Source organism: Paenibacillus antibioticophila (assembly GCF_000455265.1).
GTDB lineage: Bacteria > Bacillota > Bacilli > Paenibacillales > Paenibacillaceae > Fontibacillus > Fontibacillus antibioticophila.
Genome location: NZ_HG005139.1, coordinates 1,096,513 through 1,154,183 on the forward strand (window position 1 = coordinate 1,096,513; position 57,671 = coordinate 1,154,183).

49 protein-coding genes, 1 tRNA gene and 1 pseudogene (2 of these 51 only partly in view) are annotated in these 57,671 nt (G+C 50.9%); 33 read left to right on the plus strand and 18 right to left on the minus strand.

Annotation, left to right across the window (positions count from 1 at the left end):
* From TX85_RS04810 to TX85_RS04820, 3 genes are all read right to left on the minus strand, one after another.
* Positions 1–678, minus strand: partial view of a DUF3502 domain-containing protein gene (locus tag TX85_RS04810; protein WP_044477976.1) — the beginning only. The gene continues 831 nt to the left of window position 1, outside the view; 678 of the gene's 1,509 nt are visible here — the first part of the coding sequence; it begins with the start codon at positions 676–678; its stop codon lies off the left edge, out of view.
* Positions 679–838: 160 nt separating this feature from the next.
* Positions 839–1,723: a carbohydrate ABC transporter permease gene (locus TX85_RS04815; protein WP_044477977.1), complete on the minus strand. Its 885-nt coding sequence runs from the start codon at positions 1,721–1,723 to the stop codon at positions 839–841.
* A gap of 45 nt (positions 1,724–1,768) precedes the next feature.
* A complete protein-coding gene (locus TX85_RS04820) occupies positions 1,769–2,749 on the minus strand; it encodes an ABC transporter permease (protein ID WP_049894795.1) in 981 nt (326 codons plus the stop codon).
* A gap of 71 nt (positions 2,750–2,820) precedes the next feature.
* Between TX85_RS04820 and TX85_RS04825 the strand changes: the two genes are divergently transcribed.
* Positions 2,821–3,039: a hypothetical protein gene (locus TX85_RS04825; protein WP_148444325.1), complete on the plus strand. Its 219-nt coding sequence runs from the start codon at positions 2,821–2,823 to the stop codon at positions 3,037–3,039.
* Here the strand turns inward: TX85_RS04825 and TX85_RS04830 are convergent.
* Entirely contained in the window at positions 3,031–5,256 is a 2,226-nt protein-coding gene (locus tag TX85_RS04830; protein WP_044477979.1) for an AraC family transcriptional regulator, read from the minus strand. The two genes, TX85_RS04825 and TX85_RS04830, sit on opposite strands and share 9 nt — an antisense overlap.
* A 199-nt stretch (positions 5,257–5,455) precedes the next feature.
* Between TX85_RS04830 and TX85_RS04835 the strand changes: the two genes are divergently transcribed.
* The gene (locus TX85_RS04835) at positions 5,456–7,021 is read left to right on the plus strand and encodes a glycoside hydrolase family 43 protein (RefSeq protein ID WP_044477980.1); all 1,566 of its coding nucleotides are present in this window, start codon (positions 5,456–5,458) and stop codon (positions 7,019–7,021) included.
* Positions 7,022–7,039: 18 nt separating this feature from the next.
* Positions 7,040–8,500, plus strand: a complete 1,461-nt coding sequence (locus tag TX85_RS04840; RefSeq protein ID WP_049894796.1) for a glycoside hydrolase family 28 protein — start codon at positions 7,040–7,042, stop codon at positions 8,498–8,500.
* 34 nt (positions 8,501–8,534) lie between these two features.
* Here the strand turns inward: TX85_RS04840 and TX85_RS04845 are convergent, their stop codons facing one another.
* A complete protein-coding gene (locus TX85_RS04845) occupies positions 8,535–9,407 on the minus strand; it encodes a helix-turn-helix domain-containing protein (protein WP_044477981.1) in 873 nt (290 codons plus the stop codon).
* Positions 9,408–9,477: 70 nt separating this feature from the next.
* On the opposite strand from TX85_RS04845, the gene TX85_RS04850 reads away from it, so the two are divergent.
* Both TX85_RS04850 and TX85_RS04855 read left to right on the plus strand, forming a co-directional pair.
* On the plus strand, positions 9,478–10,368 hold the full coding sequence (locus TX85_RS04850; RefSeq protein WP_044477982.1) for a pectinesterase family protein: 891 nt from the start codon (positions 9,478–9,480) through the stop codon (positions 10,366–10,368).
* Entirely contained in the window at positions 10,284–11,513 is a 1,230-nt protein-coding gene (locus TX85_RS04855) for an alpha/beta hydrolase family protein (protein WP_262362614.1), read from the plus strand. The genes TX85_RS04850 and TX85_RS04855 overlap by 85 nt, the downstream gene beginning before the upstream one ends.
* Here TX85_RS04855 and TX85_RS04860 read toward each other — a convergent pair.
* A complete protein-coding gene (locus tag TX85_RS04860) occupies positions 11,471–12,445 on the minus strand; it encodes an amidohydrolase family protein (protein ID WP_044477983.1) in 975 nt (324 codons plus the stop codon). The two genes, TX85_RS04855 and TX85_RS04860, sit on opposite strands and share 43 nt — an antisense overlap.
* A 94-nt stretch (positions 12,446–12,539) precedes the next feature.
* On the opposite strand from TX85_RS04860, the gene TX85_RS04865 reads away from it, so the two are divergent.
* Both TX85_RS04865 and TX85_RS28140 read left to right on the plus strand, forming a co-directional pair.
* Positions 12,540–12,627 (plus strand) — tRNA-Leu (locus TX85_RS04865).
* A 247-nt stretch (positions 12,628–12,874) separates the two neighbouring features.
* Positions 12,875–13,108, plus strand: coding sequence for a helix-turn-helix domain-containing protein (locus TX85_RS28140; protein WP_392391832.1), 234 nt, complete (start codon positions 12,875–12,877; stop codon positions 13,106–13,108).
* Positions 13,109–13,451: 343 nt separating this feature from the next.
* Here TX85_RS28140 and hcp read toward each other — a convergent pair whose 3' ends face one another.
* Positions 13,452–15,137: a hydroxylamine reductase gene (hcp, locus tag TX85_RS04870; RefSeq protein ID WP_044477984.1), complete on the minus strand. Its 1,686-nt coding sequence runs from the start codon at positions 15,135–15,137 to the stop codon at positions 13,452–13,454.
* 83 nt (positions 15,138–15,220) lie between these two features.
* On the opposite strand from hcp, the gene TX85_RS04875 reads away from it, so the two are divergent.
* The 10 genes from TX85_RS04875 (at position 15,221) to TX85_RS04920 (ending at position 26,331) form a co-directional block, all read left to right on the plus strand.
* On the plus strand, positions 15,221–15,481 hold the full coding sequence (locus tag TX85_RS04875; RefSeq protein ID WP_148444326.1) for a hypothetical protein: 261 nt from the start codon (positions 15,221–15,223) through the stop codon (positions 15,479–15,481).
* A gap of 82 nt (positions 15,482–15,563) precedes the next feature.
* Complete coding sequence (locus TX85_RS04880; RefSeq protein WP_049894797.1) at positions 15,564–17,312, plus strand: methyl-accepting chemotaxis protein; 1,749 nt, start codon at positions 15,564–15,566, stop codon at positions 17,310–17,312.
* A 143-nt stretch (positions 17,313–17,455) separates the two neighbouring features.
* Positions 17,456–17,680, plus strand: a complete 225-nt coding sequence (locus TX85_RS27285; RefSeq protein ID WP_044477986.1) for a hypothetical protein — start codon at positions 17,456–17,458, stop codon at positions 17,678–17,680.
* Positions 17,680–18,006, plus strand: a complete 327-nt coding sequence (locus TX85_RS04890; protein WP_044477987.1) for a response regulator — start codon at positions 17,680–17,682, stop codon at positions 18,004–18,006. Before TX85_RS27285 ends, TX85_RS04890 begins: the two co-directional genes overlap by 1 nt.
* Before the next feature lie 78 nt (positions 18,007–18,084).
* Positions 18,085–18,771 (plus strand): response regulator transcription factor, encoded by a 687-nt coding sequence (locus TX85_RS04895; protein WP_044477988.1) that lies wholly within the window; start codon positions 18,085–18,087, stop codon positions 18,769–18,771.
* Entirely contained in the window at positions 18,768–20,027 is a 1,260-nt protein-coding gene (locus TX85_RS04900; RefSeq protein WP_044477989.1) for a HAMP domain-containing sensor histidine kinase, read from the plus strand. The genes TX85_RS04895 and TX85_RS04900 overlap by 4 nt, the downstream gene beginning before the upstream one ends.
* A gap of 130 nt (positions 20,028–20,157) precedes the next feature.
* Positions 20,158–20,904, plus strand: a complete 747-nt coding sequence (locus TX85_RS04905; protein ID WP_233500611.1) for an ABC transporter ATP-binding protein — start codon at positions 20,158–20,160, stop codon at positions 20,902–20,904.
* A gap of 1 nt (position 20,905) precedes the next feature.
* Positions 20,906–23,254 carry an ABC transporter permease gene (locus TX85_RS04910; RefSeq protein WP_044477991.1) on the plus strand — a complete coding sequence of 783 codons (2,349 nt, stop codon included), beginning with the start codon at positions 20,906–20,908 and terminating at the stop codon, positions 23,252–23,254.
* A gap of 184 nt (positions 23,255–23,438) precedes the next feature.
* Positions 23,439–25,376 carry a serine hydrolase domain-containing protein gene (locus TX85_RS04915; RefSeq protein ID WP_044477992.1) on the plus strand — a complete coding sequence of 646 codons (1,938 nt, stop codon included), beginning with the start codon at positions 23,439–23,441 and terminating at the stop codon, positions 25,374–25,376.
* 70 nt (positions 25,377–25,446) lie between these two features.
* A complete protein-coding gene (locus TX85_RS04920; protein WP_044477993.1) occupies positions 25,447–26,331 on the plus strand; it encodes a CPBP family intramembrane glutamic endopeptidase in 885 nt (294 codons plus the stop codon).
* 314 nt (positions 26,332–26,645) lie between these two features.
* On the opposite strand, the gene TX85_RS04925 is transcribed toward TX85_RS04920, so the two are convergent.
* From TX85_RS04925 to TX85_RS04945, 5 genes are all read right to left on the minus strand, one after another.
* Complete coding sequence (locus TX85_RS04925) at positions 26,646–27,383, minus strand: ABC transporter permease (RefSeq protein WP_044477994.1); 738 nt, start codon at positions 27,381–27,383, stop codon at positions 26,646–26,648.
* A 13-nt stretch (positions 27,384–27,396) separates the two neighbouring features.
* Positions 27,397–28,098 carry an ABC transporter permease gene (locus tag TX85_RS04930; protein WP_044477995.1) on the minus strand — a complete coding sequence of 234 codons (702 nt, stop codon included), beginning with the start codon at positions 28,096–28,098 and terminating at the stop codon, positions 27,397–27,399.
* The gene (locus TX85_RS04935; RefSeq protein WP_044477996.1) at positions 28,095–28,826 is read right to left on the minus strand and encodes an ABC transporter ATP-binding protein; all 732 of its coding nucleotides are present in this window, start codon (positions 28,824–28,826) and stop codon (positions 28,095–28,097) included. Before TX85_RS04935 ends, TX85_RS04930 begins: the two co-directional genes overlap by 4 nt.
* Before the next feature lie 72 nt (positions 28,827–28,898).
* Entirely contained in the window at positions 28,899–29,984 is a 1,086-nt protein-coding gene (locus tag TX85_RS04940; protein WP_044477997.1) for a sensor histidine kinase, read from the minus strand.
* Positions 29,981–30,688 carry a response regulator transcription factor gene (locus TX85_RS04945; RefSeq protein WP_044477998.1) on the minus strand — a complete coding sequence of 236 codons (708 nt, stop codon included), beginning with the start codon at positions 30,686–30,688 and terminating at the stop codon, positions 29,981–29,983. The genes TX85_RS04940 and TX85_RS04945 overlap by 4 nt, the downstream gene beginning before the upstream one ends.
* A 322-nt stretch (positions 30,689–31,010) precedes the next feature.
* Between TX85_RS04945 and TX85_RS04950 the strand changes: the two genes are divergently transcribed.
* The gene (locus TX85_RS04950) at positions 31,011–32,171 is read left to right on the plus strand and encodes a response regulator (protein WP_044477999.1); all 1,161 of its coding nucleotides are present in this window, start codon (positions 31,011–31,013) and stop codon (positions 32,169–32,171) included.
* A gap of 19 nt (positions 32,172–32,190) precedes the next feature.
* On the opposite strand, the gene TX85_RS04955 is transcribed toward TX85_RS04950, so the two are convergent.
* A complete protein-coding gene (locus TX85_RS04955) occupies positions 32,191–35,274 on the minus strand; it encodes an ATP-binding protein (protein ID WP_044478000.1) in 3,084 nt (1,027 codons plus the stop codon).
* Between the two features lie 168 nt (positions 35,275–35,442).
* Between TX85_RS04955 and TX85_RS04960 the strand changes: the two genes are divergently transcribed.
* From TX85_RS04960 to TX85_RS04985, 6 genes are all read left to right on the plus strand, one after another.
* Positions 35,443–36,519 (plus strand): diguanylate cyclase domain-containing protein, encoded by a 1,077-nt coding sequence (locus TX85_RS04960; protein ID WP_049894798.1) that lies wholly within the window; start codon positions 35,443–35,445, stop codon positions 36,517–36,519.
* A gap of 424 nt (positions 36,520–36,943) precedes the next feature.
* Positions 36,944–37,546, plus strand: coding sequence for a YkoP family protein (locus TX85_RS04965; protein WP_044478001.1), 603 nt, complete (start codon positions 36,944–36,946; stop codon positions 37,544–37,546).
* 92 nt (positions 37,547–37,638) lie between these two features.
* Entirely contained in the window at positions 37,639–38,160 is a 522-nt protein-coding gene (locus tag TX85_RS04970; RefSeq protein WP_081671729.1) for a phosphatase PAP2 family protein, read from the plus strand.
* A gap of 19 nt (positions 38,161–38,179) precedes the next feature.
* The gene (locus tag TX85_RS04975) at positions 38,180–39,313 is read left to right on the plus strand and encodes an MGDG synthase family glycosyltransferase (protein ID WP_044478002.1); all 1,134 of its coding nucleotides are present in this window, start codon (positions 38,180–38,182) and stop codon (positions 39,311–39,313) included.
* Complete coding sequence (locus tag TX85_RS04980) at positions 39,313–40,536, plus strand: MFS transporter (RefSeq protein WP_233500612.1); 1,224 nt, start codon at positions 39,313–39,315, stop codon at positions 40,534–40,536. The genes TX85_RS04975 and TX85_RS04980 overlap by 1 nt, the downstream gene beginning before the upstream one ends.
* 434 nt (positions 40,537–40,970) lie before the next feature.
* Positions 40,971–43,703, plus strand: a complete 2,733-nt coding sequence (locus tag TX85_RS04985) for an HAD-IC family P-type ATPase (protein ID WP_044478004.1) — start codon at positions 40,971–40,973, stop codon at positions 43,701–43,703.
* Between the two features lie 267 nt (positions 43,704–43,970).
* Here TX85_RS04985 and TX85_RS04995 read toward each other — a convergent pair whose 3' ends face one another.
* The 4 genes from TX85_RS04995 to TX85_RS05010 form a co-directional block, all read right to left on the minus strand.
* Positions 43,971–44,351: a hypothetical protein gene (locus TX85_RS04995; RefSeq protein ID WP_044478006.1), complete on the minus strand. Its 381-nt coding sequence runs from the start codon at positions 44,349–44,351 to the stop codon at positions 43,971–43,973.
* Between the two features lie 63 nt (positions 44,352–44,414).
* A complete protein-coding gene (locus TX85_RS05000) occupies positions 44,415–45,311 on the minus strand; it encodes a hypothetical protein (protein ID WP_044478007.1) in 897 nt (298 codons plus the stop codon).
* A complete protein-coding gene (locus TX85_RS05005; RefSeq protein ID WP_044478008.1) occupies positions 45,298–46,377 on the minus strand; it encodes a HAMP domain-containing sensor histidine kinase in 1,080 nt (359 codons plus the stop codon). Before TX85_RS05005 ends, TX85_RS05000 begins: the two co-directional genes overlap by 14 nt.
* On the minus strand, positions 46,374–47,045 hold the full coding sequence (locus TX85_RS05010) for a response regulator transcription factor (RefSeq protein WP_044478009.1): 672 nt from the start codon (positions 47,043–47,045) through the stop codon (positions 46,374–46,376). The genes TX85_RS05005 and TX85_RS05010 overlap by 4 nt, the downstream gene beginning before the upstream one ends.
* Positions 47,046–47,214: 169 nt before the next feature.
* Here TX85_RS05010 and TX85_RS05015 point away from each other — a divergent pair, with 169 nt between their 5' ends.
* From TX85_RS05015 to TX85_RS05025, 3 genes and pseudogenes are all read left to right on the plus strand, one after another.
* Entirely contained in the window at positions 47,215–48,219 is a 1,005-nt protein-coding gene (locus TX85_RS05015) for an NAD-dependent epimerase/dehydratase family protein (protein WP_044478010.1), read from the plus strand.
* A 10-nt stretch (positions 48,220–48,229) separates the two neighbouring features.
* Positions 48,230–48,574, plus strand: a pseudogene (locus tag TX85_RS05020) (methyl-accepting chemotaxis protein); the annotation flags it as partial.
* A gap of 251 nt (positions 48,575–48,825) precedes the next feature.
* Positions 48,826–49,557 (plus strand): class I SAM-dependent methyltransferase, encoded by a 732-nt coding sequence (locus TX85_RS05025; RefSeq protein WP_044478012.1) that lies wholly within the window; start codon positions 48,826–48,828, stop codon positions 49,555–49,557.
* A gap of 130 nt (positions 49,558–49,687) precedes the next feature.
* Here TX85_RS05025 and TX85_RS05030 read toward each other — a convergent pair whose 3' ends face one another.
* The gene (locus TX85_RS05030) at positions 49,688–50,443 is read right to left on the minus strand and encodes a DeoR/GlpR family DNA-binding transcription regulator (protein ID WP_044478013.1); all 756 of its coding nucleotides are present in this window, start codon (positions 50,441–50,443) and stop codon (positions 49,688–49,690) included.
* Positions 50,444–50,846: 403 nt separating this feature from the next.
* Between TX85_RS05030 and TX85_RS05035 the strand changes: the two genes are divergently transcribed.
* The 6 genes from TX85_RS05035 to TX85_RS05060 all read left to right on the plus strand — a co-directional run.
* Positions 50,847–51,998 (plus strand): iron-containing alcohol dehydrogenase, encoded by a 1,152-nt coding sequence (locus tag TX85_RS05035; RefSeq protein ID WP_044478014.1) that lies wholly within the window; start codon positions 50,847–50,849, stop codon positions 51,996–51,998.
* Positions 51,999–52,010: 12 nt separating this feature from the next.
* Entirely contained in the window at positions 52,011–53,483 is a 1,473-nt protein-coding gene (gene rhaB, locus TX85_RS05040; protein WP_044478015.1) for a rhamnulokinase, read from the plus strand.
* Between the two features lie 38 nt (positions 53,484–53,521).
* Complete coding sequence (rhaA, locus tag TX85_RS05045; RefSeq protein WP_044478016.1) at positions 53,522–54,778, plus strand: L-rhamnose isomerase; 1,257 nt, start codon at positions 53,522–53,524, stop codon at positions 54,776–54,778.
* A 39-nt stretch (positions 54,779–54,817) separates the two neighbouring features.
* Positions 54,818–55,660 carry a rhamnulose-1-phosphate aldolase gene (gene rhaD / locus TX85_RS05050; RefSeq protein ID WP_044478017.1) on the plus strand — a complete coding sequence of 281 codons (843 nt, stop codon included), beginning with the start codon at positions 54,818–54,820 and terminating at the stop codon, positions 55,658–55,660.
* Positions 55,661–55,968: 308 nt separating this feature from the next.
* Positions 55,969–56,655, plus strand: a complete 687-nt coding sequence (locus TX85_RS05055; protein ID WP_044478018.1) for a restriction endonuclease — start codon at positions 55,969–55,971, stop codon at positions 56,653–56,655.
* An 806-nt stretch (positions 56,656–57,461) separates the two neighbouring features.
* Positions 57,462–57,671: the start of a tyrosine-type recombinase/integrase gene (locus TX85_RS05060; protein ID WP_044478019.1), read on the plus strand. 1,200 nt of this gene lie beyond the right edge of the window; the window shows 210 of its 1,410 coding nt (coding positions 1–210); its start codon is at positions 57,462–57,464; the stop codon falls past the right edge of the window.

Sequence of the window (57,671 nt, forward strand, 5' to 3'; positions counted from 1 at the left end):
TGTATAGTCGTAAAGCAGCATGCGGCGCGCATCGGTACTGGCGTATCCGATCAATTCCGGATGAAGCGCATGGACCTTGTCATAGAATTCTTCCAGTTCCGCCAGCGAGGAGACACTTGTCATTCCGACCTCTTCCAGCAAGTCCTGGCGAACGAGCACACTGTAGAACTCTGCGGAATTCGGCTTGTTGCCGACCGGAATCGCATATTGCTTGCCGCCCAACTGGAAGGCGGTGAAGGAAGCTTCATCCACATTCGCGCGTAAGTCCGGAGCGGCGTCCAGATAAGGCGTAAGGTCAGCATATACCCCCTTGGCAACTGACTTTACCATGTAATTGATGTCCGTATAAGTCGCAAAGTCCTCGCCGGTAGACAGCATCAAGTCGGTCTTGCCGCCGGCATATTCACTCCATGGAAGGAACTGAAATTCAACCTCGGCGTTAATCTCCTGCTTGATCACATCGTAAAATTCGGTCTTGGCCAATTCCTTCATTCGATTGGTCTCGTCGCCATAGAGCACGATAGTTAATTTGGCGGGAGCCATGCCAGCATTCTCGCCTGCGCTCCCTTCCTTGCTGCCTGCATTCGTGTTAGCGCTTCCGTTATTGCCCGAAGAACAAGCGCTTAGCAGAAATGCGAATGTCAGGAACAAGCTTAACCAGACTCTGTTCTTTTTCATCTTAACCCCTCCTGAAATATATTCAGCCTTACGGCTTATATTGCAAAGGCAGGCGATTCCTCTCCGTATGGTACTATGGTACACCAAAATGCCACCATGAGCCGCAGGAATCTCTGCCTGAAGCAATCTTGCAAATGAGTTCGGACGTCCTGGGCGGAAATCAGCCCTTGACCGAGCCTACAACAATGCCTCTGACAAAGAAGCGTTGGAGAAACGGATACAGAATCGCAATGGGCAGAACCGTCAGACAAGTCATGGCCATCTTGGCGGTCTCCAGCGGCGGAGCGATGATCGCGCCGCTCACCTGGGCTGCGTTGCCGGAAGCCAGAAATTGAATGTTAGCCATCATGTTGTACATCATGTATTGAATCGTGTAGAGCTCCTGATTGGATACAAGCATGAGCGGCAGGTAGAAGTCATTCCAGAACTGCAGCGCATAGAACAATGAGATGGTAACGAGTCCGACTCTTCCTAAGGGAATCATCATGCTGAAGAAAATACGCATATGGCCTGCTCCGTCCATCTCTGCCGATTCCATAATCTCATGCGGAATACTGCGGAAATAGTTGGTCATCAGGAACATGAGAAACACATTCAGCAGATAGGGAACGAACAGCCCGATCAGCGTGTCGTTCAAGTGATAATATTTGGTGCTTAGCAAATACCAGGGCAGCGTGCCCCCGCTGAACAACATCGTAAAATAAGCGAAGAAGGCGAGCACATTTTTGAATCGGAAGCCTTTAACCGATACGACATAGGCATAAGCCGTGGTAACCAGCACCGCTGAGACTGTGCCAAGCGCCGTTACAAGCAAGGAAACGGAATAGGCCCTAATAATCTGCTCCGCCTTTGAACCGAATAGAAACTGATAGGTTTCAAGCGAAAATCCCCGGGGCAGGAAGGAGTAGCCTTCGGCAGCGATTCTGGCTTCCGTCGACAACGAGCCGGATACAGCCAGCACAAACGGGATCAGGCAAATAATCGAGAAGATCGCAATAAAGCAATAGAAGAAGATCATCAGCCCTTTGCTTTCTGTGGTTGCCATTTTGATACCTCCTTAAAGTAGGTGAGCGTACATCTGACGTAATATCTAGAAGAGCTTGCTGTCCTTGTCGTACCAGCCGGCCAGTCTATTAGCCGCCAGCACCAGAAGGAAGCCAAAGACGGATTGATAGAGCGTGATCGCCGATGCAAAGCCGAACTCGCCGGAACGAATGGCCGTGCGGTAGACATACACATCGATAATGTCGGTTGTTGGCAGCAGCAGCGGATTCAGGAAGGTGACCCCCATGATCATGCTGAGATCTCCCTTGAGCATGCCGCCGATGCTCAGCAGCGTCATTAGAATAATGGAAGGAATCAGCATCGGCAGCGTGATTCGGGTAATAAGCTGCCATCTGGAGGCGCCGTCGATCCGTCCGGCCTCATAATAGGAAGTATCAATGCCCTGCAGCACGGCGTAGTAGATGATGGCGCCATAGCCTGCGCTTTTCCAGATATTCGCCAGCACCAATATGATGACGAACAGCCATGGGCTGGAGTACCATTCAACTTCGGGGATGCCAATAGCTGTGAACAGCTGGTTCAGAATCCCTTTGTCGTAATCGAGCAAGGAGAAGAGAATTGCCCCGATAATGATCCAGGAAATAAAGTAAGGGAAGAACATGACGCTTTGCGTTACTTTAATGAACCATTTGCTGCGCAGCTCATTCAAAATAATAGCGATCGCTACCGAGAAGAACGTACCGGTCAGCATATACAGCGCGTTCAGCATCACGGTATTGCGGGTGGCTCTGAAGGCTTCCTCCATGCTGGAGAAGAAGAATTCGAAATTGGAGAATCCTGCCCAGGGACTGCCGAATATGCCGTCATTAAAGTTGTAATTTTTGAAGACCAGGATCAGTCCGCTCATCGGCAGGTACGCGAAAAGAATCAGAACGATGATCCCCGGGAGAGCGAGCAGATAAAGCGAGCCATCCTTCCGAAGGGCTTTACGGAAGCTTCCGGGTTTCGGGGTTCGGGACTTCGGGACATTTCGTCCGGGGACCTCCGGTAAGGTCTCTTGCATCATGACCGGTTCAACTCCTTTATGTTAGCGTTAACATTTTGCTGCGTCCTGGCGATTGGGCCAACGCTCTTTATATGGCAGAGCATAAATCAGCGGTTTATGAAAGCGCCATCATAATAATCGAGAAAAGGTTAAAAAAAGCGGATTTTCAAGGCTTAAAAAAACCGGAAAAGCTTCGTTTTTTTGTTGTATCGGCTCGAATGCCCATGAAAAAAGGGATTATCTTTAGCCTGCCGAAAGGTAAGGAGGCTTCAGATATCCCTTTTAAGAGGTTGTTCAAAAAATTATTTTGACTGCAAAATATGATTCATTCTCCATTTGGAGGGGGTGACCCCATAACGCTTTTTGAATTGAGTGGTGAAATAGGTGCTGCTGCCGTAACCGACCCGTGCAGCAATCTCTCGAATGTCCAGCTCCAGGTTCGTGACCAGCAGCGATTTGGCTTGTTCCAGACGCAGCTGGTTGATGAAATCCGGGAAGCTGCTGCCGACTTCCTCGGCAATCAGTTTACTGAGATACGCGGGACTGATCGACAGCTTATCGGCCAATACGTTTAGCGAGATCCCGGGATCATGATAATGCTCCCTGATGTAGTGAACAGCTTCTGCGGCAAGGCTCCTGGTCCGTATGGCAGCTATGTTGGCCAAGCGTTCAAGGGCGGCGAAGCAGCACTCTTCCAGCCAGCTCTTTAGCTTGTCATAGCTCTGAATCTGCCAGACCTGCCGGTAATAATCCCAGAACTCGGCGTGCCAGGCATCTGCTCCCGCTGCGGCAGTGCGGCTCAATTCAAAGGCAAGCCTGGATAGAGCGGTTGTGGCGGACTCGGCACGATAGCTGCAGGCTACGGCCAGCAGCCGCTCCACCGCCTGAGGGATCCGGTCTGTCTGATCCGGGTGCCGGACGGCTTGAAGCACAGGCTCAAGAGTGCTGTCCGGCATCGGGCTGCTGTTCAAGTGAATAATGTCGTCTGCAAATACAATATTTTGCTGTTGATGAAACTTGATGTATTGCAAACAGTCAGCCCCCTCGCTGTACTTGGGTCGCAGCAGGCCGACATCACTCGTAAGACCGCTGATCCCCAGCGCATGACTGGCGCCGGCTTCAGACAACCACGCGGCAATCTCTTCCCATTTCTTCCGGTAGAGCGCATAGTCTCCCAGACTTCCGGCGGATACCTCACTGAGAATGATCACGGCGCCTCCTTGATGCGGACGGAAGGACTGAATCGAACCTCGGCCCGAAAAGGCGGCCTCAATTCCCGCGATGATCTCTTCGACGGTTGCGGCCGGGCTGTCATCCTGACTAGGTTGTATAGCGTCCAGCACACATACGCAGTAAGCCCCTCCGGAGGCACAGATGTTCATCCTGGGCGTCTCGGCATGACTGGCGTCACTGTGCGGAGAGAGCAGCCAGCGCATTAAGGCGCTGTCGTCGCTTTCTTTTTTGAGCTGCTTTAATTTGGCTCCGATCATTTCCAGCTCCAGGTCTGCTGCATCCAGATCATTACCGAATCTTAAGGCCTCTTGATTACCGGAGATATGAAAGATATTTCCGAACAACCGCCTGATCGGCTGATAAATCCTCCGGGAGACAAGATTAGCACTTACCGATACAGCAGCAATGAGGAACAGACATAACAAGACAAGGATATTGCGGAGCCTTGAAATATCACGGACGCTGTCCTTATAGGATGTCTCGGATAAGAACCACAGCTTGTCCCGGGGAGAATAGATGAAGGTAATCAATTGCGGCTCTTCAGCGCCCTTATAGACAAAGGAACCCCGCTCGGAAGGAGAGGCAACGACACGGCTCAGCATTTCAGCATTCAACGAAGTACCGGAAAGCGTGCTGTGCATGAGTACACTGCCCTGCTCGTCAAGGACAGCATACCGGGTAGATTCTTCGGTCTTTTGCGAAAACAGGTTCTTCTGCAGCTTGCCGAGGTTGACGGTCAGTGCAACGCCTCCGTAATACTCGCTATGTGCGAACGCCATGTCATTATAGAAGACAATCATCAGGGTCATGGGGGTTCCGTCATTCATGACAGCCTTCCATAGAAAGGGAGAGTCAACGAGCTGGCTGCCCTTCACCAATTCAAACAGCTCCTGCTTGGATTCAGCGCTAAGCGGCATATTTTCAAACATCGCAACAGGCTTGTCCACCCCGAAAATATAGGCATTCTCCAGATATTGATTGACGACCAGGGCCCCGCGTACCTGACTGAGGGCATTGTAGAGCTGATCGCTCCATTCCGTGTCGCCGCTCATCATCAGGGAGTTGATATTCGGGTTCGCGTAGAAGTCCATCGTGTAGTTCTGGACGATTTCTTTATAGTTCGTAAAAACGGTTTCCGTATTCAGCAGCACATTCTGGTTTGCCTTGTTGACATTGGCGATGGAAATATTCCTGTACAGGTAGAAGATCACGGTGGCCAGCACGAGAATACAGCAAACAGAAATGAGGGTGAAGCTGACAAAGAGGCGGGTATAGAGCGTCCTTCTTTTTCCCAAGATGATCTCCCCTTTAAATGGTAGTTCTTTCTCCATTTTAGAGGTGCAGGTGTTCAACTGACAAGCACTGAATTTATTTATGATAGCATGAAAGTATAAAAATATATAAATATGACATGCAACAATCAAGAAAATTAAATTTGGTTGTACTATAATTGTTTATGCTTACAATTCATTTATGTGAAGGGAGCCTTTTGCCTTGAGAACATTTCGCAATCCGATACTGCCTGGATTTTACCCCGACCCTTCGGCTATTCGAGTCGGCGAGGACTACTATCTGGTAACTTCAAGCTTTGAATTTTTCCCCGGTGTTCCGATTTTTCACAGCAAGGACCTGGTAAATTGGAAGCAGCTCGGCCATGTGCTGGACCGTCCGTCCCAGCTCAACCTGGACAGCATTATCCCATCCAGAGGAATCTGGGCGCCAACCTTGCGGTATCATGAGGGTGTTTTTTATATGATCACGACATACGTCGATAATGACAAGGAGCAGCACAACTTCTATGTCACTGCAACAGATCCTGCCGGGGACTGGTCTGATCCCGTATGGCTGGAGGATGCTCCGGGAATCGACCCTTCCCTGTTTTTTGACGATGACGGGAAAGTGTATTACACAGGGAACCGTGTTCCTCCTGAAGGTCAGGACTACCCGAAGCATATGGATATTTGGCTGCAGGAGATTGATTTGGAGTCGGGCAAGCTGGTTGGACCCAAGCACAGCATTTGGCAAGGGGCTCTAAAAGTGGGCCATGCCCAGGAAGGACCGCATATCTATAAAATCGGAGGCTGGTACTATGTGCTGATTGCCGAGGGCGGCACCGGCCATACCCATGCAGTCACGATTGCCAGAAGCCGCAACGTACTTGGCCCTTATGAGGGCAACAAAGCAAATCCGATCTTGACCCATCGTCATCTGGGAAGAGGCTATCCGATCGTTAACGTCGGTCATGCCGAGCTTGTGGAAACCCAGCATGGGGATTGGTGGATGTTCTGTCTGGCCTCCCGAACCTGCGGAGGATACTACCGCAATCTGGGAAGAGAGACCTTCCTGACACCGGTTAGCTGGGAAAATGAATGGCCTGTCGTGAACCCGGGTAAAGGGGTGGTTGAATTTGAAAGTGCAGCACCTGATTTGCCGGAGCAAAAATGGCCTCAGTCTCCGGCGCGTGATGATTTCACGGACGGCGAGCTTGCACTGGTATGGAACTTCCTGCGAACCCCCCGCGGCGAGTTCTGGAGTCTGTCCGACCGTCCGGGTTATCTGCGGCTTCAGCTTAAGCCGGAGCGTCTGTCGGATCTGGCAAACCCTTCATTTGTGGGGCGCAGGCAGCAGCATCTGAGCTTCCGGGCGGCGGCGGATATGACGTTTGATCCCCAGGCAGAGGGTGAAGTTGCCGGGCTGGTTCTGCTGCAGAATGAGAACTATCATTTCCGTTATGAGCTGGGGCTGGAGGCAGGAAAGCCGGCACTTCGTCTGATCGAACGCCGTAATGGCCAGGAGAAGCAGCTCGCCTCCGTACCTTATAACTCAGAAAAGGTACAGCTAAAGGTCGAAGCGAGAGGACAGGATTATAGCTTCTATTACCGGACAGATGAGAGAGATAAATGGAATCTGCTGCTTGGCGGAGCTAATGGAACCGTGCTCAGCACGGATCTGGCCGGCGGATTCACCGGAGCGTATATGGGGATGTATGCCAGCTCTCAAGGAGCAGAAAGCTCACGCTATGCCGACTTTGATTGGTTTAGCTATGAGGAGCTCAACTAGGCGGGGAGGAATGCTGTCATGATGAACGATATTCAGGGTCAGGCATATCCGGTGCCCGAGTTGCCTTCCATTTCTGAGCGTACCTTTCATGTAACCGATTATGGAGCGAATGGAGACGGACTGTCACTCTGCACTGCTGCTATTCAGGCAGCACTGGACGATTGCGCCTCATCGGGCGGAGGGATGGTAGTCATCCCCCCAGGTATTTGGCGGACAGGACCGCTTACACTCCATAGCCGGCTCAATCTTTGCGTTGAACGGGGAGCTTTGCTGCAGTTTGACTCCGATTACACCCTGTATCCCCTTGTGCAGTCCCACTATGAGGGTAATTCCGGTTGGCGCTGCCAGGCACCCTTGGATGGTGCCGGTCTAAGTGATGTGGCGATTACAGGCCAAGGAATTATCGATGGAGGCGGCGAGGGATGGAGACCGGTAAAGCGCTTCAAAATGACGGAGCAGCAGTGGGATCGGCTGACCGCTTCCGGAGGAGCGCTTGATCCGGACGGGGAGATCTGGTGGCCTTCCCTTGCTGCATTGGAAGGGGAGGGCATCTGCCGGAAGCTGCAAGACGAAGGTGAGACGAGCCGGGAAGCTTATATGGCTGCCCGTGCTTACCTCCGTCCGGTGTTGCTGAGCTTGCGAGACTGTCGAAGAGTGCTGCTGGAGGGGCCGACCTTTCAGAATTCTCCGGCCTGGTGCCTTCATCCTCAGGGATGTGAGCAAATTACCATGCGAAATATCCGGGTGCGAAATCCATGGTACTCGCAGAATGGAGACGGTCTGGATCTGGAATCCTGCTCCCACGCCCTCGTCGAGCACAGCAGCTTCGATGTAGGGGATGACGCTATTTGCTTGAAATCAGGAAAGGGCGAGGAAGGGCGCAGGCTGGGTATGCCCAGCCAGTACATCACCATTCGCCATTGCACGGTCTATCATGGTCATGGCGGCGTCGTCATCGGCAGCGAGATGTCCGGAGGCGTTCGGGCGGTCAGGGTGAATCATTGCACATTTATCGGCACCGATATTGGATTGCGTTTCAAAAGTGTTCGGGGGAGGGGCGGCGTCGTCGAGGATATCGTCATGGAGAATATTCTGATGAGCGGTATTGTGCATGAAGCCGTGTCCTTCCATCTGTTCTATGCAGGGGTTGAAGGCTCGGAAGGATACATGGATGATCCGGTTCCGGTGACCGAGGAAACCCCGGTATTTCGGAATATCCGGCTGAGCAATGTAATTTGCCGCGGAGCGGATACCGCCCTGCTCGTCAATGGTCTGCCGGAGATGCCGCTGACCGACCTCGGCATTACTAATTTTCGCGCAATGAGCCGGCGGGGCATTGTTCTGCGCAATGCCGACCGCTTGCTTCTGGATGAGATTGTCCTGCACACGGAAGAGCAGACACAGCCTAAGGTTGCAGCATACCGATGCGGCGATGTCCAACTGATCCGGTCCGGCGGGCTTTCGGTAACAACGATATAGCTGCAGCAGGACAGTAGGAGAGGAAGCCGGGCTTTTATTTTTCAGTACGGGATGGAGCACTTTGTGACCGGGCTTCTTTCCGATACTGAAGCGGAGTAAGTCCGGTCACTCTTTTAAAGGTTTTATTGAAATGAGATAAATGCTCGAACCCGATTGCCGGAGCGATCTCTTGAATCTTGTCCGAAGACTCGGCAAGCAGCCGTTCCGCCTCCTTAACACGAAGATGAACGATATATTCGCGAAAATGAAAGCCCGTGAACCGATAGAAAACCCGGCTTAAATAGGAAGGGCTGATGAAAAAGTGCTTGGCTGTTTCTTCGATGGTCAGCGCCTTATTATAATGGGTGCGAATAAAGGTGGCTACATCGGTTACCAGCTCATGAAGCGGATGCTTGCGTTCTCCAGCCACGGGAGGAGGACTTGAGCGCTGCAGCAAAATCAGCAGTTCGGTCAGCAAAGCGATGACAGAGCTTTCATAGTAAGGCTTCTCCAGCCGGCATTCCTCCAGCATTCGGTTCAGGAGACTTTGCGCATCGTTCTGTTCACGCAAGCTCAGTCTGAACAGGCGGTATCTCCGTCCATAAAACCAGGCGGATTCATCGCGGAGCGCAGGGGGAAGCAGCGCAGGATCGAAGTGGATCAGAATCCGCTCAAATTCGGCAATTTCGGAGCTGGCGGTGGAGTGAAGCTCCCCTCCGGGAATCAGAATGAGCTCCCCCTTATGGACGGTAACGACTCGATTATCCACAAAATAGACGCGTTCGCCCTCTGATAAGTAATAGAGCTCTGTCCATGGATGGCTATGAGGACGCGGCATGGCGGTGACGCCTTTGCGCATCATATGCTGAATGCTGTAACGTCCCTGCTCGATTTGATATTTGGGGTTGGGGCCAGTTACTTTAGTCATTGTGAGCTGCCTCTTTTCTTGGAACAATCTCTTATAGAATAAATACCTTGAAATTCGAAAGGAGTCAAACATGCTGATCACGGTTTCCAAACAAGGCGATGAGGGCTTCGGCAGTCTGCAGGCAGCGCTGGATTCCATTCCGCGGGGCCACAAATCGGAAGTGACGATACGGATCAAGCCCGGCGTCTATGAAGAGAAGATTACGGTGGGCCCGGAGGCTCCGCCGATCCTGTTGCTTGGGGAAGACTCGCAGTCGACAATCCTATCCTGGTCGGATAATGCACATACCCTTGGTCCGGATGGAGAGCCGCTCGGAACCTTCAGAAGCGGTACGCTGAATGTATTTGCGGAGAATTTCACGGCCGAGAATTTGACGATCCGCAATACCTCCGGGCCTGGGACCGGGCAAGCGGTGGCAGCCTTCGTGGATGCCGGACGGGCGGTGTTCCGCCGTGTGAGCTTGCTCGGCGATCAGGATACGCTATATACCGGATGCGGCAAGCAATATTACCACGAGTGCTACATCGAAGGAGATGTGGATTATATATTCGGCGCGGCGACGGCGTTGTTTGACCGCTGCCATCTGCATAACAAGCGGTCTCGCGGGTACATTACCGCCGCATCCACACCGGAAGGCGAGCCGTTCGGTTATGTGTTCCTGGACTGTCGCATCACCGGGGGCGAAGGGGTAAGCGAGGTGTACCTGGGACGTCCATGGCGTCCGCATGCGTATGTCGCTTTTATTCGTACTCAGATGGATGCTTCAATTATCGGAGAAGGCTGGCACAATTGGGGACAGCCTGACCGAGAGCAGACCAGCCGGTATGAGGAATTCGGCAGCAGCGGTCCCGGTGCGAACCCTGCGGCCAGAGCAGCTTGGTCCCGTCAACTGACAGACAAGGAAGCCGCGGAGTACCGAGTGATTACGGTGTTGGACGGCTGGCATCCCGAAGGTTACTAAGGCGTTCTCCGCATGGTATCGTTACATCAGTTAGGAAGGGAGAAGCGAGCATGTCCACCACATTGGAGCAGTTTATGAAAGGATTGACCGATGCCGCACCCCGCAGGGGATCATTTCACCAAGATATTTCCTTTGAGGAGTGGAGGGCCAAGCTTGCAGACGGCTTGACGGCACGGCTTGGCGGGTTCCCGGAATCTCCGGCGGAGCTGCAGCCGGTAAGGCTTGAACAGGTATCCTGCCCCGGTTATATACGGGAACGGATAGAAATCACGACCTGCGAGGGAACGCGCATGGCAGTCTATATCCTGCGGCCAGAACGCCCGTTGGCTTCACCTGCTCCGGCGGTTATTGCTGTTCATGGACACGGCTATGGCAGCCGGGATATCGTCGGTCTGATAGCAGACGGAACGGAGCGCACGGGACCGCCTGGATTGCATAAGGATTTCGCAGTGTCCCTGGTGAAGCAAGGCTTTATCGTCGCGGCCCCGGAGCTGCTTGGATTTGGGGATAGAAGGCTGGCGGAGGACATAGCCAGCGGAGATCCGGCGAAAAATTCCTGCTACCGCCTGTCCACGGCCTTGCTGCTGGCCGGGCAGACGATGGCGGGATTCCGTATTTATGAGAATATGAGGATGCTGGACTATTTACGGACCCTCGAAGAAGTGGCGCCGGACCGCATAGGTATTATGGGGATTTCCGGCGGAGGCTTGGTAGCCGGCTTCACGGCTGCGCTTGATGAGCGAATTGCCTGTGCGGTGGTCAGCGGCTATGCGGGCACTTTTGCATCGAGTATTTTAACCCGGCACCATTGCCTCGATAACTATATCCCCGGGATCTTGCTGGAGGCCGAAATGCCGGATTTGCTTGGCTTGATCGCTCCGCGCGGGTTGTTTCTGGAATCGGGAGATACCGATCACTTATTCGGACCGGAGGGAGCAAGGCAGGCGCTCGACCGGCTCAAGCTGATCTATGATGCGGCGGGCTGCTCTGAGCAGGTAGAGGCAGACTTTTTTGCCGGGGGACACGAGATCCATGGTGATCCGGCATTCGCCTGGCTGCGAGAGCAGTTAGCGGATGAACGCCGTCCTGTTAGCGCAGCCAATCAAAAGGAGGGATCTACGGAGCTTTTGCGTGACGAATTGTAATCGTTCAGTCCGTACTCGCGGATGAGGTTGAGCTCCTCCGGAGTCATCAGGCCGGATCGAAATAAATTCAGATATTCCTCCGAAACGCTTTGGTTAAAAATCAGCAAATCATCTGTGTTGATCGTAACCGGGACTCCGTGATCGAAGAGGGTGCGGATGGGATGCTTATCATAGCTGTCCGCTACCTTCAGCATCACATTGCTGGTAGGGCATATATGCAGGGTAATAAGGTGATTGGCCAGCCATTTCATGATCTGAGGCGATGCAGCGGCGGCGATGCCGTGATGAACCTCCTGTAATTCAAGCTCCTCAACGGCTTCCATTACATCGTCGGCGGAGCCGAACTCCCCGACATGGGCACGAAGCTTCACCCCGTAGGATTGGGCGCACCGATATACAGGCTTGAAAGCAGTAATGGGTTGAGCGAGCTCATTATTGCATATATCGATTGACGTAAACCAGCCGTAGGAGAACAATTCCTCAACCCGATTCAGGATCGCTTCCGGGCGGTCTGCCCGGTCCAAGGCTAATTCCGGATAAAATTTCGTGCGGGGAGCAAAGAGCTGATGAAGCTCATTAATCGTAGTCATGAAATGCTCCATGGAGCCAAGGGAATCCACTTCACCCATGCCGAAGCTCATGGACAGTACGGTAACTTGATCCTGGTGCGCTTGGGCAAAGGAGGCTTCGATTCGCTTAAGGTATCCCTGAAGTCCTTGACAATGCACCTTAATATTTTCCTCAAACCACTGCTGCATCTCGCTCAAATCCTCAAACGGCTGAATCGGGGGATGGATGGCGGTTCCGGCCCATTGCCCGATATAGCTCATACTTCCTCCGCGTCCGGCGTGGTTATGTAGATCGCTCTTGGGGATGTGTTGCAATTCGGCTAAGGAATCAAGAGTAAGCGCCTGGATAAATGCATCCTTCATAAACCGTAACCCCTTCCAATCTGCTTGTTGACTATCTATTCGTATCATGATAACATATATTTCGTTGCCGCTAAATCAACGGCATCACAAAAATGCGGTCGTGGCGGAATTGGCAGACGCGCACGGTTCAGGTCCGTGTGGGCTAACCCCCCGTGGAGGTTCGAGTCCTCTCGACCGCACCAATCCTAAGATGAATAAGCTCTTGAATTTCCCGATGGGGGAGTTCAAGAGCTTTTTTACTTAATGGCTTCAGCCAGTTAAGCACGCGAAGCGTGCGAAACAAAACAACAGTTATACGGGTGCAAGATTTAAACATTTTACGGCTGGTTTTGAACAATTTCTGAATGTCCGGATAGATATAATTAGTCATATCATCAAAATTTGTAAGCGCTTTATTATCGTTGGATCAATCGAAAAGGGGGAGCAACCCTGTTCAGCGAAGGGACGAAAAGCTCGTTTACCGAATATGTAACCAAGCTCAGACTGGATCAAGCCGCGGAACTGCTTATCGCCAATTCGCGGTTGCCGGTATCGGCCGTTGCCGAACGGGTCGGTTACAGGAACGTTCAATACTTCCACAGTAAATTCAAAGCGCGATTCGGCGTGACTCCTGTCCAATATCGAAAATCGCAGCAGGGGTTTAAAGATTTGCAAACGCTATAACCGAACAAACCGCGATGCTTTGTTTCAGAAAGAACCGCCCGACACGACATTCCGGGCGTTTTTTTCTTTATAAATCTAAAGAAATCAAACCTTCGGGAGACGTCAAAACGAAAAATGACGGGATTTGGAGAGCCCCTGGGTCGGGTTTAAACACTTCTGCCAAGACAAAACCGCAATCATCGTGACTCACAGGCTGGGTTCGGTTCAGATCGCCGATAGAATTATCGTATTAAAGGCGTGTTGATGGCAAAGGAAACGGGCGTTTCAAACCGAAAAGGCTACGATGAAACGATTCATCGTAGCCTTTTCTTTGTGCTTTCCGCATACTGGGATAATCTGAATGTTACGCGCCCAAGAACATTTTCATATCGTCCTCGACGTTAGTAATTCCGCCGATGCCGAATTTCTCGACCAGGATGTTGGCCACGTTCGGCGAAAGGAACGCGGGGAGCGTCGGGCCCAGGTGGATGTTCTTCACGCCGAGGTAGAGTAAGGCAAGCAGGACGATCACCGCTTTTTGCTCATACCAGGCGATATTGTACGAAATCGGCAGTTCGTTGATATCCTCCAGGCCCAGGATTTCCTTCAGTTTCAGAGCGATGACGGCAAGGGAATAAGAGTCGTTGCACTGTCCGGCGTCCAGGACGCGGGGGATGCCTCCGATTTCACCCAACTCGAGCTTGTTGTATTTGTACTTCGCGCATCCCGCGGTCAAAATGACCGTATCGCCGGGAAGTTCCTGGGCGAATTCCGTATAGTAGTTGCGCGACTTCATCCGTCCATCGCAGCCGGCCATGACGAAAAAGCGCTTGATCGCCCCGGCCTTCACGGCATCCACGACCTGATCGGCGATCCCGGTTACGGTATGATGGGCAAAGCCGCCGACGATTTCGCCGTTCTCCAGCTCGGTTGGCGGGCTGCACCGCTTGGCGCGGGCGATGATTCCCGAGAAGTCCTTCGGCTGCCCTTCAGGACCTTCCGGAATATGCCGTACGCCGGGATATCCGGTGTTACCGGTCGTATAGATCCGGTCCATGTAGCTGGATTTCGGCGGGACGATACAGTTGGTGGTCATCAGAACCGGCCCGTTGAAAGCGGCGAATTCCGTCGTTTGCTGCCACCAGGCATTCCCGTAGTTGCCGACGAAATGCTCGTATTTCTTGAAGGCCGGATAGTAATGGGCCGGCAGCATTTCACTGTGCGTGTACACATCGACCCCCGTGCCTTCGGTTTGCCGCAGCAATTCCTCCAAGTCTTTCAAGTCATGTCCGCTGATGAGGATGCCCGGCCGGTCGCGGACGCCGATATTCACCCGGGTTACTTCCGGATGCCCATAGGTTCCGGTATTGGCCCGATCGAGCAGGGACATGGCTTCCACGCCGAATTTGCCCGTCTCCATGACCAAAGCGACGAGATCGTCCGCGGTTAAGGCATCGTCCAAAGTGGCGGCGAGGGCCCGGCGCATAAATAGATCAATAGCCGCATCCGAATGGTTTAGGTGAAAAGCATGATACGTGTAAGCGGCCATTCCTTTAAGGCCATAGGTCAACAGTTCACGCAAAGAGCGGATGTCCGGATCGTTTGTGGCGAGAACGCCGACTTGCTTGGCCTTGGCGTCAAACGAGGCTTCGTCGTCAGCCAGCCAAACCGCGGCATCGGGAAGCGCAGCGTCATCGCCGGAGTGCCGTTCGTCCCAGTGGCTTCGGACGTCGGCCCGCAGCGCGAGCGCTTCCCGGATTTTGGAGATGAACACGTCGCGGTCAAAATTAGCGTTCGTAATCGTAGCAAAGAGAGAATCCATAATGAAGACGGAAATCCGTTTCTCCAACACTTCGGGGAGGCGGGCATCGATCGAAAGAAACGAGATGCCTTTCAATACATAGATCAGCAGATCCTGCAGGTTGGCGACATCATGCGGTTTCCCGCAAACGCCTTTAATCGTGCAGCCGGTTCCTCCGGCCGATTCCTGACACTGAAAACAAAACATGGATGACTGCTGGATGCCAACAGGGGATGCGGATGAGGTCATCTTTAAAAAACCTCCTATGGAAAAATATAGTGGAAATATGTAGCTGACATCCAGAAGCATAACGCCGGGGGCAAGATGGTCAGGTGATTTCAATCACATTTTTAACAGGGACGAACGGTTACCAAACAAATAGTTCATCGGACGAGGTATTTTTGCGGCAACTTGCCGAGCTCGGGCTTGCGGTGACCGGTCTGGAGGAATTGACTCCGTTGCTCCCTGACGGAAGCATCGACTATTCTGGCATGCTGGTTGGGGCAACGTTCTATAAGGAAGTTCTCAATCTGCTGGATAACTATGCCGGAAGCTTCGCTTTCTTAGTTCAACTTATATATGAGAAATTTTAATTTTAAATTATCTAAATTCTAGACGGGGATGTGTCGAAATATGTATTATAATGACGAAATATAACCAGAGGAGATACCGCTTATGATGAAAACAATCCGCTTTAACGCTTTACGTCCCAAGTTTCTTTTGCTATGTCTTTTACTTTTGGCTGTCCCTTCGCTTCTGCTTGGCTACTTGGCGTATAATACTTCCAAGCAACAACTGGATGCGTCGGGCCAAGCCCAGTTGAAAAACAGCGTTCGTTTAGGGATCGCCATGATCAACAATTTGAACAAAGAAGTCGAAGCGGGCCATTTAACGCTTGAGCAAGCGCAGGATATGTTCCGTGAGGAGATTCTTGGGCCCAAAGGCACAGATAATACACGACCGATTAACTTCAAGTATGTTGTCGGCCAAAGCGGATACTTATATGCGGTCGATAAAAGCGGCATCTCCGTTATGAATCCCGCCAACGAGGGAGCGGACATGAATACGATCGTGACCGAAGACGGCGTGGAAATGGGCAAAACGATCATCGAACTCGGCACGGCCGGGGGAGGCTTTTACACATACATCTGGAACAATCCGGTCTCCGGTGAAGACGAAACTAAAATTTCTTATGTGGAAATGGACGAAAACTGGGGGTGGATTGTAGGTTCGGGGGCTTATATGAGCGAGTTTAATCAAGGGGCAAACGAGGTGCTGCGTATTCTCGTCATGACTCTGGCGATCTCTTTGGCGATCGGCGCAATCGCCGCAGGGCTGTTCGTCAACTCGATCGTGAAGCCGATCTCCGTGATGGCCCGACAAGTGGAAAAAGTAGCCGACGGCGATTTGACGATGGAACCGATGACCGTCAAAAATAAAGACGAAGTGGGAAGATTGGCGGAAGGCTTTAACACAATGACAGGCAACCTGAGAGCGTTGATTCGTCATGTATCGGGCAGCTCCGAGCAGGTGGCCGCTTCATCCGAAGAATTGAACGCAAGTGCGCAGCAAACGTCCAAAGCCACCGAACAAATCGCGCTTTCCGCCCAGGAAGTGGCGGTGGGAGCGGAGCAACAAGTCAAAACCGCGCACGATGCCAATGCGGTCGTCAGTGAAATTTCCAAAGGCATGGAGCAGGTTGCTCATTCGATTCAGGCGGTTGCCGAAGCGGCCGTAAGCGCAAATGAGGAAACCGTAAAGGGGCATGAAGTGGTTAAGCAAACGGCGGAGCAAATGAGCGTGGTGCAGGAGCGGGTTGAAGCGACGGCCCAGGTGATCCACACGTTAGGGGAGAAATCCGGCGAGATCGGAGAAGTCATATCTTTGATTACGGAGATCGCCAATCAAACCAATTTGCTTGCCTTGAATGCGGCGATTGAGGCAGCCAGAGCCGGGGAAGACGGAAAAGGCTTCGCCGTAGTGGCTAATGAGGTTCGGAAATTGGCCGGGCAATCCTCCGTAGCCGCCGATAAGATACGCTTGATGATTCAGGACATTCAAAATGAAACCCAGGGCGCGGTAACGGCCATCCTGGAGGGAACTCGCGCCGTTGACGAAGGGTTGAGACAAACCCGGGAAACAGGAGACAGCTTCAGGATCATCACCCGTATGATCGGCGAAGTATCCTCCCAATCCCAGGAGGTGTCCGCCGTTGTGCAGGAAGTTAGCGCATCTTCCCAGAACATGGTGGCAATGATCGAAGCCGTGGCGCTGATCTCCGATCAAACCGCCGGGAACTCCCAAAGTATGGCAGCGGCTTCCGAAGAGCAGCTGGCATCGATGGAAGAGATTACGGCCTCCGCAGCCAATTTGGCAAGTATGGCTGAAGAGCTGCAGAGTTTGGTAACCAAATTTAAAGCGTGATGTTTACCGGGAGGATGCCGGCCGCAGGGCCGTGTCATCCTCCCTTTTTATTCCCAATGAAATGTTTTTTAGCCTAAACGATGTGGCGCCAAAGGGTCGGTCTGTCCCATGCGTATTTATGCTAACGCTGACCAGGATGCTTATTGGGGCGAAATGCCGTCGTGAAAGAGCAGTACACGATCCTTGAGCAGTATTCGTCCCAGATCGATGATCAGGCGCTGATGCAAATGAATATTCACTACCATGTGCTGGTGCTCGAAAGCCTGAGGCTGCTGCTTGGCGAAGAAAAGGATATGCAGGTGCGCGTGGCCGGTGACGGGAGGCAGGCGAAGGAGGCCTGCGAACGGGAGCTGCCGGACCTCATCTGATGGACATCCACATGCCTGAAATGGACTGTCTTCATGCAACCAGGCTGGTGAAAGAGAAGTGGCCGGAAGTTCGCGTCATCATGATGACCACGTTGGATGAAGTCGATGTCGTCGCAGAGTCGCTGCGCCTGAGGGCGGAGGGGTATCTGCTGAAATCGGTTCATCCCAAGGAACTCGCGGCGACGATCAGACTCGTGTATAGCGGAGGCACGATGATCTCGCCGCATGTCGCGCAGCAGCTTTTTCAGCAGCCGGACAACAACATGACGAATCCTTACGGCTTAACCGAGAGGGAACGGGATATTACTTGCCGGAGTGCTGGGTAACATTTCCACGCAGCCGGGTTTCATGCTATCTTAATGGGATGAATATGTTCAAATTCTGGCGAATCATGGAGCGTAAATATGAACTTTGACTGCTTAATTGTAGATGACGAGCAAGTGCTTGCGGAGACGACATGCGAATATTTCAATATGTTTGAGGTAAAAACGGCCTGTGTGACCAGCGCGGAGGCATGCGAACGCTTCCTGCGGGAGAACGACACCTCGCTGATTCTTCTCGATATCAATCTTGGCGGGAGTTCGGGGTTTGACCTGTGCAAAAAATTGCGGCGGACGATGGATCTCCCGATCCTTTTTATCAGCGCCCGCAGCAGTGATGACGATGTGCTGATCGCCCTGAACATCGGGGGCGACGATTATATCCAAAAGCCGTATACACTAAGCGTTCTGCTGGCCAAGGTCAAAACCGTACTCCGGCGTTACGGAAAGCAACATCCCGCGGCGGACGTGCTGGAATTCGGGCGGGTGCGGATCGATTTGGCTCTTTCCCGTGTTCGGGTAAACGGCGAGGAAGTTAAATTCAAAACACTGGAGTACCGTCTGCTCTGCTATTTGGCACAGCATAAAAACCGGGTGGTGCCCAAAGAGGAGCTGTTCGCCAAGGTATGGGGCGAATCGATTACCGGAGACGGAACTCTAAATGTGCATATCCGTCACTTACGCGAAAAGATCGAGGATGATCCCAACCATCCCCAATATATCAAAACGGTGTGGGGTACGGGATATGTGCTGGAGGACGGCACGCGATGAGAATAAAGAGGATGCTCCTGACGTTGCTTGCGGTATGGATCCTCGGTTTCACGTTAGCGCTCCGGGTGATTGAACCGGACGTCGACCCCCGGTTTGATACGGTGATGGCGAACCGGTTGTTAAAGACGGTGGAAAGCCGCTGGAACGAGATTGAGGCAGGCGATTACAGCGGCATCCCACAGCAATTTGTCGTGCTTGACTCACTCGGGAATGTGCGCTACCGGACGACCGGCGGGCTGCCCGAAACCGTGAACGATGCCGTCAGGAACAGGGATGTGGTGCTCGATGTGGTGGTTTCGGGGCAGCCTGCGGGAAAACTGATCATCCACGATGATTACGGGCAAACCATTCAGCGCAGCAAACGGCATTTGGCGTCGGTGGCTCTGACCACATTTAGCGTTTTAATAGTAATGTGCGCGCTCTATGTCCTGTTTTTAAACCGTTCTCTATTCCGGCCGTTCCAAAAGCTGCAAAAATTCGCCCTGCATGTGGCCCGCGGAAATCTGGACTACCCGCTTGAAATGGAAAAAAACAATCCATTCGGCGCTTTCACAGAAAGCTTTGACATGATGCGTGAGGAGCTGGCGGCGGCGCGGAAGAGCGAATATGAGGCCAACCGAAGCAAGAAGGAGCTTGTCGCCAGCTTGAGCCATGATATCAAGACGCCGGTCTCCTCCATCAAGGCGATCAGCGAATTGATGCTGGTGCGCGCAAACGATGAGAAGACGGTCAGCCAGCTAAGCATGATTCATGCCAAGGCCGAGCAAATCAATCGGCTGGTTACCGATATGTTCCATGCGACCCTAGAGGAATTGCAGGAGCTGAAGGTGAATGTGACCGAGGAATACAGTTCAATCCTGCAAGAAATGATCAAGAACGTAAATTACGATGACCGGATTGAATGCGGACCTATTCCGGAATGCCTTATGTTGGTGGATCCTATGCGTTTGCAGCAAGTTCTCGACAACGTTCTGAGCAACTCCTACAAATACGCGGGCACCAGGATTAAAATCAATGCATATATTCATCGGGACAGGCTGCAGATCGAGATAATGGATTACGGAAAAGGAGTTAGCCCGGAGGAGCTGCCGTTACTGTTTAACAAGTTTTACCGCGGTCACAACATCGAAAGCCAGACCGGGGCCGGGCTGGGGCTATTTATTTCACGATATTTGATGCGGAGCATGCAAGGCGACATCGAGTGTCATAACCGTATCGACGGTTTTACCGTCACCTTGAGCATCAAGTTGGCCTGACCTATTTAAGGAATGGTTAAGGATTAGACAAAGATTAACTAAGAATTGATCTTGTAGGATAGTAATGTAGCGGACAGCCGATGGTGCAATTCGTCGACAAGGGAATGATCGTTTCGTGCCAAATAAGATATTGAGAACGGAGAAACTATGCAAAACCTTCTCCACGGGCGGAAATCAGCAGCATGTGCTCAAAAATCTGGACCTCGAAATACCGGAGGGAGACTTTACGGTGATTATGGGCAGCTCAGGCTCCGGCAAATCGACATTGCTCTATGCGCTTTCCGGCATGGACAAACCCACTTTGGGCGAGATTTATTTTGATGGGAAAAATATTACGCGCTACACCGAAGACCAGCTTGCCGTTTTTCGCCGAACTCACTGCGGATTCGTGTTTCAGCAAACGCACCTGCTGGATCACATGAGCTTGATGGATAATGTGCTGGCGAGCGGACTGCTGATGAACAGAAACAGGCGGGCGCTTACGGCCAAAGCGGAGCAGCTTTTAACCCAAGTCGGATTACCCGCCTCTTCCTGGGGCAAATTTCCGTCCCAGTTATCGGGCGGAGAGGCCCAGCGGGCCGGCATGGTCCGCGCCTGTATAAACGACCCGTTAGTCTTGTTCGCGGACGAGCCTACAGGCGCCCTTAATTCCGCGTCCAGCGACAGCGTGTTGGATGTGATGACAGGGATGAACCGGGGCGGACAGAGTATCGTGATGGTTACGCATGATGTGAGAACGGCTTTAAGGGGCAGCCGTATCCTGTATTTGCGCGACGGCACCATCTACGGTGACTTGACATTGGGGGCTTTCCAGGACGAACAGGATGGGGGACGGCGGGAGAGACTCAACGAATTTTTGGCCGAAATGGGGTGGTAAGTTGAACGTATTAAATCCGGCCTCTTACCATTACAAAAAGTCAAAAAGCACTGCCGTTTTCCTGTTTATTCTGATCATGATTGCCGGACTTTTGATGAACCTAGGTCTATCCTCGCTCACCGACATGGACGGTTTTTATGCGGATAAGGTGCGGGAGCTGCACGACCCGCACGTGAGCATTACGATGAACAGCGCGAGCTACAAGGCGGCTTACCGGGATTTTTTGTCATCTTATCCGGGGGTACAAGAGGTGGAGACGGAGCGCGTAATCTTGCTGTCCTCGGCTACGATTCCTTTCTATAAATATGACTTGGGTTATGGTATTCGTACCATGGTGCTTGATGCGGATGCCGCCCGGAATATCGCTCCGGTTAAGCTGATTGAGGCGGCTTCCATCGAGTATAAGGACGGGATTTATATTCCGTATACCCTCAAAGTGAGAGGCGGTTACGAACTGGGGGATAACTTCCCCGTTACTTATCGGGATAAGCAGTATACCTATCGCGTGGCTGGATTTTTCGAGTCGACTTTAATGGGGACTCCCAAGCTGGATATGCTGAAGTTATATTTGTCGCAGGCCAGCTACCTCCAGTTGTCCAAGGATGCGGGACCTGCAGCCCAAGGAACGCTAATGTCCGCCATCTTAACGGACAGCGAGCAATCGGGCACGCTCTTAATGGATTACTACAGAGCGTTTCCTCAGTCCAACGAGACCGTGATTCCCGGTTTTTGGGCTGCGGATACGCATATGGCCGAGGATGGCGGGGCATTCATCGTTTACTTTGTCAGCCTGATTCTGGTCGTCTTTGCGGCGGTTATGGTGTTGGTGTCACTTCTTGTGATCAAATTCCGCGTAACGGACCGTATCGAAACGGGGATGGTCGGTATCGGCGTTCTGAAAGCGATGGGCTACACTCGTCTCCAGATTGTATTCATGTATGTCGTGCCGTTTATATGGCTTGCATTCGCGGCAAGCGTCGCTGGTGTGGCCGTCTCCTGCGCGGTTATGCCCCTATACGGGAACATGGTCTCTGCATTGGCGGGACTGGTATGGAACGGAAGCGCGCATGCGGTCTTTACGCTGGCCTGCGTCGGGATGGTGACTTTCCTGGTCTTTGCGGTGGCGTACCTTTCGGCTGCGCCCATTTATCGGCTTCATCCCGTCGAAGCCTTGCGGGGAGGAATTAAGTCCCATAATTTCAAGCGCAACTATCTCCCGCTAAGCCGTACCCGAGGCGGCGTTCATTGGTTGCTCGCCTGCAAAACGACATTAGCCGCCGGACGCCAAAATTTGCTTCTTGGATGTATTATGGCCGCGGTCACATTCGCTTCGGTTTTCTCGGTGATTCTGTATTACAACACGGCCATGGACAAAACAGCTCTGTTCCGCATGCTCGGGTCGGAAACGCCCGATGTCGGTATCCAGGTCGAGTCCGGCGTGGACAGTTTACAATTACTTGCGGCGATCCGGCAGATGGCAGGGGTGAACAAAGCTATTTTAATGGAGTCGATTCCAACAGTGATTCAGGGTCAGAACGTAAGTACGGAAATTATCGATCAATTCGAATATATGGACAACCAAACGGTGTATGAAGGGCGCTATCCGCTATATGACAATGAGATTGCCGTCACCGGCAAGCTGGCGGGTCTGCTCGGCAAAACGATCGGGGACTCCATCAAGGTGGAAGCCGTTAACGGTTCCTATATATATTTGATCACAGGGTTGAATCAATCATTCAGTGCGGAAGGAAAGGGGGCTTCACTGACCCTGACGGGCGTGAATCACTTAATCCCCGGGCTCAAGGGGATGTCCATCAATGTATACTTGCAGGAGGGCAGTAAGACGGCTTTTATGCAAGAGGTCCAGGCGGAGTACGGGAATCTGATCCGTTCCTTAACGGATGTGAACGAATCCAAGGAAAGCGGGACACAAGTATATGGTTCGGCCTTGTTGGCCGTGATGACAGTCATTCTATCCATATCGGTACTGGTGGTCGTATTAATTCTGTTTCTTGTGATCAAGACATCCATTCTGAAACGGCGAAGAGATGTGGGAATCCTCAAAGTGGCGGGCTACACTTCATTTCAACTGATAGCCCAGTTGACGCTAAGTATCATTCCCGTAACGATTGCCGGTGTTGTGGCGGGCGGCGCTCTGGGCGCCCTGTATACCAACGCCATTTTGGAACTCCTGCTTGCGGATGCAGGAATTTCCAGAGTCCGTTTCATCGTCCCGATGCCGTATATTGCCATGTTATGCACGGTCATCGTAGCCTTTTCCTGTCTGGTTTCGCTGTTTGTGGCGCGCAGAATCAAAGGGGTTACCCCCTATGTGTTAATAACGGAGTAGCAGGATGGCAGCTTATTGCTTGAAGATACAGATGTATCGCACCGCAAAGATGGGTCGCGTTGTGCCTGAAATCAATAAGCTGCGGAAATCCGGAGGACGAGCAAAAACTAATTGTGGTTATTAAATACCTACTATGTCTGCATTAAAAAGATATGAAATACTCTCTTGGAAGGAGAACAACAAAATGAGCACTGCAATGCGGAAGCCGTTATTTGCGCTTTTGATAAGTGTACTTCTTTTTACCGTTTTTTTGGTTCCGGCCTCTGCGGCGGATACGACCCAAACCGGGGAAACCCCTTCGGGGATTCCTTACAACCGACTGGAGCGGGAGATCGACGCCTACGTAAACTCATATATCGGCAAATCAACACCTGGCGCCGCGGTTGTGGTCACCAAGGGTGACCGGATTATTTTCTCCAAGGGGTACGGCTATGCCGATTTGGAGCGCAAGACAGCGGATGATCCCGCTGCTACCGTGTTTGCTTACGGCTCCATCAACAAAGCCTTCGTCTGGACGTCTGTGATGCAGTTGGTGGAAGCGGGCAAGATGCGGCTGGATCAGGATATCCGGGCGTATTTTCCAAAAGAGGTCGCGGAGAAGCTGCGTTACGACAAGCCGATAACGATGTTGGATATCATGAGTCATACCGCCGGTTATGAACAGCACCCGTTGAGTACGTTTACGCTGTCGGCGGAGAGCTTGACCTCGCTGGAAGAGACGCTGCTGTCCAATCAGCCGGAACAAATCTATGAACCCGGCCAAGTGATCGCTTACTCCAACTTTGCCACGGCCTTGGCCGGCCTGGCGGTGGAGAAGGTGAGCGGGGAATCTTTCTCCGACTATGAAATGAACCATATTCTGAAGCCTCTGGGAATGAACCGCACATCCGGCCATCCTACCTTGGCGGATCATCCGGATTTGCGGGAGGCGGAAGCTGCAGGTTACGCAGTGAAGCAGGAAGGTGGCTTCGAAGCGAGAGCGCACTATTATGTCCCCTTGTATCCTGCGGGAGCCATGGAAGGTACGGCGGAGGATCTGGCCCGCTTCGCCATGGCACTGTACGCCGCGGATAGCCCGCTCTTCACCCGACCGGAGACGGCGCGGACAATGCTTTCCCGCAGTTATACGCCGAACGGGGAAATTCTCTCCAATGCGCACGGATTCTGGGAATACCGGGCAGAGCCACATGTCGTCGGTCACAGCGGGAATGTGAAGGGTTTTTCCAGCAACTTTGCGGTCGTTCCCGAGGAGCGGCTTGGCATCGTTGTTTTGACGAACACAGAGATCGAGCAGAAGCTTACCTCAGGCATTATAAATCTGCTGGTTCAGGACAAGGCGAAGGAAACCGAGGAACCGGCCCCGGAGGCCGATTTGTCACCGTCCAGCAAATTGGCCGGATACTACGTTCAATCGGGCGGTACTTACTCCACCTATCACGAGGTTACCAATTATCTGGGGTTGATCAAGGTGGAAGCGAAAGGGGAGCATGATCTTACCTTGAGCGTGATGGGCATGTCGGGCGAGCTTAAACAAACAAGTCCAAATGTATACAAGTTCGCCAAGTCCGACAATCCGAGATTTGAAAGATTGGCGCCGGTGCTGTATGCGGAAATTTCGGACGGAGAAGTAGTCAGGTTAAGCAAAGGAATTGCCACGGATATATTGCCGCTCAAGGGAAGCCGCTCGCTTCCCGCGCTGATCAGCTATTTGGCAGTGGCTATCCTTGCAATCGTGTTTTTTCTGCTGGCTCCCTTTGTTCTGTTGATCCGCTGGCTTCTGCGTAAAAGAAAAGGCGCCCTGTCCGCGTCGGCAGGATCGGCAGGCGGTCGTTTGTTGGCGGCCGCAGTCCTGTGCGGGACACTTCTCGTAGTCAACATTCTCTACCTGCTGGTGAACGCCATGATCAACGAAAACGTGACGGTAGGCCAGATGAATTTTGGCGTTGCCCTAAATGGGGTGCTGACCTTGCTTGCCGCAGGAATGTATGTGTTCTCCCTGGTTAAAAGCAGAAGTATACCGCAATCCAAATGGCAGAAAGGGGGGCGGATCGCCACGGGCGTGCTGTTCACCGGCTTTGTCTTGCTGTTGGCCAACTGGCACTTCTTCTACTTCATCCCGTAAGGCACTGCAAAGCTATGCACAATGGCTTCGTCAAGAAAGTGAAATTTATTAGGAAGAAGGTCGCCAGACGATGCGGTTTATTTTTATAAATAAGTCCAATCAATTGCGCGCGGGATGGGAAGTCTTGCTTGCGGTAGCGGCTATGTTTGTGTTGAAGAGGATCTGTATGCTCGGTCTGTCACTGTGGACGGATTCCGGGGACGGATGGGCGCGCCTATTTAATGGGCTTGGCTTGTATATCCTGCTTGTTGTCGGGTTTGTCGTCAAAGTTATTCGTAAAAAGCCGCTCGCTTCGATTGGCCTTGTCCGTCCGGACGGCAAAAGGCTTTTAACCGGCTTTTTAAGCGGAACATTGCTGCTGAGCACCATTATCGTGATTCTGCTGGCATTGGGCATAGCAAATGTACAAGGAGATTGGCTGCATCCGAAATGGGGACGGATCGATTTCGTTGATTTGTTCATCGTCTCCATCCTGGCGGGAATTTCCGAAGAGGTTCTCTGCAGGGGGTACATTCAGCAGCTTCTCTCCAGCCGATTGTCTCCCTTCTGGGCCATGGCAATCATATCAGCCGGATTCTCGCTCGGGCATATGATGAACGGCGGGTTCACCTGGATTAGCGCCCTTAATATCACGCTCGTGTCGCTGGTTTTCTCGGGTGTGACGATCTTGACGGGGAATCTTTACTTCGCCGTCGCCTTTCACACCGCCTGGAATTTGTTCCAGGGTTATGTATTTGGCGTTGCGGTCAGCGGGCATCCGGTTGAAGGAATTTACAGCATGGAACTGCAGGGTGTAAGCTGGCTCAGCGGAGGCAGCTTTGGTCTGGAAGGAAGCGCAATAACAACGCTGGTGCTTGGACTGGTCTGCGCGGCGATGTTGATTGCAGGCCGCAAGAAGACTAGCGGTCACAAAGAGGCTGTCGATGATCCCCGGTACCATAGTCCATTGCGATGACTCCCTATAGCTGGAGTTTTCAGGGGGAGGCAATGAGTTAATTGGAGCAACATGCCCTGAAGAATAACGGGAAAACTTCCCGTTATTTTGGCCTATGTTGACAGTAACTCGCAATTAGCTGGAAAACCTCCAGCTAATCTTAGACACTCCTACTAATTCCGCCCTTTTGAGCGGAATTAGCGGGAGTATTTCCAGTTAAAGGGTGACGTTTGTGCGAAACAAGCCAAATTAACGGGAGAAACTCCCGTTAATTGGATTTTTGCCACCGTTTCTCAAATCTCGTAATCAGTCCACCACCGCTCCTTCCCAAAGCTTCAAGCTCCCAATGGTTTTCTTCGAAACATGTACTTACCCAGTAAGAAATAAAAGACAAAACTGATGCCGACCATCGCGTACAAGCTCCATTCCTGAACTCGCGGCGAGAAAGGTGTACCTTGCGGCATCATGGTATAGAAAGGCAGAACAAACGGAAACCACATGCCAAGCGCAGACGGAAGGCCGGAGAACACGATGTTCAGCAGGACGCAGACGACATTGATGCTGAAGGCGATGCCGAAGTTTTTAAACCGGCTGGAAAACCATAACTGGATGGCGGCCAACGGCAGGATGCCGATCCAGCCCAACACGGCGCCGCTCACCACGAATAGCCAATCGAGGTTGCCTTCAACGCCGGCAACCATGCCGCTGCCGATCTCCGCCGCGATGAATAGCACCTGTATGATCGCCAGCATGCAGAGCAACACGGCGTACTTGGCCGAATAGATGCTGGAACGGGAGTAAGGTGTGGCAAGCAACTGCTTCCATCCCCCTGATCTATGCTCGTACAAGCAGATCAGACCCGCGATGGTCCCGGATAACAGCGGAAAGAAAAACGACGTATGCAGGTTTATGATATACATCAGGTAATTCGGCCAACTCGGTTCGTAAACGGCGGAAAGCATGCCCCAATTGCTGCTAGCCAATGTTACATCCGCCATCAGGGCGATGAGGATAAGGAGGGCGATCAGCCTCCATTGGATTTTCATGAATTCTGCGGTAATTAGTTTGTTCATCTCGATATCCCTCCTACCAGTTTTTCCTGTTAAAATGCCAACATCCCGCGGCCAATAGAACGACTCCGACGGCTAGGCCGGCAAATACCCACCGCCCATGTCCAGGAATGAGAGGGGTGGACAGTGCGGGATACGTCCACGGCATGTAATGGAGGACGGGAAATGTCGAGCGCGCCAAAAACAAACTGGCCATGGAACCGGCTGCCCCCGCTCCAATCGCCATCGATTGGTTGGCAAAGACGATGGATAACCAGGTTTGGATGGAGACAAAAGCTAAAACGGCGCAAAAACAATAGAGCGGCTGTTTGACGATGATTTCGAGCGGTGCCGGTTCATGAAAAAACAGCTTCCAGAGCACGATCGTGCCCGCGATAATCAGCAATACTTCGATGAACAGCAGCAGGCATGTGACGATCCATTTGCTTAAGTAAATTTTCGGCTTCGCTATAGGTATCGTGCAGATCCGGTTCCAGACTTTCGTTTCATGCTCCGTAGAAGCAATGATACTGGTGAGCAAGGTGACACTAAGCATAAGGGTAAAAGAAAGGAAAAAGTACATCACGGACATTGTGGCATAAGCACCGCCGGGCGTTCCTCGAAAATTCATGTACCAGAACGCGCTTATCACCCCTAATAGCAAAACCGCCGCGGCGACCGGCAGCACGAGGCAGAACGTTCTCAATTTCATCCATTCCGCGCGAAGCAGCCTGATCATAAGCTTCTCCCCATGCCGGTCATGCCGAGGAAGATTTGCTCCAGTGACCGATCCCCGCCTAGCTCCTTTAGGGAGGACAGGCTGCCCTGATAAATGAGTTTTCCTTCATTGATGATTCCCACATGATCCGCGACCTGTTCAATTTCATACAATAGGTGGCTCGACACCAATACAGTCATGCCGTACATGTTTGGCATAGCGGTGATCAAACTGCGGATTTCCTGTATACCCGAAGGATCCAACCCGTTGGTCGGCTCATCAAGGATCAATAGTTTGGGGCGGTGGAGGATCGCCATCGCAATGGCGAGTCTCTGTTTCATGCCCAGCGAGTACTTCCGGACCGCTTTGTCGGCTTGATCCGTTAAACGGACCAATTCCAGCGTTTCCGCTATGCGTGACTCCGAAGCCTCCAACAAGGTGGCTGCGATTTTCATATTTTGATATCCCGACAAATGTCCGTAATAGGACGGGGATTCAACCAAGGATCCGACCTGCCTCAGAATTTCAATCCGCGCTTCGGGGAAGGGCCTGCCAAAAATCGTGATGTTCCCGCCGTCGGGCTTGATCAGTCCGAGCAGCATCTTGATGGTGGTCGATTTTCCGGCTCCATTAGGTCCCAAAAACCCGTAAACCGAGCCTTCGGGGATTTGCAAATCAACCCGGTTCACGGATAGATGATCGCCAAATTGTTTGGATAAAGCGTCTGTCTCTAGGACGTACTTTGCCATTCTCTTTGTTCACCTCTGTTCATATTCTTTCCACAGAGTAAGCGAACAAAGTAAACGTCAGGTAAACGAAATTTACCTGACGGCATCAAGCGGAAGCAGGATCGTGATGGTCGTTCCTTGGTTCGGACGGCTGTGAACCTCCAGTTCTCCCCGGTGTTCCTCGATCAAGTCTTTCACGACGAACAAGCCGATCCCCTCGTCCTTATCCTGGAGATCGCCCGGGTGGCGGCGGTCGAAACGTTGAACGACCTCGGAAGGCATGCCTACGCCATCGTCGGTTATAATGATTTGTATGTTCTGATCCGTTCTTATCTGGACGGTGATGCTCGTTTCGGGCGGGTTGTGCAATACGGCATTCATCAAAATATTTTGAACCGCTCTTTTGAGTAGCTTGGAATCGAAATAGTACGGCAATACGGAGATCTGGGATTCAAAGCTGAACTGGCAGGCAGCGGATTTGGGATTGTTGGCCGCGTCGAGCGTCAGTTCCCTCAAGAAACGGACAAGATCGCTTCTTGTCTTCAGTACCCGAGGCTTTCCGTGTTTGAACTGAAACGTTCGGATCAACCCCTCGATTTCTTGCACTTTCTGAGATAGCAACCGGAAAATGCGCTCCTTCTCCTCCTTGACCAATTCAATTTGCGGGCTAACCATCACATCGAGATATCCTTTGATGTAAGAGAGGGGGGTCTTAATGTCATGGGATACGCCCGAAATCCACTGTTCCCTTAATTCGTTGGCCTGCTCAAGTTCCTGGCGGTTGTGCTCCAGCGTGGCCGTCAATTCCTGAAGACGAACAATCATATCCTTGAAAGGGATATAGATCAGTTTAATTTTATCCTTTTTCCTCCACAGAAAAGAATACCGCTCGCCATAAAAACGGGAGTCGTACTTCCCTTCGGAGAGCCCTTTCATCCAGCCGACAACAGCGAGGGAAGGCTTGCCGATTAACCAACCGGCCGTATACATATAGAAGCCTAAAATAGAGACAAAAACCAAGACATGATAAACCTTGATATCCAGAAGTTGAAGGGCCGGGAAATATTGCATCAGAAAGATTAACACAACGGTAACGGCCACAAACCCGACGGAGATCACTAATACGGAAGCCATTAAAAATACAAGGGACAACAGCATAGAGCGTTGCACAATCGTCATTGAACATTCCTCGCTTTTTTCACCAATTTATAGCCCAGCCCTTTCATATTGACGAGAAACTGCGGTCGTCCGGGATCGGGCTCAATTTTCTTCCGGATTCTTGAAATATGGATCACCACCGTTTTTTCATCGCCTTCCTGATAGGGCCTCCACACTTTTGCATATAATTCGCTCACCGTAAAAATAAAATTGGGATGCTCGCAAAAGAAAGCAAGCAATAAAAATTCCATCGGCGCACATGAGACCTCCCGCCCTTGAACGAATAATTGCCCGCTTTGCTTGTTCAGTTGAAAATGCTCAAAATCGTAAACCGCTTTGGACAACGTTTGAAGCTTGGCCATTCTGCGCAAATGAACCTGCACTCTCGCCGCCACTTCGGTCGGGTTAAACGGCTTGGTAATGTAGTCGTCCGCCCCCAGCTCAAACCCGGTAATCTTGTGTATATCCTGATTTTTCGCGGTCAGAAACAGCACAGGCGCTTCGGTGATCGTTCTGATCCGCCGGCAAACGTCAAATCCGTCCCCGTCAGGGAGCATGACATCCAGGACGATCAGGGATACATCATGACGTGCAATGATCTCTAACGCTTCATGGGCGGTTGTTGCGGTTAGCAGATTAGGGATCCCGAATTTCCGCAACGTAAACGCCAACAGGTCCAACAAGCCCTGTTCGTCATCAACCAGTAAAACAGTTCCGTTTTCCATTTGACTCACTCCACTTGAAAAAATTCCTGCATCTACCATCATACCAGTTCCATGAATGGTTAACATAAAAACTAGCCCATCCAGGGACTATAATTCCTGGATGGGCCAGTTTCGGATTGATTATAACGGTTTTCCAAGAATGAGCGTGAAATATTCAATATTTTGGGTTAAAGTCTTTGTTTTCAAAGGAAAATTTTTGGACTTAATCGTTCATATCCCATAAAAACGCGCCATATCCTAGGTGCCAAGCTTTTTAATGGATTTCCTATTAATCTCGGGTATACTAAAAGATATAGAGATCGGATACTAGAGGAGCTGTCGGATGAAGGTAATCTTGGTAGATGATGAGCACCTGGCTTTGAATTATTTGGAGCACCAATTGCGAAAAGTATCAGAAATCGAGATCTGCGGCAAGTTTGCCGATCCATACGAAGGCAAGCGGTTTGCCTTGGCGGAGGAATTGGACGTGGTGTTCCTGGATATCCACCTGCCCGAAATCAACGGTATCGAATTGGCGGAGCAACTGCTTCAGGACAAGCCGCAGCTTAACGTCGTATTCGTAACGGCTTACGACGAATACGCGATCAAAGCCTTCGAGCTGAATGCGCTTGATTATGTTATGAAGCCGGTCCGCAAAGAACGCCTGGAGATCACCTTGCGGCGGATTCAGGAGCGCTTGGGAAGCCGGCCGCAGCGGCGGGAACCCCGTTCCGAACCTGGCGAGCCGTTAAGGATCAGGATGTTTCAGCAGCTGCAGATTGAGACCCGCGACCGCCAAATCGCTCCGGTTCGCTGGCGGACGACCAAGGCGCAGGAATTGTTCCTGTATTTGCTGCAGTATCGGGGACAGCTTGTCCGGAAATCCGCACTGATCGATTTGCTGTGGCCGGAGTACGAGCCTGGCAGGGCTTTTTCCCAATTATATACGGCGGTTTACCATATCCGAAAAACGCTGGAGCCTTTTGGCGAACACGTGCATATTTCCAGCGCTACAGACGGGTATATGCTGCACCTTGAGAACGTGAGGCTGGACGTGGAGGAATGGGAGCGATTCACCGCCTCCGGGACACCGCTCCATGAAGGCACCGTCGCTGATTATGAAGTAGCATTGGACATCTGCCAAGGGGACTATCTGCAAGATTACGAGTATTGGTGGGCGGAAAGCGAACGCTACCGGTTGAAATCGCTGTGGCTTCAAATCGCTACCCAATTGGCCGAGTGGCATGCTTCGCACGGAGGACTGGAACAGGCGCTCAAGCGGTATCAGCATATCTGTGATCGCTACCCGTTGGCGGAAGAAGCCCATTTCGCCCTGATGAAGTTGTATGCTTTGCTGGACAATCACGCCCTCGTGCATCGCCAATACCGCCGCTTGGAAGAGGTGCTGGCCGAAGAGCTCAACGAACCGCCAAGCCCTCTGATCGCCAAATGGTACCGCGACTGGTCGCTTACTCAAAAAAGCCTTCCCAAAAGCAGCGTATAGCTGCGGGAAGGCTTTTTTTTCATGCGGGGATATGAAAAGAGACCGAAGTGCCTTTGCCCGAGGCGCTGCGAATCCGCAGCCCTTCACCATAATACTGCTTGAGGCGGCGGTCCGTATTCCGCAGTCCGACCCCCTGGCCGGGGCCGGCGGAGGATTCGAAAATCAGACGCTGCCGTTCCTCGCTCATGCCGACGCCGTCGTCGCTCACACTAACTACGAAGCCTTCGGCGGAGCGGAGGATCCGGATTTCCAGCGTGCCTCCTTGGGAGCGTCTAAGAATGCCGTGATTGACGGCGTTCTCCACCAGCGTCTGGATGGACAGTGGAGGGAGCATGAAATGCAGGTCTTCGTCCAGGTCCCAGCGGACGTTCAGCCGGTCGCCGAAGCGTTCCTTCTCGATGAACAGGTAGGAGCGGACGAGCTCTAGCTCGTGCCCAACCGGCACGACCCGATCGGAATTGTGAAAGCCAAAGCTTGTACGCAGGTAGCTGCTGAACTCCTCCAGCAGCCGCTGCATTTTGTCGATGTCCATCGTGCCGAGTGCGGCGATGGAATTAATCGTATTGTGCAGAAAATGCGGTTGGATTTGGGCTTGCAGCCAGGCGGCTTCCAGGCGCAGCCGCTCCTCAATCGACACCTTCAACTGGGCTAACGCCTGTACCCGTGATCTCAACTCCCAGGCCTCAACCGGTTTGGTCACATAATCGTTGGCGCCGGACTCAAAGCCGGTGTAAATATCCTCCGGCCGATTTCGGGCCGTCAGCAGGAGAACCGGAAGCTCGGAGATAGAATAGCGGCGGCGGATATCGCGTGTCAGTTCGTAGCCCGAAACGTTCGGCATCATCACATCGGCGATGACCAGATCGAATTTTCCGCGCTTCAATAAGCCGAGCGCTTCCTCGGCGCTCGATGCGGTGACGATTTCGTATTCGGCCGGCCCGAGCAAATCCGCCAGAATTTTCAGATTGAGCGGGTCGTCATCGACTGCCAGAATGACGGGCTTGCTGCTGTTCATAAGCGGCTGCGCCGTCGGTGGATCCCGCAACTCCTCTGCGCCGCTGGCTGTTGTCGCTTCGTCAAGGACCGGCATCGTCACTGGGGCCGTATCGGCCGTCTCGCGGATGCGTTCCGCTTCTTCGGCCAGAGGCAGCGTAAAGGTGAAGACGGAGCCGCGGCCCGGAACGGAAGACACCTCCAAAGTCCCGCCATGCAGGGCGACCAGCTGCTTGCAAATGCTGAGGCCCAATCCGAACCCGCCGTCGGCTCTTATCATCGTTGACGGGCCTTGTTCATATGGCAAAAAGATGCGCCGGCAGGTCTCCTCATCCATGCCGATGCCCGTATCCTTGACGCGAATGCAGGCCATCTCGCCTTTTACGTCGGCTTCCAGGGCGATTTCGCCGCGGTCGGTGAATTTGACGGCGTTATGCAGCAGGTTAAACAGGATTTGAATCAACCGGTTCTCGTCGGCCCGGACCGGCGGGAAGCTGTCCGGGATGCCGATGCGCACGCGTATCGGCTTGCCTTCGAGCAGATATCCGAGCATTTGCAGGGTGCCCGACACCACATTTTGCAGTTTGACGTCGGAAAATTCCAGCCGAAGCGTGTTCTCCTTCAGCCGGGTCGCATCCAGCAGGTCGTCGAGCAGCCGCGACATACGTCTGGCCACGGACAGCTGAACCTCCAATTTTTGGCGCTGGGGTTCGCTCGCCGGGTGTTCCCGATCGTCCAGGACGCTTTGGGTGATGTTCATGATGCCGTGCAGCGGGTTCCTTAATTCGTGCGAGGTATTGACGAGAAAATCGTCCTTTTGCCGGTTGGCCAACTGCAGCTGGCCAGCCAGTCGTTCCGTTTGCTGGGTGGTTCGAAAAAACCGCTTGAACCAAAAAGCGGCAAACGCCAGGACGGTGAAGATCAGGTCAAACGGGTAATGCATCATGTATAGGTCAAGCCGGCTTTGGGCGATAGTCCAAACGATGTTGGTACCCAAGCTTGCGCAGGCCAGCAGCAGGAAAATGACGTCCTGCTGGTTGCGGATGGCTTTTTGCAGCTGAAAAGCCATGATCAGAACCGACGACAGCAGCACGGTCGTCAGCAGCCCCCGCTCCGTAGGGATCGTAACCCGCGTAGGAAAAATCAGCACGAACAGGGCATAACCGCCGGAAAAATAAGCAAAGATGCGAAGCAAAACGGGATGGCCGGTGTTTGGAAACATATTTTTCACCAGCGGAGGAATAAAGGAAACGACCCCGATATAGGACAGCAGCACGATTCTTACGCCGAATTCGAAGGGAAGCTGCGGAAACCACACGTAGAGCAGTTTGTCATCTGCTCCTATGACGCTAACGATGGCGCAGACGACCACGGCGGCGAAATAGAGCAGCCCCTTCCTGGGCGCTCCCAACAAATACAGCATGATCGCGTAGATACCGTGAACCAGCAGTACGGCGCACAGCAACCCCTGCAGCGCCATAGACTTCAATATGCGGCTATTCATCGCGGTTTCCGTCCCGAAATGGATCGGTTCGACAATGCCGCCATCGCCGGTATGGCTGGCTACATGAATCACGATGTCCAGCCGGGTCGCGCCGGACGGTGTCGGCACGCTATACGGCAGATACTTTGCCCGGAAATCCTGCTCCCGTTCCGCAGGATACCCTTCGCCTGCGGCCCACCGCCCGTTGACGTATACGGCGGAAGCGCGTTTGATGTCGCCTGTGCGCAGCAGGTAAGTGGAAGCTGCCGTCTCCTCGTCCATGAAGATTCGCAAACGGTAGGTTCCGAAATAATAGGAACCTTGGTGTTCTTTCGGAAAATTCTTCTGCCAAGCTCCCGGCACGGGAATATAGGTATTACCACGAGAAACGGCAGTCTCTTCTCCCGGATCCGACGCAGGCACGATCAGCTCGTCCGGGTAAAATTCCCATTCTCCTTCCAGCGGAATTGTATGGTTTGGGGGGAGACTCAAGCCCCGGAGGTCCAGAATCCCGCCCGATGCTTGCGGATAGTCGACGGTATGGTGAAATCCGAGCCATGCAAGGCGGATTCCGGAAATAGCGATAACGAAAAGCGCAATGATGAGTAATGTTTTTTTAGTTCCCATAATCACTTTACATTCGCTAAGCAGGCCTCTTTTTCCTTTTTCTTGCCCGATTGCGACAATAACAGTATGATTCCCAACCTTCGCTGCTGTCGAGAAAATGTAGAGACCCACGTGGGAAAATGGGGAGATGTAGATTGATTTAACGTTTTTTATTTGGGAGTGAACGAAATGGACATCAAGGACGGCGGATTTGACATGAATATAGTCGCGCTTTCGGCGGCAGTAGCGGTATTGGCATCGTTTTCCGCTTTGAGCATAGCGGTCAAAATAACAAAAACGCCACGAACAGACGGAAAAACCAGAGCGCTTATGTTGTGCGGCGGCGGCATGGTGATGGGCGTGGGTCTCTGGGCGGCACATATGATCAGCCTGCTGGCGTACGAACCGTACCGTGCTTTGAGATTCGAGGCCGGGGCCATCTTGTTTTCGATTGCCATTTGCACGCTTTGCTCTTTTATCGCGTTTTACCTTTTGCAGATTAAGCAAGGCAGCGGTTACGGGATTGCTGTGGGAGCTTTGACCATGGGGCTAGGATTGACGGGCATGCACTTCGCCAGCTTGAAAGCGGGCGGTGTTCCGGGCTACTCCGGAGAAGGAGGGACCCTGCGAACCGGCATCTCCGTCGATATGCTGGCGATTTACGGGATCACAGCAGCCTTGCTACTCACTTTTCTCATTTCTTGGCTGGCATGGGTGGCTGATCGCCGCATGCTGGAGCAGATGGCTTACCGGGACCCGCTTACCGGATTGTCGAACCGGAACGAAATGAACCGATATTTTGATACGTACCAAAACGAAGGCGCCCTGGGTCTTCTGTTTCTCGACCTGGATCATTTTAAGAAGGTGAATGATACGTTCGGGCATACTATGGGCGATCTGCTGGTTCAGGAATTGGGGCTCCGACTTCGCCAGTTCGTGTGCAGCGATCAGCAGGTATACCGGATCGGCGGAGACGAATTTCTGTTCATCGTGCAGCCCTGCAGCAGGGAACGGGCGGAGCGGTTGGCCGAGGATATTCTTAGCAGTATCCAGAGACCGTTTCACTTCGATGACCGCGAATGTTTCGTTACCGCAAGCATCGGCATTCGACTTGGCTCCCCCCGGGAATCCGACCGGTCTATCCTGCTGAGAACGGCGGATCTGGCGATGTACCAGGCCAAAAAACTGGGGAAAAACCGCTACTGCGTTTACGAGGAACCCGCGGATCACGCCTTGAGCGGGGATAAGCAGGGTAAGATGGCATGATGAAAGCGCGGTAATGGCATAGACTGATATACTCGCTTGTGAATAAGAAGCCGCAGTTGGCCCCGGTTGAGGGCGCTGCGGTTTTTTTGCTATTGCGCGGCACGGGGGAGGCCTGCTTGCTTTGGGGCGCCGCAATCTTTACATTCCGCTTTTTTTTGTATTTTTCCTACTCATTCCCCGCTAAATAAATGAAGCCTTTCGTAAGTATTCACCGTGATTTATCGCAGTAGCCTGCATGCTTTAAGCGGCAAGCCGGATGCACCGCCTCCGTCTTAAGACGGGGGACCAACCAGTACCTCAGCCCATATGCTCCGTCAGCTAAATCGCCTATGATAATTAAGGAATTGATAGGGGAATATGATTTCAGCTAAATCGTCTCAATCCATTCCTTAGATTAAAATAAAAATGAGGAGTGGATGGATCAATGTTGCTGCATTTATGCAAATCTTCTATGCAGGCGGCCTGGATGGTGTGGGAAAGAGGGTTCGATTGGATCTCGCGCTTTCGCGGCTCGCATACATCACACTTTGGAATTTGCAAAGTCATGATTAAGAAGCATCGGGGGGAGAGTATCGTCTGTGCGGACTCAACCATTATCAATAAAGGCGACCTGGTCGGGGAGCTCCATCTCAATAATGAAACGATCCTGGCACTGATCAAATCCGAAGGCTCAGACCGCGCGGCGCTCATGACAGCCCGGCTTACACGGAAATCCATGCAGCAAATCAGCGAGGCCTTTGCAATTCAGCCGGAGTTCAAAGAGGTGAAGGCGTTAGTCGGCATTACGCTGCTTCATCGTGGCTTGACGCATGGTCTTGGTTTTGAACAGCAGCCGATGAAGTCCGATCTGTTCCAACGCATTACAACGGCTTATCTCCGCTTGTTGTTATCCGTTATGCATCCTGAAGGCAAGAGGCGGATTAGCCGAAAGACCGAACAATTGATACCGATGATGCTGATTCACTCGCGCGGCTCGCTAAGGAACCGGTTTATGACGGTGAAGAAGCTGCCCGTTTCAAAGGAATAAGATACTAAGCGCGTCGTGAGTGGGCGAGCGGGGGAAGATAAGGAATGAATATCAACCGATTGAAAAAACAAGGAATGGAGACGGAAAGCAGAATGCAGTGGATCAGGCGAATGGATCGAATGATATTCTTCTGGTTCAACCGGCGGATTAGCAGTCGGAAGCTGGACCGATTGTTCGGATGGATTACCCATTTGGGCGGAGCTTCGTTTACGATTATTTGCGCATTGTTTCTGGTATGGTTTACCAAGGGGGAGCTTAGCAGAATCGGACTGCAAAGCTTGATCGCGCTGGCCGCCAGCCATATCGTTGCTGTCTTGATCAAGAGAAAGGTGCGCAGAGACCGGCCTTTCCGCACGCTGGAGCAGGTGAAGGTAGGCAAATACCCTTTGAAGGATTATTCCTTCCCTTCGGGTCATACCACTGCTATTTTCGCTCTGGTTACACCATTTTTGTTGGTCTCATCGCCGGCAATTATGCTGGCCTTGATGGGTCTGGCCTTATTGGTGGCTATATCGCGGATTTATTGGGGATACCATTATCCGATCGATTGTGTGGCCGGCGGGATGGTCGGATTTCTCACAGCGGTGCTGGTTGTTATGTTTATGCATAGTTGAATTTTATGAGGTGACAGTAATGGGACAAGAAGCTCGGATTTTAATTTTAACGGCCGATTACGGCGAAGGTCATCATCAGGTGTCCAAGGTGTTGCAGCAAAGCCTGATCCGCAATGGTTATAATCAGGTGACGGTTGTAGACTTGTTCCGGGAAGCTTATCCTGTAATGAACAAAATCTTTCGCTATCTGTATCGGCAAAGCCAGCATGCAGCCACCTTGGGCATTCCCTATTACGGATGGTCCTACCATCTGACCAATCGGCTCCCTATGAAGGGGAGGATCGCAACCTGGATGAACAGCCTTGGCGGCGACAGGCTCAAGGAGATCATCCTCCAGTACAAGCCGGAGGTCGTCATATATACATTCCCGTTTGGCAGCTTGCCAAGCAGGGAGGCATTATCCGGGCTCCGCCCCAGAACTGCGGTTGTCATAACGGACTTTGAGGTTCACCAAAGATGGCTGTTCTCCAAGCCAGATCATTATTTTGTCCCTGCCAGCGATGTGAAAGAGGCAATGATTCGGCAGGGAGTCCCTGAGAATCGTATTACTGTGACCGGTGTTCCGGTTAGAGACTCATTTGATAAGGCGGCAATGCGCGGCTTCGGCTCCGGCAAAGAAGCAAATGAGCAGGTGATTCTGCTTATGGCTAATGTTTGCGGCACATTGCATTCGCTATCGCGGCTCATTAGGGAGCTGCTGCTTTTGTCGGGCGTCCGAATTCAAGTGATTTGCGGCCGGCAGGAAGGGTGGAGACGGAAGCTTGCGGAGAACTGGGCGGTTGAGGCAAGGGTGGATGTAATCGGCTTCACCGATCAATTGGACGTTCTGATGAGCAGCGCCTGCTGTATCGTCACGAAAGCAGGAGGTGTTACACTATCCGAGACGATTCAGGCTGCGGTTCCGATTTTTATCCTCAAGCCGTTTATGGGGCAGGAGAAGGAAAATGCCCTGTATTTGCAGCGCAAAGGAGCGGCCGTCGTAGCCTTTACGATTCATGATCTGGTGCTGCGGATTCAAGCGATGATTTCCTCTGCGTCCATCAAGCAGACCATGATAAATGGGCTGCTTGCAGCAAGACAGGAAGCGGCTGCGGACCATATTGTCCGTCATTTGTTTCCGGAGACAAGTCCCATTAGAAGGAGTGGAATGTGATGAACGGAAGAAGTAAATTCAAGCTTTCTACTCTGACGCTATTTATGGTGCTTTTTTGCACAGAGTTTGTCAGGAGTGCTTTCTTGTTTTCGTTCCTGCCGAACTTTGCCGTCAACGAATCGGGTCATACCGTTGCTTTGGTCGGTCTTGCCGTCTCGCTTCATTATACAGCCGACACGCTGATTAAATGTGTGGCTGGATATTTGCTGGACAGGTTTTCACTGCGCTGGCTGCTGCCCGCTACTTTTGTCATGATGCTGTCCGGACTGGCCATCGTGTTCTTTAGTCCGTATGCTTGGGGCCTCGTTGCCGGTTCCGTGATGCTTGGGATGGGGGCGTCGCCGATATGGCTTATTTGTCTGGAGAAAATCCGGCTGACAGAGCGGGCGGCCCAGATGGGAGCAATATATACCGTCTGGCTGGCCAGTATTGGTCTGGGGCCGGTCACGATCAATCTTACCTTTGATTATGGCTTTGAACCTGCCTTCCGGCTGATGATTGCGCTGCTCGCCGTGGGCTGCATTCTATCGTTTGCGATTAACAGAACAACCCCCTTGCAGCTCCAGAACGTCAGCTTTGCCGAACAAGCGGCAGGATTGCGGAGAAGGCTCGTTCAGCTGAAATGGCTGCTGCCAGGCATGGTCCTGCAGATGACCGCCGCAGGACTGCTGCTGCCGATACTGCCCAGTTTTGCCGCTGACCATCTCGGCTTAAGCCAGCCGCAATATTCGCTAATGCTCATGTTGGGTGGAGCCGGGGCGATGCTGTTCCTTGTCCCGATGGGGAAGCTGGCCGATCGATGGGGACACAAGCAAATGCTGGTCGCCGGCTTCGTAGCGCTTACGGTTGTATTGACTCTGTTAGTCCTATCCATGCCGTCGCCTGCATTAACGATGCTGTTTGCCTTTATGCTGGGGTTGTCCTACTCCGTTGTGCTTCCGGCCTGGAATGCGGTGCTGTCGTATCTTGTTCCGGAGGATCAGAAGGGGACCGGGTGGGGAGTGCTCTCCGGGATTGAAGGGCTTGGCATTATGATCGGTCCGGTTATCGGAGGATGGATGGCCAGCCATTATACGAATGCTGCGGCCATTAGCATCAGCATTACTATGCTGGCAGCTCTTGCAATTTTTTATTTGATTTTGCCGCAAAGCAAGCTTGTCTCGGCTGGCGGGACTTTGCAGCATAAGAAGGAGAATGCTCATGGACGTGACCGGGTATCTTAAGATATAATGAGAACTGATGTTCTGAATTCTGGAGAGAGGGGTCCGAGGCACTTGAGTGGAGAAAGATTGAAAATAGAATCGCCTAGAATATTTCTCATAGAACCAAGTTTAACGAATGTAAAATGGTTGGCATTAATTTAGCGGGCGCAAAACAGAATGCTGGCGAGAAAAGCTTGCGTTTTCTCGCCCAAGGTGTGTAAATTGTGATTCGTATGGCGGGAGCCGACCAGCATTTGACAAGTAGGACTGTATATGCTAGTTTTGTAGCTATAATATTTATGGGGGTGGTAAGGAATGTCCAGTGACAGGAGCGATAGGTGTAGCTTCTATGATGTCTCGTATTTTCAAATGGAGTAGACCAGGTGCGTCATCAATTGTGATGAGGTGCTATTTTTGTTTGCTCTTTTAAGAAAATACGGGAGGATGTAAATGAAATGAAAACACAATCCGAGCATTATCAAACAACGGTTGAGCATTTGGCAAGCCATTATGAGCAGGGGAATTTCGAATCTGGCTTGAGTCATGCCGAAGCCAGGAAGCGTCTGAATTTGTACGGGCCGAATAAGCTGGTTGGCGAAAGAGTCCCCAAATGGAAGCTGTTCGTTCGGCAATTTAACAACATGATTATCTATATCTTGATTTTTGCCGCATTTTTGACTGTAGTCATGGGGCATATCTCAGATGCCATCATTATTGGCCTCGTGGTCGTCATTAACGCCCTGATCGGCTACTATCAAGAAGCCAACGCCTCCGACGCGCTTGAGAAGATCAAGGGAATGCTGTCCACTCAGGCAACCGTATACCGGGATGGCGCCCGAATCGATATTCCTGCCGAGGAATTGGTTGTTGGGGATGTTGTATTTCTCGAAGCTGGCGACAGCGTGCCTGCGGATTTGCGGATCGTAGATGCCGATAACTTAAGAATTCAGGAATCTGCCTTAACGGGAGAAGCTGACTCCGTTGAGAAGGTGACGCAAGAGCTGACAGCGGAAAATGTTGCACTGGCAGATCAAATAAACATGGCATTTGCTTCCACATCTGTAACGAATGGCAGCGGGCTGGGCGTGGTCGTTGCAACAGCCGAGAACACGGAAATAGGGAAAATTTCCATGGAGGTTCAAGGGGTACAGGAAAGAAAGACCCCTTTGATGAAAGAAATTGACGGTTTGGGTAAAGGTGTTTCTTATGTCGTCATTGGTGCGGCCGTAGTTCTCTTTATCATGGGGTTGTTCATGGAAATCTACTCCTTGTCTGTTCTTTCATTAGCCGTAGTGACCATGGTCGTTGGCTCTATTCCTGAAGGCCTTCCCGCTACAACCTCAGTCATATTGGCGATGGGCGTAAGCGACATGGCGAAGAGAAAGCATACGATCGTCAAATCGCTTCCAGCCGTTGAAACTTTAGGGTCCGTTGACATCATTGCGACAGACAAGACGGGAACCCTGACGAAAAATGAGATGACCGTTAAAGACATTTATATAGATAACTATCACTATGAAGTGACAGGGGACGGCTACAAGCCGGAAGGGGAAATCAGAGAGTTCGGTGAACCCGTTGAATTGAAGCCTCGGCTGCGGCTGTTTCTGGAGGCCGGTTACGAAGCCAACGATACCTTGCTCCTGCATGAGCAGGACACCTGGTCCTTGAATGGCGAGCCTACGGATGGCGCCTTCCTGACTTTGTATCATAAAATTTTTGATTATAGGCAAGAAAGCCAATATATCGAATTGGATATGCTTCCATTTGACTCCGATTACCGGTATATGGCTAAGCTGGTTATGCATAAAGAGTCCAGGCAGAAGCTGTTGTTTATTAAAGGTTCCCCAGACAAATTGTTTCCGATGGCCAGCAAGTGCGATGAGGGCTTTGATCAGAACAAGTGGAATCGGATCGTCCGGGAGCTTTCGCTCCAGGGAAAGCGCGTCGTTGCTGTCGGGTATAAACACTGCCCGGATGATATGGAAGAGATTAGTCATGAACTGCTTCACTCGGGAATTCAATTCCTGGGCGTAGCGGGAATCATCGACCCTCCGCGCGAGGAAGTTATTGATGCGTTGAAGGTGATGCGTCAGGCAGGCGTTGAGGTCAAGATGATTACAGGCGATCATCCGCTCACGGCCAAGACGATTGGCGAGAAGCTGGGGCTGGCCGATGAAATACAAGTGATTACGGGGCCGGAGTGGGATCAGCTATCCGCAGATGAGCAGAAGGAAGCTGCATTGAAGCATCAGGTGTTTGCCCGAACCACGCCTAAGAACAAGCTGGAGATTGTCTCCGCGCTTCAGGCAAGCAAGAAGGTTACCGCTATGACAGGCGATGGCGTCAATGATGCCCCGGCGCTGAAGAAAGCGGATATCGGCATAGCCATGGGGATCAAGGGGACCGATGTGGCCAAGGATTCTGCCGATATGATTTTGGCTAATGATAACTTTGCAACGATGTCTGTAGCTATTAAAGAAGGGCGCCGCATTTATGATAATATCAAGAAGAGTATTCTCTTCCTGCTGCCAACCTCTTTTGCAGAAGGATTAATTATTGCCTTTACCATTTTGATGCAGCAAAGTATGCCGCTTCAAGCATCCCAGTTGCTATGGATTAACATGGTGTCCGCCATTACGATTCAGTTTGCCTTTATTTTTGAACCGGCTGAAGAGGGAATTATGAACAGGCCGCCGAGAAGAACGGGCGGGGCGCTGATGAGTAAGCATGATATTTTTCAGATGGCTTACGTTTCGGTTCTGATGGCTATCGTTAGTCTGATCGCTTATGATTGGCTTATATACATGGGGGCTGATCAAGCTATAGCCAGTACGATGATGGTGAACATTATCGTGATGAGCAAGATCTTCTATCTGTTTAATATTCGCACTTCCAGGCTGGCCTTCTCTTCTTCGTTCTTTACTAATCCGAAGGCATTTTTGATTATTGGAATCATGATTTTGCTGCAACTGATTCTGACTTACGCACCGTTTATGCAGGGAGCTTTCCATACCGCTTCTATGACGCTGGTGGAGTGGGCGATTGCTGTTCTGTGTGGATTGATCGTACTTATCGTTGCGGAAATTGACAAATTCATTCGCCTGCGTCTGCAAGCAAGGAAAAAAGGCGAAATTAGAATGCGGCAAGAAGCGCGTCAGCGCACCGTTACACAATCTTCTTCCGAATAATGAACAGCTTCTGACACACCTCCTGGACACATTGGGCAGCCTTCGGGTTATCCAATGAGCTGGGAGGTGTTTTTTTGTCGGAGGCGATAGCCGTGCTTTACATTCTGACGATCGTCAGAAAAAATGATGAAGGCACTTATCAGAGATGGAGGTAACAGCAAGATCACGCTGTCCAGCAGCAACCTTATGTTCTTGCTTTCGGGAGTCTTGTACGGTTTCGGCTTCGGGGCGATCTTTCCGGCCTTGCAAACCGGAAACGCCGTCTTCTCAATTTTCACCCATCAGCTCTTGGCTAAGCCGCATAATCTCCGGCGCCAGCTTCTCGCGTTGTTTTTTCGTGATGGATTGGAACAACGGATAGGCCAGAGCTACGCCCGCGAGACCGATAAGCCCGATTACGATGCCCGGGACCATCAGGGTGTCTTCCCAAACCATCGTACAGCTCATTCCAAGGCCAAGGAGCAGCGCGCCGACCGTACCGACCAGAATCGAAATGAAGGTTCCACGCGATTCGGCGCTTTTATCCAGCCTGCGCAGTTGTTCCATCTTATTTTCTTCCTTAGGGATATACTTCTGGCGAATGCTTTTGACTTCCTCTTGTTGTTTTGCGGAATACATGTAGGTGAAAGTTTTGTTATCATCATCCATGTCTATAGCCTCCTTTAAATTATAAATTTATTTTAGAAAGCAGTTATTTAAATCATGATGACGTTATGTTTCGGAATGATTTAGTTGAAGTTTTTTTAACGCACGTTTGGCGCGAACCACCATAAACACGGCCATAGCGATTACGGTCAGGCTGACGCTTGTGCCGGTTATGCTATTCATATATCGGCGCAACAAAGGGTCCTCGCCGAACTGGGTCATCATGGCCGACTGCAGAGCCAGAATGGACATCAATGCCCCCGCAACGCTGAGCATTTTGGCTGCGGACAAAAGAGGGCGATCCATTTTGCGGAATTTTACCATATTGATGATGGCCACGGTTAAATTGTAAAAGGCATACAAGGCAAAGGCGTAGATAGCCAGGCCCAGGGAATGAATTCCCTTGTTTTTCTCGATCATCTGAACCATCATACCGACCATGGCAATATTCAGCGCAAACAGCAACCGGCCCGTCAGCCGATAACGTTGCAGTTCGTGCGCTATTTTCTCCTCATCCGTTTCCAGCTTTGACTTCATCTGTTCACTCCGCAGCAGAAGGAAGCGCATGAAGCTCAAGATAATATGGTAGCTCGCTACGGCGGCAAACCAGAGAGAGGTATAAATCCAGCTCGCCAGAACATGGAAAACGGCAAACAGCGAATTGATGAACAGTCCTTGATAAAGGGAGATTCTCGCCCGAAGTCTGGCGTCGCTCAAGTAGCGTGAGATCAGCGGATTTTGGCGGATGATGAAGCTCATCCTTCGTCCTCCGTTTGTGGCAGCCACGATAAGGACGACCAGAGCGTAAGCGGAGATTCCGTAGGAAATATAGGTCAAGGGTGTATCAGTCCGCTCCCTTGAAAGGGTGAAAACGGTCAATCCGACCGCAAATATCACGAGGACTATCGTCCACATCATACCGGGTCGAACCCACCGGGACAGGACGTCTTTAATTCGTTTCATCACTGGTTCTCCTTAGCTTCACAAGGAATGTGCTTCCTTTTCCCGCTTCGCTCTCCACCCTAATCTCGCCGTCGACAATATCAATGACCCGCTTGACCAGCGCAAGCCCAAGGCCGTTGCCTTGCGTCGCACGCGAGGGATCGCCTTGATAGAATTTCTCAAAGATATGCATTCCTACCTCCGGGCTCATCCCGCAGCCTGTATCCGAGACCTTAACCACAACCCAGTCTTCATCCGCCGTCAAACTGACGGTAATTTTGCCATGCGGTTCGGTAAACTTCAGAGCATTGGAAAAAAGGTTGTTCCACACCAGCGTCAAAAGCTCCGTATCCGCTTCAATCAAGATGTCTTCTTCAATGCTGGTATCGATTTCCAATTCTTTCTCTTCCCAGATATTTTCAAACCCCAACAGGCATCCGGACAGCTGCTCGCCGAGGTTGAATTTTTGGACATCCGGGAAAATCTCCTGATTCTCCAGCTTGTTCAGCTTCAAGATGTTAGTGATCAAATCCGACAGCCGGCGGGAAGCCGAGGTGAGCGTCTTGGCGTACTCTATTCTTTTCGATTCCGGTAATGCGGGGGCTTGCAGCAAGGTTGAATAATTTTGGATCACGGCCAGCGGCGTCTTCAGTTCGTGGGAGATATTCGCGATGAAGTCCGCGCGTAACGTTTCGATCCCGGAGAGTTCCTTCGCCATCCGATTGAAATTTTCGATGATCATATCGAATTCATTTCTGCTGTCCGATCCATGAATCGTCCGGATTCTTGCTTTGAAATCGCCCTGCGTGATGCGGCGTGTGGCTTCCAGAATTCGTTTTACGGGAAGCTCTACGGTATATTTTCGGCGAATCCCGTCAAGCAAGCCAAAAAGCAAGCTAAGGAAAATCACATTCCCGAAGGTCCTTAGCGCATTTTGCCGGACTTCCGCCTCCGAAATATCCATTCCGGCGAAAAACAGCAGGAAACTGCAACCGACCACATATGAGATCACCAGGAAAAAGATCAGATAATTCCACCAGGAAAACAGGCTGCGGGTCGTTAGTTTGCTTAGTTCCTTTCCTTTCACTTCAACACCGCCTTGTATCCCAATCCATGCACGGTGACGATTTCGAACTCGCTGCATTCGGAAAATTTATCCCGCAGTTTTGTCATATACACGTCCACGGTTCTGGGGCTGGAGGAGGTCTCGGAATCCCAGAACTCGTCCATTAATTGGAGGCGGGTAAAGGTTTTCTTTGGATAGGCCAGCAGTTTGTACAACAGGTTGAATTCCCGTACGGTCAAGGGAATTTCCTCTTCTTTTAAATAGGCAGTATGTTCTTCGGCATCCAGGATCAGATTTCCGATTTCCAGCCGTTTGCTGGACGCGATCTTCGCTCTGCGCAGCAATGCGCCAATACGCAGCAGCAATTCATCCAAATCGATCGGCTTTACCATATAGTCGTCGATTCCCGCACGAAATCCCCGTTGTTTGGAGGCAAAATCATCTCGCGCCGTTATAAAAAGGATCGGGATCTCTTGATTCAGCCCCCGGATGGTTTCGGCAAATTCAAAGCCGTCGATCTCGGGCATCATGATGTCGGAGACGATCAGATCGAATAGATTGCCATACATGGTGTCGTAGGCTTCATTCGCGTTAAGACACCCTGCAGCCTGATATCCGTTCTGATTTAAATAAGAGCAGATAGCGTGATTCAACTCTCTATTATCTTCGGTAACTAATATTTTGAACATAGGATAAGCCTCCCCATGAAATTAATTTTATTATAACGGAGAGTTGTTAAAGTTATGTTGTTGTTTGCTTTTAGCATTTTATAAACATTTCTGAAGCAATTCATAAACAACCCCTTGGTAAGGTAGGATATGTAATTTCATTCCGAGATAGGAGAGGAGATTTATATTTATGAAAGAGACAATTTATTTGCTGACTGGTGCCGCCGGATTTTTGGGCAACAACATTTCCCACCAGCTTGTTTCCGAAGGAAAAAAAGTGCGTGCGCTGGTATTGAAAGGCGATCCTGCAGTGAAATACGTGCCGAGTGAAGCGGAAGTTGTGTTTGGTGATCTGACGGATTTGAATTCGTTGAAAGCTTTCTTTGACGTCCCTGAAAACCACGAAGTCATCGTGATCCACTGTGCCAGCCTCGTAACGACTTCTCCCGAGCCGAGCCCAAAAGTATACGACGTTAATGTAACGGGGACACAGAACATCGTAGATCTGTGTGTGGCCAAGCAGGTGAAAAAGTTGGTGCACGTGAGTTCTACCGGGGCCATTCTTGAAGAGCCGCATGGACAGGTCATCCGGGAGCCGGAACAGTTTCACCCGGACCAGGTAGTCGGCTATTACGCAAAAACCAAAGCGATCGCGACGCAATATGTTCTGGAGGCGGTGCGGAACAAAGGCCTGGATGCCTCGATTGTTTATCCTTCGGGAATAGCGGGGCCGAATGACAGTGCCTTTGGTCCATTGGTGAGGTTTGTAATTCGCTATTGCCGGGGAGAAATTCGCGTAGGAGTTGACGGATCTTTCAATGCTGTAGATGTTCGCGACCTTGCGGACGGCATCATTGCATGCACCGAGCAAGGACGGCGGGGAGAAGGATACATTTTGAGCAATGAGATGGTGCCGATGCGGAAGATGTTTGATCTGATCAGCGAAGCCAGCGGTGCCGGACGGGTCGAAACCATTCTGACGCCGGAGCAGATGCAAGCCATGTCGCAGGGAAGTATGGTCGAGTCCGAAGGCGGGTCCAATCTGGAGGCTTTGAAATTTGAAATCTATAACTTAACCCGGAATAATCAGTTTTCATCCGAGAAAGCGGAGCGTGAGCTCGGCTTCCACACGAGACCGTTTGAGGAAACGATTGCAGATACAGTAGCATGGCTTCGCAGCGAGGGAGAAATCTAAACCATATGAAAATGCGGCCATTGAGGCATCCAGAGCAGGTGAGCAGGGAAGAGGGTTTGCTGTCGTGGCTAATGAAGTGAAGAAGCTGGCCGAACAATGTTCATCGGCTATCAACAATATTGATTCGGTCGTAAATAGAATCAGAGTCGTTTTTAATCAATTATCCTCAAGCTCCCAAAAGGTTTTGGATTACATCAGCACGGGTGTTACATCTCAGTTCGAACTGTTGCTTCAAACGGGTGCAGAGTATGAACGCGACGCAGAATCGATCTCTAATCTATCAATCGAGGTAGACGGTTGCGCCAACTCTGTAACGGTTCGATGGAGCGACAAAATGATTTATCTGTGCAGTTAAAAAAATCGGTGGGCCAGTTCACTTTTTCGTAGCTATTGAAAGATTGAATCCTCTGAGCGCACCACCTACAATGAAATAAGCTCGTGAATTTGTCCTTGAGACAGCTTTGAACAAGGGGCGGTCCAGGTTGAAACGGCTGAAGAAAACAACCTGGGGGGAACGGAGTGTTCTCTTCCGCTTGTTGTCAGCCGGGCAAAAGCGGCGGGCGGTGAGAATATTGCTCTAGTAGAGTGTTAGAGTGGAGGCGGATCATGAAGCAGAACAAATATGACGACTCGTCTTTTTTTACGAAGTACAGCCAGATGAACCGCTCCGTTCAAGGCCTTGCCGGCGCGGGGGAATGGTCGGAGCTGAAGAAGCTTCTGCCTGATTTCAAAGGGCGGCGAGTGCTTGATCTGGGCTGCGGTTATGGCTGGCATTGCATTTACGCTGCTGAGCAAGGGGCGGAATACGTGCTCGGAACGGATATTTCCGAGAAAATGCTTGAGGTGGCGAGCGGCAAAACAGCTTCTTCTGCCGTGGAATACCGGAAATGCGCGATGGAGGAATTGGAGCTGGACAATGAAAGCTTCGATGTGGTGATCAGCTCGCTGGCTCTGCATTATATCGAGGATTACCGGGCACTGGTTGAGAAGATCCACGGTTGGTTGACTGCGGGCGGCTCATTCGTATTTTCTGTGGAGCACCCTGTATTTACGGCTGAGGGAACGCAGAACTGGCATTACGATAAGAACGGGGAAATTCTGCATTTTCCTGTAGATAACTATTATTATGAAGGGAAGAGAAGTGCGGTTTTTCTTGGAGAGCCGGTCGAAAAGTATCATCGAACGTTAACCACTTATTTAAGTGTCTTAGGGAGAGCGGGCTTTAAGCTTAACCGTATCGTGGAACCTAAGCCGCCTGAAGACATGATGGGGCTTCCCGGTATGAGGGATGAGCTGCGGCGTCCAATGATGCTGCTAGTGTCGGCTGAGAAAGAATAGGATTAGGGCAACAAGGAATTAATGATTGTGAGCTCCCCATAAGATAGACAGGCGAAATGATAAAGCCTAGCTGTCTTATGGGGAGTTTTTCGTACGATCAAGGGTCATTTCACTAGGAGGGAAATCAGCCTCAATAAATCAACTCAATATTAAGCTCCGCCAATTTGCGTACCCAAGGATCGGACGGCGCTTGATCTGTAACCAGATAATCAACCCGCTCCAATTCGCTCAGTACGGTAAAGGCCACTTTATCGAACTTGGTATGGTCGGCGAGAAGGATGACCTTGTCGCATTGCTTGAGCATGTACTTTTTCAACTCGCATTCAGGCTCGTTGGATTCGGTAATGCCCTTGTCCAGATCAATGCCCTTGCAGCTGATGATCGCCTTATCTACGTTGTATCTTTGGAGGGTGTGATGAGCCACCGGACCGACCAGGGACAAGGAGCGCGGTCTCAGGTTGCCGCCGGTGGAGACAATATTCATTTCTGATCCGGAGAAATCATTCAAAATATGTACGGAATTCGTGATCACGGTCAGGTTGTTCTTATTGGTTAGCAGCTTTAGCAATTCAAATGAGGTGGAGCTTGGATCCACCATCAAGGTATCGCCTTCATTGATTAAATCCATCGCCTTGATGGCGATGCTCTGTTTGATATCGGTATTCATGATATTGCGGGCGGTAAACGGAAGATCCTCATTCGTATGCCGGTTCAGCATGGCGCCTCCGTAGGTCCGGCTTACAATGCCTTCCTTTTCCAGCTTCTCAAGATCACGCCGGATCGTCTCTTCGGTGACCTCAAACATGCGGCTGAGAACCGATACTAGCACTCTCTTTTCCTGATGGGCTAAATCTATAATTTTCTTTCGTCTTTCGGCAGCTAACATAATTCTTCCTTTCTGCGAAACCGCAATGGAGGAGTTGGTAGTACAAGCTTTTCCTATTAAGTATGGAATAATAATTCTGTGTTTGCAACAAAAACAAAGGGTTTCGCTATAAGTTGAACGGCGAACGCTTACGACCTTATGCTTCCGAAGCAGCATTCCTGCAGAAAGCTTTCACTACAGCACACTTCACTCTTATGCCCTTCCTACGTAATTAATATAGTTCAACTTATATAGCATTTTCAATTCGAAAATGTCACAAAACAAACAAAAACAACAAATATAATCTTTATTTCGTTGACAACAAAGATTTACGCGGATAGGATATAAGATATAAACACAGAGAAACGGGCAGGATGGCGGAATTATTGCTTCGTCAATTTTTATTAGGGAGGCTGGTCAAATCATGAGTACGCATGTGTATTATGTTCCACCGGTTAATCTGATGGGCAAGGGCTGTCTGAAGGATATCGGACCTTACATTCAGGAATTGGGCTTGAAAAAAGCGCTGGTCGTGACCGACAAATTTCTGGTTCAAAGCGGAATCGCAGGCAAAGTAACCGCTGTGCTTGATGACATCGGCCTGGATTATGCGCTGTATGATGATGTTAAGCCAAATCCTACCTGCAAGAATGTTCATGACGGACATGATTTTCTGACCGTTAACGGCTGTGACAGTCTGATTTCGATCGGCGGCGGCTCACCGCAGGATACAGCCAAGGCCATAGGCATTATCGCCACGAATGGAGGACATATCTCCGAATACGAAGGTGTTCATAAGTCCAAATCTAAAGCGTTGCCAATTGTAGCCGTGAACACAACGGCCGGTACTTCAGCCGAAGTTACGATTAATTATGTTATCACGGACGAGGATCGCAAGGTGAAGATGGTGATGGTGGATAAAAATAGCCTGGCCTCGATCTCCGTCAATGATCCCGAGCTGATGGTCGACAAGCCGGCTGCACTGACTGCGGCAACAGGGATGGATGCCTTGACTCATGCGATTGAAGCACTCGTTACGCCGGGCTCGTACCCCGTGACAGATGCTACCGCGCTTGCAGCGGTCGAGTTGATCTTCAACAATCTGGCCCGCACCGTAAAGAACGGTCATGATATCGAAGCCAGAGAACAAATGGTTTATGCGATTTTTCTGGGCGGACTTGCTTTTAATAATGCAGGACTTGGCTATGTCCACGCGATGGCTCACCAGCTGGGCGGAGTGTATGACCTGCCGCACGGCGTGTGCAATGCGATGCTTCTCCCGATCGTGGAGGAAGAGAATGCGAAGGTTGTACCGGAGAAATTCAGGAAAATTGCCCAAGTCATCGGTTATGATATTCAAGGAAAGAGCGACAAGGCATGTGCGGATTATGTGATTCAGCGGATTAAGGACTTGGCCGCGGAGGTCGGCATTCCGACCAAGCTGTCTGAGCTGGGTGTCAGCGATCCTGATCTGGATCTGCTTGCGGAGAATTCGATGAAGGATGCCTGCGCACCGGGCAATCCCTTCCTTCCTACGAAGGAAGAAGTTATTGCGATGTTCAAAAAAATCATCTAGGAGATTGTTTCTATGACCCATCATATTGCCGTTGATATCGGCGCCTCTAGCGGAAGATTGGTGCTGGGAACGCTTCAGGACGGGAAAATCAGATTGAAAGAAATCCATCGCTTCGCCAACGGGTTCCAGGAGCGGGACGGCTCCTGCTTCTGGGATATCGATTATCTGTTTGGTGAGATTATCTCCGGACTTGTAAAGGCAAAGGCGGAGGGAATCGGGCAATGCACACTGGGGATCGATACCTGGGCCGTGGATTATGTGCTGCTGGATCAAGCGGGCAATCGGATTCAGGAGGTCTACGCTTATCGCGACCGCCGGACCGAGCAGGCCATGCAGCTTCTGGCAGAGTTCATCCCGCCTGAAGATGTCTATAGCAAAACGGGTATTCAGCAGCTGAACTTTAATACCCTGTATCAGTTGTTCGTGCATGACCGTGAAGAGCTGTCTCGTACAGACAGCATCCTGATGGTGCCGGATTATTTATACTACCTGTTGACCGGGAAAAAAGGAAACGAAACGACGAATGCTTCGACGATGCAGCTGTTGAATCTGGATACGCGCGATTTCGATACCGAGCTGTTGGAACTGCTTGGCTTGCGCAAGGAGCAGTTTCCGGGATTAATTGAACCAGGGACTGAGCTCGGCTCACTTCGTCCGGAGCTCATGGAGCAGTACGATCTGCCGGAGTGCTGTGTCATCGTGGCCGCAACGCATGATACCGCATCAGCGGTGCTCGGAGTTCCGGCAGCCAAGGGGCGTCATGCCGCCTACCTCAGCAGCGGAACCTGGTCATTGCTTGGGGTTGAACTGGCTCAGCCGCTGAATGATGCCAAAGCGATGGCTGCGAATTATACGAATGAATGGGGAGCATATGGTACCTTCCGCTTCCTCAAGAACATTATGGGGCTTTGGCTGATTCAGGAGGTCCGCAGGCTGGAAGGCAATCGATACAGCTTTGCGGAGTTAGCTGATCTTGCTGCAGCAGCTGAGCCTTTTCGGAGCTTGATTCCTTGTAATCATGACCGATTCCTTAACCCGGAGCATATGATTGAGGAAATTCAGGAGGCCTGCGAGCAATATGGCGAGCCTGTTCCGGAGAGTATTGGGCAAGTGGCGCGCTGCATCTTTGACAGCTTGGCACTGTCCTACCGCAGTTATTTGGAGGAGCTGGAGCAGTTGACCGGTGAATCGTTGGATATCCTGCAGATCGTTGGCGGGGGAGCGAACAATAAATTGCTGTGTCAGCTTACTGCGAATGTGCTGGGACGAGACGTCTCGGCCGGACCTACCGAGTCGACAGCGCTCGGAAATCTGGCTGTTCAGGTGATCAGTAGCGATGTACTCCCGGATATTAAGGAAGCGCGAGAAGTGATTTTGAACTCATTTGATATTAAGTATTACAAGCCGGAGCCAATTCAGGATTTGGACCGGATTGTCGAGCGCTGGAGCAAAGTGAACAAGACAGCCGAAGCACAGAACAACTGAATCGGAACATTTGAAACAGAAGGAAGGGGACTAGCAGCATGAATCAAAGCGTAGTCAATAGCTATAACGAAGCGAAGAAGTTGTATGAATCCCACGGGATTGATGTAGATCAGGTCTTAAAGCAGCTGTCGGAGATTAAAATCTCTTTGCATTGCTGGCAGGGGGATGATGTTCGGGGCTTCCTGTTCCGCGACAAGGAGCTTAGCGGCGGCATTGCCGTCACAGGCAGCTATCCGGGGCGTGCAAGCACTCCGCAAGAGCTGCGCGAGGATCTGGAGAAGGCGCTATCCCTTATTCCGGGCAAGCACAAGGTAAACCTGCATGCCATCTACGCAGATACGGATGAGCAGGTCGATCTGGATGAGCTGGAGCCGCGCCACTTCGAGAAATGGGTGGAATGGGCGAAGGAGCAGGACTTGGGTCTTGATTTTAACCCGACGTATTTCTCCCACCCGAATGCTGCAGACGGTTTTACCTTGAGTCATGCGAACGACGAGATTCGTGAGTTCTGGATTCGTCATGGCAAGGCTTCCCGTAAAATTGCCGAGCATTTCGGCCGGGAGCTGGGTCAGACCTGCTTCACGAATTTCTGGGTACCGGATGGCTATAAGGATACGCCGGTGGATCGTCTGGCCCCAAGACAACGGCTGGCGGCCTCGCTGGATGAGATTTTCAGCGAACCGATTGATGAGCAATTCAATGTGGACGGCGTGGAAAGCAAACTGTTCGGTATCGGCTCGGAGAGCTATGTAGTAGGCTCGCATGAGTTCTATATGGGATACGGAATATCGCGCGGCAAGGCCATCACACTGGATGCGGGGCACTTCCATCCGACCGAGGTGATCAGCAACAAGCTGTCGTCGATCCTGATGTTCAGCAAGCATTTGCTGCTGCATGTCAGCCGTCCGGTTCGCTGGGACAGCGACCATGTGGTCACCATGGATGATGAATTGCTGGAAATTGCTCGTGAGCTGGTTCGTGGAGATTTACTGTCGAAGACAAGTCTGGGTCTCGATTTCTTTGACGGCAGCATTAATCATTTGGCTGCTTGGGTAATCGGAACGCGGAATACAATCAAGGCGCTGCTGCGCGCCATGCTGGAGCCGGTGGAGGAACTGCGGAAGATTGAATTGGCCGGCGACTATACCTCACGCTTGGCTTTGGTTGAAGAATTCAAGTCCTATCCGTTCGGAGCCGTATGGGATTATTACTGTGCTTCGCAAGGCGTGCCTGTCAGGGAGCAATGGCTCAACGAGGTGAAGCGGCACGAACAGGAAGTATTGCTGAAGAGATAAATGAGCTATTATCCATTATCTAAGGAGAGAGAAGAAATCATGACAACATCTCTGATTGAAACGTCAGGATACATCGGAAGCGCGGAAGCTCCTTTTATTCAGGAAATGGCCGAGATTACCCATCATATGTGGACCCTGGGCTGGGATGAGCTGAACGGCGGCAATATCAGCTATTTATTGGATGAAGAGGAAGTTGGCAAGTACATTGATATCCACACCTCTTTACGCTCTCTGGATCTTGCCTTCCCGGTAAAGGAATTGGCCGGCAAATACTTTATCGTCACCGGATCGGGCAAATACTTCAGAAACGTAATCAAAGACCCGGAAGCCAACCTTGGCGTAGTGCGTGTATCTGCGAGCGGCGAGCAAGTAGAAATTCTGTGGGGACTGCGCAATGGGGCAAGACCAACCAGCGAGCTGGCCTCTCACTTTATGAGCCACATCGAGCGTCTGAAGGTAGATCCGAAGCATCGCATCGTGCTGCATACCCACGCTACCAATGTCATTGCCATGACATTTACCCATGAGCTGGATGAGTCGAAGTTCACCAAAACCTTGTGGCAGATGTGTACGGAATGTCTTGTGGTCTTCCCGGATGGCATAAGCATCCTGCCTTGGATGGTTCCGGGAAGTAATGAAATCGGCCGGGAAACGGCCAAGAAGATGAAGGATTACCGCGTAGTCATCTGGCCGCATCACGGCATCTTTGGCACAGGCGCTACCATGGACGAAACCTTCGGTTTGATCGAGACCGTGGAGAAGGCTGCTGCAGTATATAATTTGATCGGCGGAAGAGAGATCAAGCAAGTGATTACCGATTCGGAGTTGGCCGATTTGGCTAGGGCGTTTGGAGTGGAGCCGAAGGCTGGGGTTTTGGGGTAGTGGGGTTAGTGTGAGATGATGGAGAAGTATTTTGACTCACGAAGTCAATCTCAAGAAGAAAAAGTAATCAATTAACGACAAACCTATTATTTTATCACTATAATTTATAGTCAACGATTAGTAGGTCCACAGACTTATCGGTGGGCCTATTTTCATACCAGATTTCACCAAACTTATGATATAGTAGAAAGAATCTAGGCGGAATTTAGAAATTTCAGAAGAATGATCAAAGGGATCATCAAATAGTGCGGGCAAATAGTCCTTTGAATTGTTTGAATGGTTCTATTATAGCCTGAGGTGGTCGAATTATGGCTAAAACGTATTATGCAGAAGGTCGGCAAGTAGCCTATGTCCTCCGGGGCCTATTTATTCTTGGAGGTTTGGGAATCTATTTCAGCATTCCCGGTTTACATTGGGGATTCTTCTTTGGAATCCTGTTTGGTTCCGTTATTCTCGGTGAAATATTCGGCGGCATGTGGACTCGTAAGCGGCGAAAGGACAAAAAGGTAAAGAAGTCCAGCCGCACGAGTGGAGTGAGGCAAGTCAGTACAACCAAAGCTAAGAGTAGAGTACACAATACATCGGCTAAGGCACCCATGAAGAAGTTGACAGATGCACAGCTTCTAAAAGCAGACGTAAGAACTTTGTCCGGCACGGATTTTGAGAGATTGATGGAGCTATATTACATAGATCAAGGCTACACCGTACAACGAGTCGGCGGTTCCGGCGATCACGAAGTGGATTTGATCCTCAAGGGCAAAGAGGGGTATAAAATCGCCGTGCAATGCAAGCGCTGGAAGCAGGATGTCGGAAATGACATTGTGCTGCGGCTCAAAGCCGGTAAGCAAGTACATGGCTGTTATGATGCTTGGATAGTGACGACGAGCAATTTTACGAAGGCGGCGAAAGAGGCGGCAGATAAGCTTAATATTAAGTTGATTAATGGGTTGTCGTTGGATGAAAGGTTGAAGAGATGGGATCGGATTGCCAAGTGAATTACGCTAAGCATTTAACACTTTGTGATTTATACTTATCTTTTCGATTAACGTCAATACATTGATAGTACTTTCTGGAACAACCGCAAGTCTGCTTTTATTTAATTCTCGTCTTGCGTAAACGAAAGTAATGAAGTAGATCATCCAATTTTTTTAAAAGACCTCCAAAAGTATAAGAAAAGCTAGATAATCAGTTTGAACTAGATGTATATTGGCATCTAAATGAATTAATTCCTAATGCAAAACCATTTGAAATGTACACTTGGGTCAAATTCCAACTGTTGGAATGAAAAGCAAGGTAATTCTTCCAAGCTAAGTGGACGTCATTATGATTCATGAGAATGAAATGTTTGTTATTGAATGCAAAGAAATTCGCTTACCGGCTCATTTCAATGCAAAACTAGTTCCCTTGGTTAGAAGAGGCTTTTGAAATCGCCAAGCGCGACAACAATCCTGTCTTCCTTTCTGTATAGCTAATCTGTTGATTCACACGTACCTGTCATTGATGAGAGGTTCGTGAAATTAATTTTGTTAAAAATGAATATTGGTAGGAGTATTTTTGTGGTGTAGGAAAAAATAAAATATTCTTCCATTTTTTAATAATATGACTATAGTTTATAGGTACAAATTAAGTTATTGTTTATTCGTTTATTTAATTCCATTTTGTAGAATGACAAACTTCCTAAATATTATTTTATAGGAAAGCACGCACAAAATTTGATAAAAGAATGAAACGTATAATTTATAATAAATTGCAAATAGATAAAACTATTGAAATGTATTGATATCTTGCTGGGGTGAAATTTATGATAGATACATCAGATCTGCAAAAAACATTCAACGATTTAGTTAACTTTAATGAAGAAAACGTCAAAATTAAAGTAGTAATAGAATTATTTAACAGGTTGGGTTTTGAACGAAATAATTTTATTTTTGAACATCCTGTGTTTCATAGGGATAAAAGAGTTGATTTTATTTATGAAGATGAAAATAAATATCCAGTTTACTTTGAAACT

Excerpts from the sequence above, each read along its gene's own strand:
- TX85_RS04815 (WP_044477977.1), bottom strand. The coding sequence starts at position 1,723 with ATGGCAACCACAGAAAGCAAAGGGCTGATGATCTTCTTCTATTGCTTT.
- TX85_RS04820 (WP_049894795.1), bottom strand. The coding sequence starts at position 2,749 with ATGATGCAAGAGACCTTACCGGAGGTCCCCGGACGAAATGTCCCGAAG.
- TX85_RS04825 (WP_148444325.1), top strand. The coding sequence starts at position 2,821 with ATGGCAGAGCATAAATCAGCGGTTTATGAAAGCGCCATCATAATAATC.
- TX85_RS04840 (WP_049894796.1), top strand. The coding sequence starts at position 7,040 with ATGATGAACGATATTCAGGGTCAGGCATATCCGGTGCCCGAGTTGCCT.
- TX85_RS04845 (WP_044477981.1), bottom strand. The coding sequence starts at position 9,407 with ATGACTAAAGTAACTGGCCCCAACCCCAAATATCAAATCGAGCAGGGA.
- TX85_RS04850 (WP_044477982.1), top strand. The coding sequence starts at position 9,478 with ATGCTGATCACGGTTTCCAAACAAGGCGATGAGGGCTTCGGCAGTCTG.
- TX85_RS04860 (WP_044477983.1), bottom strand. The coding sequence starts at position 12,445 with ATGAAGGATGCATTTATCCAGGCGCTTACTCTTGATTCCTTAGCCGAA.
- hcp (WP_044477984.1), bottom strand. The coding sequence starts at position 15,137 with ATGACCTCATCCGCATCCCCTGTTGGCATCCAGCAGTCATCCATGTTT.
- TX85_RS04880 (WP_049894797.1), top strand. The coding sequence starts at position 15,564 with ATGATGAAAACAATCCGCTTTAACGCTTTACGTCCCAAGTTTCTTTTG.
- TX85_RS04890 (WP_044477987.1), top strand. The coding sequence starts at position 17,680 with ATGGACATCCACATGCCTGAAATGGACTGTCTTCATGCAACCAGGCTG.
- TX85_RS04895 (WP_044477988.1), top strand. The coding sequence starts at position 18,085 with ATGAACTTTGACTGCTTAATTGTAGATGACGAGCAAGTGCTTGCGGAG.
- TX85_RS04900 (WP_044477989.1), top strand. The coding sequence starts at position 18,768 with ATGAGAATAAAGAGGATGCTCCTGACGTTGCTTGCGGTATGGATCCTC.
- TX85_RS04915 (WP_044477992.1), top strand. The coding sequence starts at position 23,439 with ATGAGCACTGCAATGCGGAAGCCGTTATTTGCGCTTTTGATAAGTGTA.
- TX85_RS04920 (WP_044477993.1), top strand. The coding sequence starts at position 25,447 with ATGCGGTTTATTTTTATAAATAAGTCCAATCAATTGCGCGCGGGATGG.
- TX85_RS04925 (WP_044477994.1), bottom strand. The coding sequence starts at position 27,383 with ATGAACAAACTAATTACCGCAGAATTCATGAAAATCCAATGGAGGCTG.
- TX85_RS04930 (WP_044477995.1), bottom strand. The coding sequence starts at position 28,098 with ATGATCAGGCTGCTTCGCGCGGAATGGATGAAATTGAGAACGTTCTGC.
- TX85_RS04935 (WP_044477996.1), bottom strand. The coding sequence starts at position 28,826 with ATGGCAAAGTACGTCCTAGAGACAGACGCTTTATCCAAACAATTTGGC.
- TX85_RS04940 (WP_044477997.1), bottom strand. The coding sequence starts at position 29,984 with ATGACGATTGTGCAACGCTCTATGCTGTTGTCCCTTGTATTTTTAATG.
- TX85_RS04945 (WP_044477998.1), bottom strand. The coding sequence starts at position 30,688 with ATGGAAAACGGAACTGTTTTACTGGTTGATGACGAACAGGGCTTGTTG.
- TX85_RS04950 (WP_044477999.1), top strand. The coding sequence starts at position 31,011 with ATGAAGGTAATCTTGGTAGATGATGAGCACCTGGCTTTGAATTATTTG.
- TX85_RS04955 (WP_044478000.1), bottom strand. The coding sequence starts at position 35,274 with ATGGGAACTAAAAAAACATTACTCATCATTGCGCTTTTCGTTATCGCT.
- TX85_RS04960 (WP_049894798.1), top strand. The coding sequence starts at position 35,443 with ATGGACATCAAGGACGGCGGATTTGACATGAATATAGTCGCGCTTTCG.
- TX85_RS04965 (WP_044478001.1), top strand. The coding sequence starts at position 36,944 with ATGTTGCTGCATTTATGCAAATCTTCTATGCAGGCGGCCTGGATGGTG.
- TX85_RS04970 (WP_081671729.1), top strand. The coding sequence starts at position 37,639 with ATGCAGTGGATCAGGCGAATGGATCGAATGATATTCTTCTGGTTCAAC.
- TX85_RS04975 (WP_044478002.1), top strand. The coding sequence starts at position 38,180 with ATGGGACAAGAAGCTCGGATTTTAATTTTAACGGCCGATTACGGCGAA.
- TX85_RS04980 (WP_233500612.1), top strand. The coding sequence starts at position 39,313 with ATGAACGGAAGAAGTAAATTCAAGCTTTCTACTCTGACGCTATTTATG.
- TX85_RS04985 (WP_044478004.1), top strand. The coding sequence starts at position 40,971 with ATGAAAACACAATCCGAGCATTATCAAACAACGGTTGAGCATTTGGCA.
- TX85_RS04995 (WP_044478006.1), bottom strand. The coding sequence starts at position 44,351 with ATGGATGATGATAACAAAACTTTCACCTACATGTATTCCGCAAAACAA.
- TX85_RS05000 (WP_044478007.1), bottom strand. The coding sequence starts at position 45,311 with ATGAAACGAATTAAAGACGTCCTGTCCCGGTGGGTTCGACCCGGTATG.
- TX85_RS05010 (WP_044478009.1), bottom strand. The coding sequence starts at position 47,045 with ATGTTCAAAATATTAGTTACCGAAGATAATAGAGAGTTGAATCACGCT.
- TX85_RS05015 (WP_044478010.1), top strand. The coding sequence starts at position 47,215 with ATGAAAGAGACAATTTATTTGCTGACTGGTGCCGCCGGATTTTTGGGC.
- TX85_RS05025 (WP_044478012.1), top strand. The coding sequence starts at position 48,826 with ATGAAGCAGAACAAATATGACGACTCGTCTTTTTTTACGAAGTACAGC.
- TX85_RS05030 (WP_044478013.1), bottom strand. The coding sequence starts at position 50,443 with ATGTTAGCTGCCGAAAGACGAAAGAAAATTATAGATTTAGCCCATCAG.
- TX85_RS05035 (WP_044478014.1), top strand. The coding sequence starts at position 50,847 with ATGAGTACGCATGTGTATTATGTTCCACCGGTTAATCTGATGGGCAAG.
- rhaB (WP_044478015.1), top strand. The coding sequence starts at position 52,011 with ATGACCCATCATATTGCCGTTGATATCGGCGCCTCTAGCGGAAGATTG.
- rhaA (WP_044478016.1), top strand. The coding sequence starts at position 53,522 with ATGAATCAAAGCGTAGTCAATAGCTATAACGAAGCGAAGAAGTTGTAT.
- rhaD (WP_044478017.1), top strand. The coding sequence starts at position 54,818 with ATGACAACATCTCTGATTGAAACGTCAGGATACATCGGAAGCGCGGAA.
- TX85_RS05055 (WP_044478018.1), top strand. The coding sequence starts at position 55,969 with ATGGCTAAAACGTATTATGCAGAAGGTCGGCAAGTAGCCTATGTCCTC.